We start from the raw sequence: 57,671 nt of genomic DNA on the forward strand, positions 1-57,671 counted from the left end.
GTGTCGCCGAGCCCCTCGATCTCACCGGTCGACACCAGGCCGACGGCGAGCAGGGAGACGAAGACGATGCCGACGACGGGGGTGCGGCGCTTGGCGAGGACGCGGCCCATGGCGCGCGGCAGGATGCGTTCGTTGGCCATGCCGTAGCAGAGGCGCGACGCCATCATGATGTTGATGAGGGCCGAGTTGGTGACCGCGAACAGGGCGATCAGGGCGAAGAGTTTGTGCGGGAAGTCGACGCCGCCGGCCTTCACGACTTCGAGCAGCGGGCCGCTCGACCCTTCGAGGGTCTTGTAGTCGACGAGGAGGGACGAGACCAGCGCGACCAGGACGTAGATGGTGCCGGTCACCGCGACGCCGATGAAGATGGCGCGCGGGAAGGTGCGGACGGGGTCCTTCGTCTCCTCGGCCATGTTCACCGAGTCCTCGAAGCCGACGAAGGCGAAGAAGCCGAGCGCGGTCGCTCCCAGCACGCCTGTCATGAGGGCGTACGCGGTGCCGCCCCCCGCCTCGAACTCGGTGAGGCGCGAGGGCTCGCCGTCCCCGGTCAGTACGGCGTACACGCCGATGGCGAGGATGATCGCGAGGCCGGTCAGCTCGACGAGGGTGAGCACGACGTTCGTCTTGACCGACTCCGAGACGCCCCGCATGTTGAGCGCGGCGAGCAGCACGATGAAGGTGATGGCGATCAGGGTGGGCGGCAGTGCGTTGTCCGTGAGCTCGCCCAGATAGTCGCCGCTGAAGGCGCGGGCCGCGGCGCTCGCGGACGACAGCCCCGAGCACATCACCATGAAGGCGATGATGAAGGTGAGGAACGGGGTCTTGAACGCCTTCTGCGTGTAGAGCGCGGCACCGGCCGCCTTCGGGTACTTGCCGACCAGTTCGACGTACGACGCCGCCGTCAGGATCGCCACGACGAACCCGATCGCGAACGGCAGCCACAGCGCGCCGCCGACCTTCCCGGCGACCTTGCCTGTGGTGGCGTAGATGCCGGTGCCGAGGATGTCGCCGATCACGAAGAGGATCAGCAGCTTGGGGCCGATGGCACGGTGCAGCGCCGGCTCTTCGGCGGGTGGTGGTGCGGCGGCGGACGTGTCCGATGTCGTCACAGGAGCCTCCCCCGGGGTTCGGGACTGGATCGGGACTGAGGGTCTGCCCGTGATCCAGATCACTATGCCCAACTTGAGCAACCTCAGAGAGTTCCCCCTCCGGGCGAGGGAAAGGGGCGCGTTGCCGCAGGCGTCCTCAGGGGCGCGGGGAACTGCGCGGCCAGCCACGACGAGCCCGCACAGGCCAACGGCCCAAGCCCCGCAGACGCGTCTGCCCTCGACGGCACCTCTCGCGGGTGCGGCCCGCCGTGGGTTGCTCGCGCAGTTCCCCGCGCCCCTAAGGGCGCGGGCACCGGGCGACGGGGGCGCTGCCGAAGGTGCCGTCAGGGGCGCGGGGAACTGCGCGGCCAGCCACAGCGAGCCCGCAGCGGCGAACGGTTCAAGCCCCGCAGGTGTGCGCTAGAGCCTAGAGCTGGCGCAATGCGTCGCGCTCCGCGCCTCCCCCCGCCTCCGCCACAATCTCCTCCAGCGTCTGCGCCTCCCGTACGACCGCGAAGCGAACTTCGTCGGCGCGCGACGGATGCGCGGAGAAACCCCAAACGGCGGGCCGCACAAGGCTGTTGTACGAATAGTGCTGCGCGAAGTAATACGCACCGGTGTCCAGCGCCGCCACATGATCCCCCGCTTCGAGCAACGGCAACGGCCGGTTCTCCGCGAGCAGATCCCCCGCGAAGCAGGCCGGCCCCGCGACGTCCTGCCCCACGGCGGGCCCGCCCTTGGGCCGCCCCTTCGCGTCGTACGCCGCGATCCGCAGCGGCCACGACGCGGGCGCGTACACGGTCCGGGTCGCCACCTGCACGCCCGCGTGCGTCACGGCGATGGGCCGCCCACCCGCCCGCTTCGCGTACTCGACGCGGGCGAGCACCGTCCCGTGCTTGGCGAGCAGCGAGCGGCCGAACTCGGTGACGATGCCGTACCGCCCGTCGAGCAGCCCTGGCACCCGCGCCTTGAGGCGGCGCGCGTACTGCGCGTGGGTCGGCGTCTCGTCGTCGGAGCCGAAGTTGACGGGCAGCCCGCCGCCGATGTCGATCGTGTCGATCTGCCGCCGCCCGGCGCGTTCGTTGATCTCCTCGGCCAGTTCGTACGTCGCCGCGACGCCCCGCACCATCATCTCCAGAGGCATGCCCTGCGACCCGGAGTGCGCGTGCAGCCGGGTCAGCCACGGCCGGTCGAGGCAGGCCCGGACGACCCACTCCCTGGCACCCTCGTCGCGCAGGGGCACCCCGAACTTGGAGGTGGGCGTCGCCGTCGAAAGGGCGCCGATCGCGCCACCGCCGATCTGCGGGTTCACACGGATGCCGACGGGCGAGCCGGTCACGGCCGACTGCATCAGGGCGTCGACGCGGGCCAGCTCCTGCGGGTTGTCCGCGTTCACGGCGATGCCGAGCGCCAGCGCCTCGCGCAGTTCGGCGGGGGTCTTGGCGGGCGAGTCGAGGACGGTGTCGGCGGGCGGTATCCCGGCGGCCCGGGCGAGGGCCAGCTCGCCGGGGGACGCCACCTCGGCGCCGATCCCCGCCGAGCGCAGCAGCCGAAGGACCGGCACAAGCGGGGTCGCCTTCACCGCGAAGGCGTGCAGGACGGGGGTGCCGGGCGGGGTGACGGCGTCGAAGGCGGCGCGCAGGGCGGCGGCGCTCGCGCGGATGCCGGCGACGTCGAGCAGGCCCACGACGGGGGCGCCGGGGCCGACGACGCCCCGCTCGACGGCGGCGAGGACGGCCTGGTCGCGGCGGGCAGCGACATCGGCGCCGACACCCGCACCCGCACCGCCACCCGCACCCGCACCGGCGCCCACACCCGCACCGGCACCGACACCCACACCAGCACCGGCGCCGGCGCCGGCAGCGGTGCGGAGCACCCGGGTCTCTTGTGTCTCGTCCGGCGGTGTCCGCGGTGCGTCGTCGTCCTCGTCGTGAGCCATGCGTTCCAGCCAATCACCCGGGCCCGGCCCCCGCTGGCGTACTCGCGCATTCGTTCGCTATTGACTAGCCCTATTCAGAACCCCAGGATGTGAATAACAAGGTCACAGCATCGAGGTCAGAGTCACGAGGAGGCATCGCCATGTCAGGACCCCGCCCCGTACGGGCACCGCGCGGTACGGAACTGAGCGCCCTGGGATGGCAGCAGGAAGCCGCCCTCCGCATGCTGCAGAACAACCTCGACCCCGAGGTCGCCGAGCACCCCGACAAGCTCGTCGTCTACGGCGGCACCGGCAAGGCGGCCCGCGACTGGCGCTCCTTCGACGCGATGGTGCGCACCCTCAAGACCTTGAAGCAGGACGAGACGATGCTCGTCCAGTCCGGCCGCCCCGTCGGCGTCATGCAGACCCACGAGTGGGCGCCGCGCGTCCTCATCGCCAACTCCAACCTCGTGGGCGACTGGGCGAACTGGGAGGAGTTCCGCCGCCTGGAGCAGCTCGGCCTCACCATGTACGGCCAGATGACCGCGGGCTCCTGGATCTACATCGGCACCCAGGGCATCCTCCAGGGCACCTACGAGACCTTCGCCGCCGTCGCCGCCAAGAAGTTCAACGGCACCCTCGCCGGGACCATCACCCTCACCGCGGGCCTCGGCGGCATGGGCGGCGCCCAGCCGCTCGCCGTCACCATGAACGACGGCGTCGCCATCTGTATCGACGTCGACCCGCGCGCCATCGAGCGCCGCATCGAGCACAAGTACCTGGACGTGAAGGCGGACTCGCTGGAGCACGCGCTCCAGCTGGCCGTCGAGGCGCGGGACGCCCGCCGCCCCCTCTCCATCGGCCTCCTCGGCAACGCCGCCGACCTGGTCCCGCGCATGCTCGCCGAGTCCGCCCCCATCGACATCGTGACGGACCAGACCTCCGCCCACGACCCCCTCTCGTACCTGCCGTCCGGCGTCGCCTTCGACGACATGCAGGCGTACGCCACGAAGGACCCGGCGGGCTTCACCACCCGCGCCCGTGAGTCCATGGCCAAGCACGTCGAGGCGATGGTCGGCTTCCTGGACGCGGGCGCCGAGGTCTTCGACTACGGCAACTCGATCCGCGGCGAGGCCCAACTCGCGGGCTACGACCGCGCGTTCGCCTTCCCCGGCTTCGTGCCCGCCTACATCCGCCCGCTCTTCTGCGAGGGCAAGGGCCCGTTCCGCTGGGCGGCGCTCTCCGGCGAGGCCTCCGACATCCACAAGACGGACAAGGCGATCCTCGACCTCTTCCCGGAGAACGAGTCGCTGCACCGCTGGATCAAGATGGCGGGGGAGCGCGTCCACTTCCAGGGCCTCCCGGCGCGCATCTGCTGGCTCGGTCAGGGCGAGCGCGACAAGGCCGGCGACATGTTCAACGACATGGTCGGCGACGGCACCCTCGCCGCGCCCCTCGCGATCGGCCGCGACCACCTCGACTGCGGCTCCGTCGCCTCCCCGTACCGCGAGACGGAGGCCATGCTCGACGGCTCCGACGCGATCGCCGACTGGCCCCTCCTGAACGCCATGGTGAACGTCGCGTCCGGCGCCTCCTGGGTCTCCCTCCACCACGGCGGCGGCGTCGGCATGGGCCGCTCCATCCACGCGGGCCAGGTCTCGGTCGCCGACGGCACGAAGCTCGCCGGCGAGAAGATCCGCCGGGTGCTCACCAACGACCCCGGGATGGGCGTCATCCGGCATGTCGACGCCGGGTACGACATCGCGGAGCGCGTGGCGGACGAGCGGGGCGTGCGGGTTCCCATGCGGGAGGGGGAGTGAGCAATTCAGCCCCTCCGGCGATCGAGGAGCGGGGTCCGGGGCGGAGCCCCGTGTCCTTCCAGGAAATGTGGCGGGACCTGAGCTCCATCGGCCGCGACGCCGGCTCGGGCGGCTACCGCCGCTACGCGTGGACGGGGGCCGACTCCGACTGCCGCGCCTGGTTCAAGGCGCAGGCGGACACCCGCGGCCTCACCTACGAACTGGACCGCAACGGCAACCAGTGGGCCTGGCTCGGCGACCCCGCGGCAGGAGACGCCGTCGTCACCGGCTCCCACCTGGACTCCGTCCCGGACGGCGGCGCCTTCGACGGCCCCCTCGGCGTCGTCTCCTCCTTCGCCGCCCTGGACGAACTGCGTGCCCGCGGAGCCGAGTTCACCAGGCCCCTCGCCATCGTCAACTTCGGCGACGAGGAAGGCGCCCGCTTCGGCCTGGCCTGCGTCGGATCGAGGCTCACCGCCGGACAGCTCACCGTCGAGGCGGCGCACAAGCTCCGGGACGGCGACGGCGTATCGCTGCCGCGGGCGATGGAGGCGGCCGGCTACGACCCGTACGCCATCGGCCCCGACCCCGAACGCCTCGCCCGCATCAGCGCGTTCGTGGAGCTGCACGTCGAGCAGGGCCGTTCCCTCGACCTGTCCGGCGACCCCGTCGGCATCGCGAGCGCCATCTGGCCGCACGGCCGCTGGCGCTTCGACTTCCGCGGCGAGGCCAACCACGCGGGCACCACCCGCCTCGTCGACCGCCGCGACCCGATGCTGTCGTACGCGGAGACGGTCCTCGCCGCCCGCCGCGAGGCCGAACTGGCGGGCGCGGTCGCCACCTTCGGCAAGATCTCCGTCGAGCCGAACGGCGTCAACGCCATCCCGTCCCTCGTCCGCGGCTGGCTCGACTCCCGCGCCGCCGACCAGGCCACCCTCGACACCGTCGTCACGGGCATCGAGAAGGCGGCCCGCGAGTACGCGGACCGGCACGGCATCGACCTCGACATCGTCCGGGAGTCCTTCACACCGGTCATCGAGTTCGAGGACGCGCTCCGCGACGAGCTGGGCACGATCCTCGGCGCCCGCGCGGAGCGCCCGCTCCCCGTCCTCGGCACCGGCGCGGGACACGACGCGGGTATTTTGTCCGGCTCGATCCCCACCGCCATGCTGTTCGTAAGGAACCCCACGGGCGTCTCGCACTCCCCGGCGGAACACGCCGCCGAGGACGACTGCCTGGCCGGGGTGACCGCACTGGCCGACGTACTGGAAGGGCTGGCCTGCGCATGACGACGTACTGGCTGGAGCACGCCTGGCTCGGCACCCATGTCGAGCCGGGGGTCGCGGTCGACGTGGCGGGCGACCGGATCGAGGACGTCCGCAAGGGGGTCGCGGCGCCCCCGCCCGGCGCGACGGTGCTGCGCGGCCTGACGCTCCCCGGCCTGGCCAACGCCCACTCGCACGCCTTCCACCGCGCGCTGCGCGGCACGGTGCAGGTCGGCTCCGGCACGTTCTGGACGTGGCGTGAGGTCATGTACGGGGTGGCGGACCGGCTGACGCCGGAGACGTACCACGCACTGGCCCGCGCGGTCTACGCGGAGATGGCGCTCGCGGGCATCACGACCGTGGGAGAGTTCCACTACCTCCACCACGCACCCGGCGGCACCCCGTACGCGGACCCGAACGCGATGGGCGAGGCGCTGATCCAGGCCGCCGCCGACGCGGGCGTCCGCATCACGCTCCTCGACACGGCGTACGTGGCGTCAGGACTCCTCGACGCGGGGCGCGGCAAGCCCCCCAACCACCACCAGCTCCGCTTCTCCGACGGTACGACGGAGGCGTGGGCCGAGCGCGTCTCGTCCCTCAAGGACCGCCCGCACGCCCGGATCGGAGCGGCGATCCACTCCGTACGGGCGGTACCGGCACAGCAGCTGGGCACGGTGGCGGACTGGGCGGCGGCCCGGCAGGCACCGCTCCACGTCCACCTCTCCGAGCAGACGGCGGAGAACGACGCCTGCCAGGAGGTGCACGGCTGCACGCCCACGCAGCTCCTCGCCGACCACGGCGTCCTCGGCCGCCGCACCACGGGCGTCCACAACACGCACCTCACGGAGGAGGACATCGGGCTGCTCGGCGGCACGACGACGGGCACCTGCATGTGCCCGACGACGGAACGCGACCTGGCGGACGGCATCGGCCCCGCCCTCCACCTCCAGCGTGCGGGCAGCCCCCTCTCCCTTGGCAGCGACAGCCACGCCGTCATCGACCTCCTCGAAGAAGCCCGCGCCATGGAGCTGAACGAACGCCTCCGCTCGCATACGCGCGGCCACTGGACGGCGGCGGCACTGCTGCGCGCGGCGACGGCCGACGGGCACGCGGCGCTCGGCTGGCCGGACGCGGGCGTCATCGAGCGCGGCGCGCTCGCCGACCTCACGACGGTCGCCCTCGACTCGGTCCGCACGGCGGGCCCGGTCCCCCGTCTGGCCGCGGAGACGGCGGTGTTCGCGGCGACGGCGGCGGACGTCCGTCACACGGTCGCCGCGGGCCGTCACGTGGTCCGCGACGGCGCCCACACGGCGGTCCCCGACGTCCCTTCGGCCCTGACGGAGGCGATCGCGGCGCTGCGAGACTGACACGCTGCCCTGATCCCGCCAGTCTCAGCCCCCTCCCCCTCCCGGAGACCCTGATGCCCACCACCCTCATCACCGACATCGCCAGTCTCGTCACGAACGACCCCGCCCAGGGGGACGGCACCCCCCTAGGGCTCCTCACGGACGCGGCCGTCGTCCTGGACGGCGAGACCATCGCCTGGGTGGGCCCGGCGGCGAAGGCCCCGGCGGCGGACGAGACCCACGACGCGAAGGGCCGCGCCGCGATCCCCGGCTTCGTCGACTCCCACTCCCACCTCGTCTTCGCGGGCGACCGCACCCAGGAGTTCAACGCCCGCATGTCGGGCCGCGCGTACTCGGCGGGCGGCATCCGCACGACGGTCGCCGCGACCCGGGCCGCGACGGACGCCGCACTCGAGGCGAACCTCACCCACTACCTCCGCGAGGCCCTCCGCCAGGGCACGACCACCTTCGAGACGAAGTCGGGCTACGGCCTGAACACGGAGGACGAGTCCCGCGCCCTGCGCATCGCGGCGAAGCACACCGAGGAGGTCACGTTCCTCGGCGCGCACATCGTCTCCCCGGACTACGCCGAGGACCCGGCGGCGTACGTGGACCTCGTGACCGGCGAGATGCTGGACGCCTGCGCGCCGCACGCCCGCTGGATCGACGTGTTCTGCGAGAAGGGCGCTTTCGACGGCGACCAGGCCCGCGCGATCCTCACGGCGGGCAAGGCGAAGGGCCTGCACCCCCGCATCCACGCGAACCAGCTCTCGTACGGCCCCGGCGTGCAGCTGGCCGTCGAGCTGGATGCGGCGAGCGCCGACCACTGCACGCACCTCACCGACGCCGACGTCGACGCCCTCGCGAACAGCGGCACGGTCGCCACGCTGCTGCCCGGCGCGGAGTTCTCCACCCGCGCCGAGTGGCCCGACGCCCGCCGCCTCCTGGACGCGGGCGCGACGGTCGCCCTCTCCACGGACTGCAACCCGGGCTCGTCCTTCACGTCCTCGGTCCCGTTCTGCATCGCCCTCGCCGTACGGGACATGGGCATGACCCCGGACGAGGCGATCTGGTCCGCCACGGCGGGCGGCGCGGCGGCCCTGCGCCGCACCGACATCGGCGTCGTCCGCGAGGGCGCCCGCGCGGACCTGGCCCTCCTCGACGCCCCGAGCCACGTCCACCTGGCGTACCGGCCGGGGGTGCCGCTGGTCGCCGAGGTGTGGCAGCGGGGCAGCCGAGTTACAGCGGATGGGTGATTCCCCGCTGACCGCCTCTCTCGTTGAGCGATCGCCGGAGCGTTCCGCTCCGGCACGCGAAGATGCGAGAAGACGCGAGAAGTGGAGAGATCTGTGCGTCGAATGAGCATGGCCATCGCCCTGGCCGTGGCCGCCGGCGGGCTCGGCCTGTCGGCGGCGACCGCCCAGGCCGCCCCCGCCGCCCCTGTCCAGGGCCCTCCTTTCCCCTACGCGGACTGCCTCAAGGCGACCGCCGACAAGGGGGAGAGCCCGGCGCAGGGCAAGTGGCACTGTGACCAGCTGGTCCGCAAGGGCTGGGTCAAGCCGCCGAACCGCTGAGCACCGCTGATCACTGTTGATCGCCTTGCTGGGGGCCGCCTTCGCGGGTGGCCTCCCAGAAGGCGAGGTTGTGTTCCCGGTAGTAGTCGACGGGTCCGATCCGGTGCGGTGCCAACGACTGCGTGTACGGCGTGTGCGGGGTGTAGGGGGGCCAGGCGGGCGGGCCGGCGGCACTCGGCGTGCCGGTGCGGGCGAACGCGGCCCAGTACCCGCTCATCGTGGCCGACAGGCGCCGCTGCGCCGGGGTGAACTGCGGCTCGGCCGTCTCGTCCTCGAACAGGTACGGGATGTCGCCCGCGTGGAAGGCGCCGAAGTCGAAGTCGCCGGGCAGCGGCAGGAACATCGGTGCGTCGCGGTCGGCGAACTCGTAGGCGTACACAGGGACATACCGGGCCAGCGCCTCGTGCTGGGCCCGCGTGCCGCGCGCCCACATGCGGTCGGTGATCACGGTGGCCCACGCCAGCGCGGGGGAGGGGAAAGCGGCCGTGGGGTACTCGGCCCGCACCCGCTTCGCGGTTTCCCCGCCGAACGCGGTGCGCAGCGCCCGCCCGTAGTCGGCCTCCGTGAACTTCCTGCCCACCGCGTCGTACAGCATCCCGACGAACGTCCGGTGCTCGTCGAGCGTCGCGCCCGACAGGACGGGCACGCGGTGGAAACGCCCGGCGCGCAGGGCCTTCGGGGGCAGTTCGGGCAGGGTGGCGTTGCCGTAGCCGAACGCCTGGAAGGCGTTCATGATGTGCGGCACCTTCAGGATCGTCTTCACGGGCAGGGCGCGCAGGCAGGCGAGCATGCGCTGCGGGCGGCGGTCCCGGCAGCCGAGGGTCGAGGTCATCTCGGTGGTGATGTCCTCCATCTCCCGGCCCGTCCGCCACACGTACCACGGATAGCCCGGCACGCCGGGGCCCATCGCACCGGCCGGCATGTCCATCACGGCCTCGCCGCTCGCCATGACGGCACGGTGGAACAGGCCCTTGGACGCGGGCGACGTCAGGTGCCCGGCCACGGCGGACGCGCCGAACGACACACCGGCCACGGTGACGTTGCCCGGGTCGCCGCCGAACGCCCGCGCGTTGTTCCGTACCCAGGTGAGGGCGGCACGCTGGTCCTGGAGGCCGAAGGTGCCGGACCCCGGGAGACCCGGCAGGGCGAGACCGCCGAAGACGCCGAGCCGGTAGTTGACGGTGACGACCACCAGGCCGCGCCCGGCCAGCCGGCGTCCGTCGAAGAAGCCGCCCCCGCCCACGGAGCCGTCTCCGTGGATCCAGACGAGGACGGGCGCGGCCCGCCGCGGGTGCCGTTCCGCGGCCGGTGGCGTCGTGACGTTCAGGACCAGGCAGTCCTCCTCGGTGCTGGAGATCTGCGCGTACGCCGAGGGCACCTGCGGGCACAGCGGTCCGGGCTTCGTGGCGTCCCTGACCCCCTTCCACGGCTGTACGGGGCGGGGCGGCGCCCAGCGGTGACGCCCCTTGGGGGCGCCCGCGTAGGGGATGCCCCGGAAGACACGGTGCGCGCCCGACCGGGCGCCGCGGACGAGCCCGGCGTCGGTGCGCACGGTGTCGCCGGTGAGCGGGGTCTCTTCGGCGCGCGACGTCGAACCGTGGCCGGGTTCCGCCGTGGAGGAGAGCGGGGCGGAGAGCAGCGCGGTGAACGTCAGGGCGGTGGCCGTCAGCGCGACGGCCGCCCGGCGGGGAGTTCTGCGATGGATCACGACGGAAGCCTTCCTCGTGGGTGCCCGTCCCGGCGCGCGGACGCACCGAAGACGACCTGAACGAGGCGCGGGCCCGTCCGACCGGGCTCGCGCCACTGCCACGGGGCAGGCGCGTGATCGCGTCTGGCGGCCGCGCGATCCCATCACGCGCTTTACGGGTACGACGATCCTCCGCACCGGGCGGGGGACCGAGACCCGAGGAGCCGGACATGGCACCCACCGCACCCGAATTCGGTCCTGACATCGACCCGTACGCGCCCTACGAACCGCAGCGCGACTGCGACCCCGAGGCCAAGCCCGGCCTGGTCGGCTTCCGTGACCTGGTGCTCGCCGCCTACCCCGGCACGACCAACATGGGGATCAGCAGGGCCTGCGGCAGCGGAGGCCAGAGCGAGCACAAGGAGGGCCGGGCCTGGGACTGGGGCGTGAACGTGCAGGGCCAGGAACATCTGGCCGACGACCTCATCAGCTGGCTGCACGCCACGGACCGGCACGGCAACCCGCACGCCCTCGCCCGCCGCTTCGGCATCATGTACATGATCTGGAACCGGCGCATCTGGATGGCCAACCGCCCGGACGCCGGCTGGCAGCCCTACCGGGGCGCCAACCCGCACACCAACCACATCCACTTCAGCTTCTCGTGGGCGGGCGCCCGCAAGGAGACGAGCTGGTGGAAGGGTCCCGTGGCACCGGACCGGCGGCAGCGGCTCGCGGTGGGGATGTCGGCGGACGGTCGTGTGGAGGTGTTCCATGCGGCGGTCGACCAGATCTACCACACGTATCAGCACGAGCCGGGTGGTGCGTGGTCGGGCTGGCGGGCGTTCGGCGGCCCGGCGTCGGCGGCCCTGGCACTGACGGCGTCACCGGACGGCAGGCTGGAGCTCTTCGCCATGAACGGTGACACGTTCATGCACCGCTACCAGGCGAAGGTGTCGGCGGAATGGGCCGACTGGTACGCGTTCGGCGGCGGCGGGGACCACCTGGCCGTCTCCAAGAACCACGACGGCCGCCTCGAGGTGTTCGCCTCCAACGCCGACGGCGTCCACCACCGTTGGCACAACACGCCGGGCGGTACGTGGCACGACTGGCGGCCGTTGGGGGGTCCGGCGGGTGCGCGTCTGGCGGCGGCTCCGGCGTCGGACGGCCGGATCGAGGTGTTCGCCATGAACGACGACATCTTCCGGCACACGTGTCAGACGGATCTGGCGGGGACGTGGCGGGAGTGGGTCGACTTCGGCCTGGGTGGCGAGCATCTGGCGGTGGCGAAGAACCGCGACGGGCGGTTGGAGGTCTTCGCGACCAACGATTCAGGGGTACACCACCGTTGGCAGAACGTCCCGGCCGGTGACTGGCACGACTGGCAGCCCTTGGGCGGTCCGGTGAGCGCCCGGCTTGCGGTGGTGGAGTCGCATGACGAGCGGATCGAGGTGTTCGCGATGAACGACGACGTCCTGCAGCACAACTACCAGGTCGACGCCTCGGGGGCGTGGCGAACCTGGCAGGACTTCGGCGGCGGGGGCTACTTCATCCGGGCGCTGCGCAATCGGGACGGGCGGCTGGAGATCTTCGCCAACAACCCCGGGGGCGTACATCACCGTTGGCAGCACCAGCCCGGCAGTACCTGGCTCGACTGGCAGCCGCTGTGACGCCCTCACCCCGGCCCCATCGGCCTCGCAGAGAGCCTCGCACAGAACCTCGCACAGACAGGAACACTCCCATGGCACCCTGCCGCGTACCCCCGGACCGAGACCTGGACGTCACGAAGACGGTGTACACCGTCGGCCGCGACCTCGGCGTCTCCGACAAAGTGATGCTGGCCGGCTTCGAAGCCGGCTGGGTCGAGTCCCACATGAACAACCTCGACTGCGGCGACCGCGACTCCCTGGGCGTCTTCCAGCAGCGCCCGAGCCAGGGCTGGGGCACACCGCAACAGATCATGCACGTGCCGTACGCCGCCGAGCAGTTCTTCACGCGGGCGATCCGCGTCGAGCAGCAGCACCCGAACCTGACGGCCGGGCAGACCGCCCAGAGAGTGCAGCGTTCCGCGTTCCCCGACCGGTACGACCAGGCCGAGGGCAAGGCCCGCGCGCTGCTCGAAGAGGCGGAGGAGGCGGTCGGTCCGGGAAAACCAGACCGGCGGCAGCGGCTGGCGGTGGGGATGTCTGCGGACGGTCGTGTGGAGGTGTTCCATGCGGCGGTCGACCAGATCTATCACACGTATCAGCATGAGCCGGGTGGTGCGTGGTCGGGCTGGCGGGCGTTCGGCGGCCCGGCGTCGGCGGCCCTGGCACTGACGGCGTCACCGGACGGCAGGCTGGAGCTGTTCGCCATGAACGGTGACACGTTCATGCACCGCTATCAGGCGAAGGTGTCGGCGGAATGGGCCGACTGGTACGCGTTCGGCGGGGGAGGGGACCACCTGGCGGTCGGGAGCAATCACGACGGCCGGTTGGAAGTCTTCGCCTCCAACTCCACGGGCGTGCATCACCGTTGGCACAACACGCCGGGCGGGACGTGGCACGACTGGCGGCCGTTGGGGGGTCCGGCGGGTGCGCGTCTCGCGGCGGCTCCGGCGTCGGACGGCCGGATCGAGGTGTTCGCCATGAATGACGACATCTTCCGTCACACGTGTCAGACGGATCTGGCGGGGACGTGGCGGGAGTGGGTCGACTTCGGTCTGGGCGGTGAGCACCTGGCGGTGGCGAAGAACCGCGATGGTCGGCTTGAGGTCTTCGCGACCAACTCGGCCGGGGTGCATCACCGTTGGCAGAACGTGCCAGCTGGTGACTGGCACGAGTGGCAGCCGCTGGGTGGTCCGGTGAGCGCACGCCTAGCAGTCGTGGAGTCGCATGACGAGCGGATCGAGGTGTTCGCGATGAACGACGACGTCCTGCAGCACAACTACCAGGTGGATGCGTCGGGGGCCTGGCGAACCTGGCAGGACTTCGGGGGCGGGGGTTACTTCATCCGGGCGCTGCGCAATCGGGACGGGCGGCTGGAGATCTTCGCCAACAACCCCGGCGGCGTACATCACCGTTGGCAGCACCAGCCCGGCAGCACCTGGATCGACTGGCAGCCGCTGTGATCCTGCCTTCGCACAGCAGGCCGTCGCGGACACCGGTGTGGTGTCCGCGACGGCCTGTCACAGCTTCCAGCGGAGGTCCCGGTCGGGGGTGTAGCGGCACATCGTCCCGGTGGAGAGGGTGCGGCGCAGGTGGGCCGCGAGGTCGGGGTGCCGCTGGTCCAGCTTGCGCAAGGTGTCACGGATGCGGCCGGTGACGTTCTTCCGGGCGCGTTCGCGCGTGTCGCCCAGGCGGCGGGGGCGGCCTCCGAGGCCCGCGTAGCGGCGGAGCTCCTCCAGGAGGTCGGCGCGCTCCTGGTCGTAGGCGGCCGCACGCTGCTCGTCCCCCTGCTCGACCGCCCGGTCGATCTCCTCGTCGAGCCGCTCCAGATGACGTCGGTAGCGGCTGCGGGCCTCGTCGTCGAGTACGTCGTCGGCTCCCATGCCGTGCACGGTGGCGACGGTGTCGTCGTCCGGGTTCAGCAGCCGGACCGCCGCGATGTCCTGGCCGGGCAGGCTGAGCAGGCAGTGCAGGTCGCGCAGGCCCTTCGCGTCGGGCATGTGCACGGTGCGGCCGTCGTACGTCAGCCGCCACACCTCGCCGTTGCGGCGGAACTCGTACGCGGCGGGCGTGTCGTCGTCTGGGTCGGGATGACCGGCGTCCGCGTGACCGGCATCCGTGTGAGGGGCATCCACACGCCCGACGCCCACACGCCCGGCGCCCGCGTGCCCGCCGCCCAAGTGCTCGACGCGGGCGAGCAGATGCGTCATGCCGAGCTCGCGCGCCTGCGACTCCGCCTCGCCGAGCAGGCGGGCCACGTATCGCTCGTCGTGGGCGCCCTGCGCCGCGATCGCGGCCGCCAGTTCGAGGCGGGACCGCAGCGACCAGGGCAGCGCGTGCAGGCGGTCGGCCGACCGGCATGCCTCGGTGAGATGGCGTACGGCCGAGTCCCAGCGCTGCCGCGCGGCGTCGAGCACGCCGAGCCAGAGCGTGGCCGGGCCGCTGATGTCCCATCCGAAGAGGGAGACCAGCCACTGGCCGGTGTACGGGACGAGCGCGGCGTGGGCGCTGTCGCACCACGCCGGGTCGCCCGACGCGGCGGCCGCCTGCGCCTGGTAGCGCAGCCACAGCGGTGTGACGCTGCGGTGGAGCACCGTGTCGCCGCCGGCGCCCGCGTCCGGGCGGGGGACGGGCGTGCCCCGGCCCTCGCCGGCCTCCAGGTCGGCGAGGGCCTCGACGAGGTCGACGTACGGATGCTGCTGGGCCCGCAGCGTGTCGAGCAGCCGCCGCGCCTCGCTGAACCTGCCGCGCAGGACGAGCAGGCTCCAGCGGTGGTGGGAGACGAAGTACTGGTAGTAGTTGGCGCTCGACGCGCTCATCGACTCCGAGGCTTCGAGGAGCTCGGTCGCCTCGGTGAACCTGCCGGTCAGGGCGTCGATGATGCTGTGGTCGATCACGGAGTGCAGCCGCAGACGGGCCGAGCCGTCGTCGGCGCCCAGGGCCACCATGGCGTGGAAGTCCTCCATGAAGCGCGGGTCGCCCGCCTCCAGTGCGGCGACCCAGCTCATGGACATCGCCACGTGCTCCGTCCACCGGTCGCCACGGCGCCGGGACACCGCGACGAGCTCCTCCGCCAGGGCCCGCCGCTCGCCCACCGTCCGCGGACCCCACTCCGACTGGAGTCGTGCCCAGAGCCCGATGTGCAACGTGTCGTCATCGCCCGCCGCGCGGGCCCCGGCGATCACACCGGCCGCCACGTGCCGGGCCAGGGAGCACTGCGACAGGGTCGGTTCGCCGTCGTCCCCCGCCGTCGCCGGTTCCCCGGAAGCGGCGCGTTGCTGTTCGTGGGCCCAGCGCAGGACGCGTGGCTTCAGCAGCGCGGTGTCGCCGCGCCCGTCGGAGCCGTACAGGGTCAGGGCGGTCCACCCCATCAGCAGTGGATCGTTCAGACCGCGCGCCAGGGTTGCGGCATCGGCGTACACCCGCCAGGAGCGCTCATGCTCACCGAGCATCTGGAGCGCCGTCCCGAAGTGGAGGATGAGCAGCACCCGGCGCGCGGGGGCCGCGTCGCCGAGGCGGTCGAGGGCGCGCTGATAGTGCCCGGCCGCTTCCTCGTGCGCCATGCGGTTCTCCGCGTGCCGTGCGGCGGACAGCAGCAGGTCCACGGCCTCGTCACGGTCCAGCTCCTCGAAGGCGAGGTGGGCGTGGCGGGCCAGCTCCACCGGGAGGGTCACGTCCTGTGCGTCCGTGGTGCTGCGCAGCGCGCGCACGGCGGCGGCGTGCAGTCGGCGTACGCGCCGGGTGTCCAGGCTGCCGTACAGGGTCTCGCGCACGAGATCATGCTCGAAGACCACTTCCCGGGAGACCACCTTCTGGGAGACCACTTCCCGGGAGAGCGAGTCCCGGGAGGAGGCCTCCCCGTCGGGCTCGTACGCCACGAGCCGCGCGCCCGCGGCCTGGTCCAGCCACCGGCGCACCTCTCCGGGCGGGGCGCCCATGACGCTCGCCAGGGTGTCGGCGCGGAACCGCCGCCCGAGGACGGACGCGGCCCCCAGACAGTCGGCGACGGCACCGTCCAGCAGGTGCAACCGCTGCCGGAGCGAGGCGTGCAGCCCCGGCGAAATCCCGCTCACCTCGTGACCGCCGGCCCACAGGCGCGCGGTCTCCTGTACGAAGAAGGGGTTGCCGCCCGTCCGGTGCAGCACGTCGGCGACGAGTTCGCCGTCCGGTGCGCTGCCCGCCGTACGGTGCATCAGTTCGGCGACGTCGTCGGCGCCGAGACCCGTGAGCGTGAGGGTCGTCGCCCGGGCCGTCAACGACCGGAGCCGGTCGCGCAGGGAGTGGTCGGGCCGCTCGACCTCGACGAGCCTGCACGTCGCCACGATCAACACCCGCTCCAGCGACACGTGCTGGGCCGCGAACTCCAGGAGGGCGACCGACGCCCGGTCGGCCCAGTGCACGTCTTCGAGGACCACCAGGACGGGCTGGTGCTGTGCCGCGGTGACCAGCATGGTCGTGACCGCGTCGAACAGCTCGAACCGCCCCGACTCCTCCGCCGCCCCGCCCCCGCCGTCCAGGAGCACCTGCCACACCACACCGGCGGCCTCCGACGCGGCCTCCCACGCCTCTGCCCGCAGGGACCTGCGCAGACCGCGTATGACCTGCGTCCAGGGCCAGTACCCCGGAGTGCCGTCGGCGCCCCAGCACGACCCGCGCAGCACGGCCATGCCCGCACGGCGCGCCTCGTGCACCGCACAACCGGTGAGAGCCGTCTTGCCGATCCCCGCCTCACCGGTGACCAACAGCAGCCCGCCACGCCCCTCGCGGGCCCGCTCCAACTCGTCCCGCACCGCCCGCAGAAACTCCCCCCGCCCGAGCAGCCCCTGCCCGCCCCCGCCCTCCCCCGACCCCACGACCGCCCCCGCCCACGCACGTCCCCATCCGGCGACAGCCGCTGTCTCACCGAAAAGCGTAGGGCGTGTTCGAAATCCGGATCAACTCGACCAAAGGGGTGAGCGACGAACGCGACCGACGGGGCACAGGGAAGCGCCCAGAATGGGCGGATGAGCGACCCGGTGAGCGAAGACGACCACGAGATCGAAGACCTGCAGAGGGAAGTGGCCGCTCTCCTGCTGAACTTCGTCCACGCGCCCCTGCTGGCGAACCAGCACGTACGGGGCGTCCTGCCGGCCCCCTCGGGCGCCCCGGCCGTACGAGTCGCCCTCGGCGACCGCAACGAATGCACGCCCTCCCGGCTGACGGCGTACGAGATCCCCCTCGGTACGGGCGACGAACTGCGCACCTCGCACGACATCGTCGCCCTGCTGCGCGCGGTGCACACCGGGACGCACATCTACCCCTCGGACAGGGTCACTTCCGTCATGGGCATGGTCCTGTACCTGGTCGACCCGGCACAGGAGAAGGGAGCCCCCTTCACCACGGACGACTGGGCGTCCACCCTCCTGCGGTGCCTCGCTCACCCGGCGGGGGAACGGCCGGGGACGGGCCTGCGCGGATTCCTGTTCACCGAAGGAGGCCTGCTGCGTCTCTACCTGGACAGCGACAGGGTCCCTGGCGTGATCGGCGCCGATGTACGCCCCGGCGGCGCGCTGACCGCTCTCCTGGCCGCACTGCCCGCCCTGCTCGACGAGGAATGGCGAACCTCGGCCCCGGCTGACGACCCGCACTGCCGCTGCCTGCTGGATCTCACCGACTATTGAGCCGTGCACGGGGGACCGGAACGGCAGTGGGGCCCGCCCCCGTTCAAGGGGCGGGCCCCACGGGGCCGTTCAAGAGAGACGCGGCGGCGGTCACTCCTCGACCGTCAGCCCCTTGCGGAGCTTGACGAGAGTTCGCGACAACAGGCGCGACACATGCATCTGCGAGATGCCGAGCTCCTCGCCGATCTCCGACTGCGTCATGTTGGCGACGAAGCGGAGGGAGAGGATCTTGCGGTCGCGCGGCGGCAGCTCGGCGATCAGCGGCTTCAGCGACTCGACGTACTCGATGCCTTCGAGACCGTGGTCCTCGTAGCCGATGCGGTCCGCGAGGGCGCCTTCGGAGTCGTCCTCCTCGGGCTGCGCGTCCAGGGAGCTCGCGGTGTAGGCGTTCGAGGCGGCCATTCCCTCGACGACCTCGTCGTTCGAGATGCCCAGGCGCTCGGCGAGCTCGCCCACCGTGGGTGCGCGATCAAACTGCTGGGCGAGTTCGTCGCCCGCCTTGGCGAGGTCCAGTCGGAGCTCCTGCAGGCGGCGCGGGACTCGCACCGACCAGCTGGTGTCACGGAAGAAGCGCTTGATCTCGCCGACGATCGTCGGCATGGCGAAGGTGGGGAACTCGACGCCGCGGCTGAGCTCGAAGCGGTCGATGGCCTTGATGAGGCCGATCGTGCCGACCTGGATGATGTCCTCCATGGGCTCGCTGCGGGAGCGGAACCGGGAGGCGGCGAACTTCACCAGGGCGAGGTTCAGCTCGACCAGGGTGTTACGGACGTACGCGTATTCGTGCGTCCCTTCCTCGAGCGACTCGAGGCGCCCGAAGAGGGTCTTGGACAGGGCCCTGGCGTCCAGCGGCCCCACCTCGTCGTACGGCGGGATCTCGGGGAGGTCTTCGAGGCCTTCGAGTCCGTCCTGGGCAGGTATGGACCCGCGCTGGGCGGGTACGGACTCGGGAGCGGGGCTCGCGATCTCGTTGGCGGAGCGGTGCGGCGGGAGTGTCGACGTCGCCTGGTCAGTACGCGATTCGTCGAGCCGGGGTGACATGGTGTCCTCCATCGTTCTCGGCATATGGCTGCCGATGCCAATACGTGCACTGCGGTGTGCGGCGCCTCCAAAGCCGTCCGTGTCGATTGATGTCTCTTCTACCCCTACCCGCTTCCGCGTGCCGGTCGCAAGTGCGTTCTGAGGGTAAATGTCCGAATTCGGGGGGATGTTCGGGTACCCCGGACCGCCAGGAGGGCGTAATGTTCAGGGGCGTCATCAACAGCCACGACGGTCGGAAGAGAGTGACGATGGACCGCGGGACGGTCGGCAGCGCACACAGGGGCCGGCTTCTGGTCGAAGTCCGGAAGGTGGGCACGAGTGCCGTCGTGACCCCGGCGGGTGAGTTGGATCACCACACCGCCGACGTGTTGCGCGAGCCACTCGAGAGTTGCCTCACGGACGGCTATGCACGACTGGTCGTCGACTGCTCACGCCTTGAGTTCTGTGACTCCACGGGGCTCAACGTGCTGCTCGGTGCCCGGCTCAAGGCCGAGGCGGCGGGCGGCGGCGTACATCTGGCGGGGATGCTGCCGGTGGTCGCCAGGGTCTTCGAGATCACTGGGGCCGAGGCGGTCTTCACGCTTCACGAGACGCTCGAAGCGGCTCTGGACGAATGAGTTCCCATGAATCCGCGCTGGTCACACGCGACCGTTACGCGTCGGTTGCCTCTGCGTGATCATGGCGTTACCAGCGTCACACGGGACCGTGCCGAACAAGTGGGTGTTCTCACGGTTCGTCCGGGCAGGAGAGACCTGGATCCGCCGACGGCGGTCCGCAAAATCAACAGTCAGAACGGCAAGCAGCCGATGTCCCCTACTCGCCCAGAGTTCTCAACTTGTCCAGAGTTCAGAGCCCTCATTCCTCTTGTCGGTGAGGTGAAGCGCTGATGAGCACCACCCGGCCTTACTCGCCGGGCGACCGCGGCCCGGATTCCGAGGCCGCAGTCGCGGACGCTCCTGCGGACCGGATCTCCGGGACGCCCTCCCGGCAGGTCCGCAGGCTGAGCCTGAACGGGGCGAGCGGCATCGTCCCTCTCGCGCGTGATTACACGCGTGAGGCGCTCCACGCGTGGGGCTGGCTGCCCGCGGAGAGCGCCGACCGGCGCGCCGCCGCCGAGGATGTCCTCCTCGTCGTCTCCGAGCTGGTCACCAACGCCTGCCTGCACGCAGAGGGCCCCGACGAGCTCTGGCTCTCCAGCGACGGCAAAGTGCTGCGCATCGAGGTCTCCGACCGCGGCACGGGCCAGCCCGCCCCGCGCACCCCGCACCGAGCGGGGCGACCCGGCGGCCACGGAATGTTCATCGTCCAGCGGCTGTGCCTGGACTGGGGGGTCGTACGGAGCGCCGCGGGCACAGGCAAAACGGTCTGGGCAGAACTGGGCGCCCCCGCCTAGCGGCACCACGACCCCCTCGCCCTCTCGACCCCGCCCCCCGGCGCCGCCCACTCAGCGCGCGCCGCGGCCCACCCTGTCCAACCGCCAGCCATTTCCGCCCGCCCGGCGCCGCCCGCTCAGCGCGCGCCGCGGCCCGCTCTGTCCGACCGCCCAGCCGTTTCCCGCCACCCGGCGCCGCCCGAAGCGCGCGCCGCGGCCCGCCCTGTCCGGCCGCCAGTCGTTTCCGGCCGCCCGGCGCCGCCCGCCTGGCGTGCGCCGCGGCCCGCTCTGTCCGGCCGCCTAGTCGTTTCCCGCCACCCGGCGCTGCCGCCTAGCGTGCGCCGCGGCCCACCAGGTTCCCGCCGCCCGCGCCTGCGGCCTTGCTCGGTTTCCGCCTGCTGCCTGGGGCCTCGCTTGGCCTCCGCCCGGTGCTTGTCCTGCTGCTTGGTTGCCGGCCGGCACGGGGGACGCCGCTGAGTCCCCGTCCGGCGCTCGTGGTGCCGCTCGACTGCCGCCCGGTGTCTGTGGCGTCTGCGTGGTGCTTTGGGTGCCCGTTCGGCGCTTGTGGCGCCGCTTGGTTCGCACCCGGTGCTTGTGGCCTCGCTTGGTCCCGCCCCGTGTTTGTGGCGCTCACTCTGTTCCCGCCGGCGCTTGTGGCGCCGCCTGGTTGCCGTCCGGGCGCCTGCGGCGTCTGCCTGGCGCCCGGGGTGCCTGCTGCGGCTTAGGGTGCCGCTTGGTTGGGCCCGACACCTGTGGTCTCGCTTGGTTCGCGTCCGGGGCCCGCGGTCTCGCTTGGTCCCGCCCAGCGCCTGTGGCGCTCGCCTGGTTCCCGTCCGGGGCCTGTGGCGTCCGCCTGGCACCCAGGGTGCCCGGTTTGGTTCCCGTCCCGCGCCTATGGTGCTGCTCGGTCCCCGCCTGGCGTCTGTGGCGCCGATTGGTCTCCGCCTGGCGTTTGTGGCGCTTGCTCAGCTCGCTCCCGGCGCTTGTGGACGCCCGCTTCGTGCTCTTGGTGCCTGTGGCCTCGCCCGGTTCCCGGGCGGGGTCTGGGGCGCTCGCTCGGTTCCCGGCCGGTGCCTGGGGGACTCGCCTGGTTCCCGTCCGGTGCCCATGTGCCCGTCTGGCGCCCGTGCCGCTTGGCCGCCCGGCTGCCCGCCGGCTGTCCGGGTGCCCTACCCGCCCGGTTGGCCCGCCCCTCAGGGGGATGCTGCCTGCCTATGACCCAGCTTGGGCCACGGCTGTTACCCGCGGTTCGGGTGCGGGGCGGAGCGTCGCGGATCCGGCGCGTCCTTTGTCTTCCCTCGGCAAGGGCACGGGCGTACCTTGAGCGCCCAATCTGATGTGCCGTCAGTAACACGAGCAACTCCGCACCGCGGCACGCCACGACCGGCATGAGGGGACAAACGAGGTGTCGCACACGAAAAAATCGGCCGCGCTCGCGCTCGCCACCGTCCTGGCCGGCGGCTCAGCGGTGCTGCTGGCCGCCCCCGCCGCGCAGGCCACCGTCCAGGACGTCAACTACCAGTGCAAGACGCCCATCGGCAACAAGGGCGCCGTCTCGCCGATCGACATCAAGAGCGTCAAGAGCGGCAGCGGCTACAAGCTCACCATGTCCTTCCAGAAGGGCGTCTCCTCCAGCCCCGTGGAGCTCGGCAAGGGCGCGATGAAGCCGAGCGCCGTGATCAAGGTGGGCGGCGCCGACAGCGGCACCGTCCCCGTCTCCGGCGCCCCGAACTCCGAGGCGATCCCCGCCAACACCCCCATCAAGATCAGCGACCTCTCGGGCACGTACACGCCCAAGAAGAGCGGCAAGGTCACCTTCACGGCCGGCGTCCTCACGATCAAGGCGCTCGGTACGACCACGACGTGCACCCCGTCCAACAACCCCAAGCCCTCCCTGGAACTGGACGTCAAGGGATCGGGCGGCGGCTCCGACAGTGGGTCCGACAGCGGGTCCGACACCGGCAGCGCCTCGGGCGGCGCGTCCGACGCGACCGGCGGCTCCGACAGCGCCGCGTCCGGCGGCGCGGAACTCCCGCAGACCGGCCCGGCCGACTCCGCCGTCGCCCTCGGCACCCTCGGCGGCACCGTCCTGCTCGCGGGCGCGGCAGGCGCGCTCTGGCTGACCCGCAGGAACCAGGCCGCGCGCTCGCGGTAGCGCGCGGGGTCCCGGAAACCCCGGAGCCGGACCGCGCGTCACGCGCCACGCGCAAGAGGAACAGGCCAGAGGAACGGGCCAGAGGATCAGGAGCCGCCGATGCCGCCCAAGCCGCCGATGACGTCCTCCGGGCGGGTCGTGCTCTGCGCGACCGCCCTGGTCCTTGCGGCAGCGGCCACGGCCCCCGCGTACGCGGACGGCGGCGGCTCCGCGGACTGGTCCGTCGCGCCCTCCGCGGGGGCCGGTACCCGCCCCGCGAAGGACGGGCGCCCCTCCTTCTACGCGGAGGGCGCCCCCGGCACCGTGCTCCACGACACCCTGTCCGTCACCAACCCCGGCCCGAAGCCCCGCACGATCTCCCTGCGGGGCGCGGACGCCCGCAACACCGGCTCCGGCGCGTTCTCCGTCACCCCGGCCAAGGTCAGGCCGAAGCAGACCGGCGCGTGGATCACCTTCGCCAAGCGGCAGGTGAAGGTCCCGCCGCGCACCCGCGCCGAGGTGCCGTTCACGCTGACGGTGCCCGCGAGCGCGGTGCCCGGCGACCACCCGGGGGCGATCGTCGCGAGCGGCGGCGGCCGCACGGTGGGCGTGCGCGTGCACCTGCGCGTCGGCGGGCCCACCCTCTCCGCGCTCACCGTCGAACGCGTCAAGGTCGACGCCGACGCCGAGCGCATCACGTACGACCTGGTCAACCGCGGCAACACCGTGCTGACCCCGAAGCTGGCGGTGCACGCGGAGGGCGTCCGCGGCACCCTCGTCGACCGCCCCGCGCGCACGCTGCCGGTCGAGCTCCTGCCCGGCCGCCGGATCTCCCTGACCGAGCCGTGGCCGGACCCGCCGGCCCTCGACTCCGTCGACGTCGAGCTCACGGCCACGGCGGCGGGCGGCGCCCGCGACACGGCGACGACCACGGCCCGTTTCGTGCCATGGGGCGCGGTGGCGGGCGGCGGCGCCCTGCTGCTCGCCGTCGCGGCCGCGACGACATATCTCGTACGTATACGCATCCGCATACGCACACGGAGACGGCGTCACGAGGAGCCGCCCGGCCCGGCGGTCGAACAGGGGCAAGAAGCGCGGGAGTTGGCGCGGACGGGGACGGGAGACGAGCTGTGAACCGGAAGAAGAGTCCCGGCCCGGCCTCCGGGGCGGTACCCGCCGTACTCGCCGTACTGGCCCTCCTCACCCTCGTACTGCTCCCGCAGACCGGCGCAGCCGCCGCCACCACCGCCGCCGACAAACCCACCGTGAAGCTCTCCACCTCCGAGGCGGGCAAAGGCGGCTCGGTCACCGTCAAGGGAGAGGGCTGGCGGCCGGACGCCCTGCTGATGATGCTCGTCTGCGGCCAGTCCGCGCCCGGCAAGGGCGTCATCGGCGGCACCAACTCCTGCGCCAACTCCGAGGGCCGGGCCGTCACCACCGACAAGGACGGCGCCTTCGACAAGAGGCTCCCCGTGGCCGAGCCGCCCGAGCCCTGCCCCTGCGTCGTCCACGTCTCCACGGTGACCGGCGAGAAGCAGCAGGTCGACGCGGTACTGAAGGTCGCGGGCCACCCCGTGAAGCCGCTGCCCCGGCAAGCGGGCGGCGGCAAGCTGTCCGTCCTGACCGACACCCGTCTGGAGGGCTCCAGCGGGGTGCTGACCTGGTTCGGCGCCCCGGCGCAGCGGACCCTCGAATTCACCGTCGGCAACGTCGGCTCCGCGCCCGTCAAGGACCCGGTCTTCCAAGTCGGCACCTCCCACGGCGTGTTCGCCCCGGAGTGGGAGGAACAGCAGTGGCGCGGCACCATCGCACCCGGCAAGAAGGCGCAGATCAAGCTGCCGGTGGAGCTGGCGGCGGGGTCGCACGGCGACTACCTGGTCTCGCTGAAGTTCGGCGGGAAGGTGCTGGCCGAGCAGCCGTGGGGCGTGGGGCGCCCCTGGGGCGTCACCCTGTTCTGGATCCTGCTCGGCGTCGTGGTGCCCGCAGCCGTCTTCCGCATCGGCATGGCGATCGTCGACCGGCTCCGCCCGAACCGGCGCCGAGTCTCGCGCGGCGGCCGGCACCGGACCGGGCGCCGCATCGCCGAACTCGCCCGGCGCCTGCCGCAGTTGAGGCTGCCGCAAGGGGCGGTCGACGCGGACCGGAGGGGACGGGCGCCGGGTGGCCCGCGCCCGTCCCACGCGGCGCCCGCACCTCGTACGAAACCGACGGGGGGAGAGGGGACGGCTGGCGGGCCCGGCACACCTGGCCCCGGCGCCCCGCACGGCACCGGTGGGTCGCCGACCGCCTCCCTGCCCTGGTTCACCCCCGACACAGACCCCGGCGCACCCGCAGGCCGGCTCTCCGCACCGTCCGACGACAGTCCGACGAAGGGAACCACGTGATCACGCTACGACGGAGAGCGGGCGCGGCCTCGGTCGCGCTCCTGCTGGGCGGAGCGGGCATCCTGCTCGGCGCGGGCCCGGCGCAGGCCGCCGAAGTCGCCTACAAGACGGAGTGCGTCCCTCCGCCGATCTCCAACCTGCCACCCGTACAGGGCACGACCAAGGTGGAGATCACCGCGCCGGCCACGGCGAAGGTCGGCGACGAGGTCGAGATCGTGTGGAAGACGACGCAGGCCGCGTCCAGCAACCCGGACGTGCTGGACCTCGCCGAGAACACGGTCCAGCCGACCGGCACGGTGAAACTGGCCGGTGGCCAGAGCGGGGACCTCAAGGTGACGGGTGAGCGCAAGAACCCGCCCATCAAGAAGAACAGCCCAATGATCCTGTCCGACATGAAGGGCAAATTGAAGCTGACGGCGGCGGGGGAGGTGACGCTCACCCCGGACGCGTACAACATCAACGTCAACAAGCCGATCTCGACCGACACGAAGTGCACGCCGAAGGAGCAGGTGAAGGCGGGCGCGACGATCAAGGTGACGGAGGCGGGGGGCAGTTCGGGCGGCGGAACCTCTGGTGGTACCTCTAGTGGTGCTTCCGGTGGCGGGGGAGACGGGCAGACCGACTTCCCCGGCAAGGAAGTCCAGACGCCCTACAAGTGCAAGACGCCGATCGGCGACAAGGACGCCACCTCGCCCGTCCAGATCAACGCCAAGAAGGACGGCGGGAGTTACGGGCTCACCGTCGAGTTCAAGAAGTCGGTCATGGACAGTCCGGCCGACATCCCCGCGGATTCGGTGAAGCCGTCGATGGAGGTCACGCTGGGCGGCGCGGACAAGGGCACGGTGCATGTGGAGGGGCCCACCAACAAGGAGCCCATCAAGTCCGGCGACCCGATGACGATCCCCGACCTCACCGGCACGTACAAGCCGGGCGCGGACGGCAAGTCGACGCTGTCGCCGGGTGTCCTGACAGTCAAGGCCCTCGGCACGACGACGACCTGTACGCCGGTCAAGAGTGACGTCTCCCTGGAACTGGACACGGCGGCGCAGCCGGGCGGTGCGTCCGGTTCCGGCGGCGGTACGGCGGGGGGCTCCCCGGCCACGACAGGTGGCTCCCCGGCCACGGGGGGCGGTTCGTCGTCCTCGGGCGGCGGCCTTGCGGAGACGGGCGCGGAGGACGACGGAGCGCTGCGGGCGCTCGGCCTCGTCGCCGGCACAGTAATCCTCCTCGGCGGAGCAGTCTTCACCTTCCTCCCGAGGCACCGGCGCCTGCGCTAGCCCGAACGCGTCTGCCGGGCTCGCGCCTGTTCGCCGCTGCGGGTGGTATGTGGCTGGCCGCGCAGTTCCCCGCGCCCCTAGGTGGTCCGCGGCGGCGCCCCCGTAAGGGGCCCGGGGAAGCAACCCAGGACGCCCGCAGCCACCCACCCCTGAGCCGCCGAAGGCAGACGCGACGGCGGGCTTTTAGGGGCGCGGGGAACTGCGCGATCAGCCACAAACAAACCCGCAGCCGCCCACGTGCCGTCGCAGGCAGATGCGGCTGCGGGTTTTTAGGGGCGCGGGGAACTGCGCGCCCAGCCACAAACAAACCCGCAGCCGCACGCGTGCCGTCGCAGGCAGATGCGGCTGCGGGTTTTTAGGGGCGCGGGGAACTGCGCGATCAGCCACCGACAGGCCCGCAGCCGCCCGCGAGCCGTCGCTGGCAGACGCGGCTGCGCGCTCGCGCAGTCAGGCGTGGGTGCGGAGCCAGCGGAGGACCGAGCGGGACGTGGCCGGGGCGCGGAGGAGCGGGCCCCCGTGTGCGGGGCCTGACACCGTGCGGACCGTCACATCGGAAAGCCCCGCCCCTCGCTGCGCCTCCGCAAGGTCCGCGGAGTGCACCGGCGGGACGAAGTCACCCTCCGAGTGCACCAGCAGCAGCGGCGCGTCATCCGCGCCGGAGGCATGGGAGGCCACGTTCAGGTCGGCCCACCGGGCCGAGCACCCCCGCCCCGCCGCCCACGTCGGCACGCACCCCGCAAGCCGCTCCGCCGCCCTCCGCAGCGCCCGCCGCTCGGCGGACGCCCCCCGCTCCGCCCCGTCCCGCCACGCGCGGTACGGCGACGCCACGGGGGACAGCGCGACCACCCCGCGCACCCGCGCCCGCCCCGCCCCGTACGTCCCCGCCTGGAGGGCCAGGTGCCCGCCCGCGGAGGAGCCGAGGACGAGAGGCAGGGCCCCGCCGTGAAAGCCCTGCACCCAGCGCAGCGCCGCGTGCACGTCGTCGCGCTGCGCGGGCCAGACGGCATCGGACGTGAGCCGGTAGTCCGTGTCGTACACGGTGAAGCCGCGCGCCGCGAACCACCGTGCCCGGCTGCTCCAGTCGGTGTCCTTCGACCAGTAGCCGCCGTGCACGATCATCAGCGCGGGGCCCCGGTCGCCGTACACGGTGATGTTCTGGCGGGCGTGGCCGCCGTAATGGAAGAGCCGGCCCTGCCCAGGCGGCTCGGGGGCCGCCTGGGCGGCGGCACTGGACGAGAGCAACGCCCCGCACACGGTGAGGGTCAGCAACGTACGACGCATGGCCATGCCCCAGATGCTGCACCGCCCCGCGCCCCCGCATCCGGAGAAACGCCAAGGGCCGCCGCACCGGGTGGTGCGGCGGCCCTCAGTTCGAGCGAGTCAACCGTTGCCGTGTGTACGGGTCAGCGCACGTCGCCCATCAGCCCGCTGACCTTCTTGCGCGCCATGTAGACCGAGACGCCCGCGAGCACCGCGGCCGCGGCCTCCAGGGCGACCATGCCCCGGCCGTTGAGGTCGACCCCGGCGATGGCGAGCATGCCGGTCACGCTGTCGCCCGCGGTGACGGCGAGGAAGAAGACACCCATCATCTGGGAGGCGTACTTCGCCGGCGCCATCTTCGTGGTCAGCGACAGACCCACCGGGGACAGGCACAGCTCGGCGACCGTGTGCATCAGGAAGATCAGCACCAGCCACCACATGGTGACCTTCGTGTCGCCGGTGGCCATGCCCATCGGGACGAGGAACACGAAGAACGAGGCGCCGGCCATCACCAGGGCGAAGGAGAACTTCACGATGGTGCTGGGCTCGCGGTTGCTGCGGGCCATCTTGATCCACAGGGCGGCGAAGACCGGGGCGAGCAGCATGATGAAGCCCGGGTTCAGCGACTGGAACAGGGTGTTCGGCATCTCCCAGCCGAAGATGTCCCGGGAGGTGTGCGAGTCACCGAAGAGGGACAGCGTCGACGCGCCCTGGTCGAAGATCATCCAGAAGATCGCGGCGGCCACGAAGAACCAGATGAACGCCGTCATCTTGGTCTGCTCTTCGTTGTTGAGCTCCCTGTCGCGCTTGATCTTGACGAGGACCGCGACGGGTATCAGCAGACCGGCGACGGTGATCGGGAGCAGCGCCCAGTTCAGGGTCAGACGGTAGACGTCGGTGAAGGCCACGACGAGGTAGAACGCCGCGATGACGGCGACGGCACCCAGCGTCTTGACGATGACGCCGCGCTTCTCCTCGGCCGACAGCGGGTTCGGGACCAGGCTGCTCTCCGCGGAGAGGTGACGGGAACCGACCATGAACTGGATCGCGCCGAGCGCCATGCCGATCGCGGCCAGGCCGAAGCCCAGGTGCCAGTTGACCTTCTCGCCGAGGATGCCGATGGCGAAGGGCGCGGCGAAGGCACCGAGGTTGATGCCCATGTAGAAGATGGTGAAGCCGCCGTCGCGGCGGAGGTCCTTCGGGTCGCTGTAGAGCTGGCCGACCATCGTCGAGATGTTGGCCTTCAGCAGACCCGAGCCGACCGCGACCAGCGCCAGGCCGACGAAGAACATCGCCGAGCTCGGCAGCGCCAGGCACACGTGGCCGGCGACTATCACGCAGCTCGCGATGGCGACGGTCTTGCGGGCGCCCCAGATGCGGTCGCCGATCCAGCCGCCGGGCATGGCCATGAGATAGACCATGGCCACGTAGACGGAGTAGATGGCCGTGGCGGCCGCCGCGGTGTACGCAAGGCCGCCGCCCTGGCTGCCGGTCGCCGCGTCGGCGCCGCCGGAAACCAGGTAGAGCACGAGCAGGGCGCGCATGCCGTAGTAGGAGAACCGCTCCCACATTTCGGTCATGAACAGAGTGGCCAGTCCGCGGGGGTGGCCGAAGAAGGTCTTCTCGGAGCCAGGGGTACTGGCGGAGTCCTTCGTCAGGCTGGACGCCATGGGTCGATCCTCGTGGGTTCGGGACGCGCGCGGCAGGAGCGTGAGCGCGCCCGGTGGGGGGCGGTCGGCACCGTCGTCGTACCGCCCGACCCCACGCCCGGGGGAGGTTCTCACCCCCGTACGAGGAGGTGAGGAGCGGCGACTCCGGGATCCACACCCTGGGCGCATCCTCGCGCGCAGGGCCCGACCACAGGTCATTCCTTTCAAGGCCAGCAGAGCCGGCCCGCACATAAAAGAGACCTAAGGCGCGCACAGCGGGCCAAAGGTCCTTGAGTAGTGCATGAGGCGTTGGGTCACCATACGACACGGCAGGGATGCATATGGAAGGACTTGAGACATGGATCACAGGTTTCGCTGCAACCAACAGCGCACAATCAAAGGTGTTTCCTGGAATCGCTTCCCATAGCCGTAGGCGTACCGCTCCACTGTGCGATCACCTCCCGGGGCTTGTCCACAGCGGACTACCATCACCCCATGACCCGTGTACTGCTCGCCGAGGACGACGCGTCCATCTCGGAGCCGCTGGCCCGTGCCCTGCGCAGGGAGGGTTACGAGGTCGAAGTCCGCGAGGACGGCCCGGCCGCTCTCGACGCAGGTCTGCAGGGCGGTGTGGATCTTGTCGTACTCGACCTGGGGCTGCCCGGGATGGACGGGCTCGAGGTGGCCCGCCGGCTGCGGGCCGACGGGCTCACGGTGCCGATCCTCATCCTGACCGCGCGCGCCGACGAGGTGGACACCGTCGTCGGGCTCGACGCGGGCGCCGACGACTACGTGACCAAGCCCTTCCGGCTCGCCGAACTGCTCGCCCGGGTGCGGGCGCTGCTGCGGCGCGGGGCCACGGAGCCGAAGGAGGCGCCCGCCACGCACGGCGTGCGCATCGACGTCGAGTCGCACCGGGCGTGGATGGGCGAGGAGGAGCTCCAGCTCACCGCGAAGGAGTTCGACCTCCTCCGGGTCCTGGTGCGCGACGCGGGCCGGGTCGTCACCCGTGACCAGCTGATGCGCGAGGTCTGGGACACGACGTGGTGGTCCTCCACGAAGACCCTCGACATGCACATCTCCTGGCTGCGCAAGAAGCTCGGGGACGACGCGGCCAATCCTCGGTACATCGCGACGGTGCGGGGTGTAGGTTTCCGCTTCGAAAAAAGCTGACAGCCACCCCTCCGGGGGCGGCGCCCCGCTCTCCCCCCGGTCCCGGAAACCTGCGGCAGCGCCCCTCCAGGGGCGCGGGGAACTGCGCGAGCAACCAAAAACAAACCCGCACCCGCCGTTGAACCGCCGGTGGCAGACGCGGCTGCGGGTTGTTGTGGGCTGGCCGCGCAGTTCCCCGCGCCCCTGGAGGGAGCCTGCGGCAGCGCCCCGTTAGGGGCGCGGGGAACTGCGCGAGCGGCCAAAGGCAAAGCCGCACCCGCCGTTGAACCGCCGGTGGCAGACGCGTCTGCGGCTTGTTGTGGGCTGGCCGCGCAGTTCCCCGCGCCCCTGAGGGAGCCTGCGGTCGGCGCCCCGTTAGGGGCGCGGGGAACTGCGCGAGCGGCCAAAGGCGAGGCCGCACTCGCCGTCCGACCGCCGGAGGCAGACGCGGCTGCGGGTTGTTGGGGGCCGGGCGCGCAGTTCCCCGCGCCCCTGGGGGGGGGAGCCTGCGGCAGCGCCCCCGTCAGGGGCGGGCGCGATCCGCGAGACTGTGTGTATGCGCCGTCGCCTGATCAACAGCACTCTCGCCGTCGTCCTCGTAGTGATCGCGGTCTTCGGGGTGAGCCTCGTCATCGTAGAGACGAGGACCATCAGCAGCAGCGCCCAGGAACGCGTCGACTCCGAGGCCCTCCGCCTCGCCAGCATCGTCGACAGCCGGCTGATCAGCGAGGAGAAGATCACCGGCGCCATCCTGAGGGACCAGGTCGCCACCGACCGCTACGCCCGCATCGAGATCCCGGGCCGCAAGCCCATCGAGATCGGCACCCGCCCCACGGGCGACGTCATCAGCGCCACCCGCCCCGGCGAGCAGCGCGAGAAGGTCACCGTCCAGGAGCCGCGCGCGGCGGTCAACCGCGAGGTCGGCCGCACCCTGCTGATCATCGCCGCCGTGGCGCTCCTCGCCATCGTCGCCGCCGTACTCCTCGCCGTGCGCCAGGCCAACCGCCTCGCATCCCCCCTCACCGACCTCGCCGAGACCGCCGAGCGCCTCGGTTCGGGCGACCCCCGGCCGCGCCACAAGCGGTACGGGGTGCCCGAGCTGGACCGCGTCGCCGACGTCCTGGACTCCTCTGCCGAGCGCATCGGCCGCATGCTGACCGCCGAGCGGCGGCTCGCCGCCGACGCCTCGCACCAGCTGCGCACACCCCTGACCGCGCTCTCCATGCGCCTGGAGGAGATCACCGTCACCGACGAGCTGGACACGGTGAAGGAGGAGGCGACCATCGCGCTGGCCCAGGTCGAGCGGCTGACCGACGTCGTGGAGCGGCTGCTCACCAACTCCCGTGACCCGCGCACCGGTTCGGCCGTCGCCTTCGACCTGGACGAGGTCGTCAAGCAGCAACTGGAGGAGTGGCGCCCGGCCTACCGCAGCGCGGGCCGCGCCATCGTCAGCTCCGGCAAACGGCACCTGGAGGCGGTGGGCACGCCCGGCGCGGTCGCCCAGGTGCTCGCCGCGCTGATCGAGAACTCGCTCATGCACGGCGGCGGCACGGTCGCGCTCCGCACCCGCGTCACCGGCAACCAGGCGGTCATCGAGGTCACGGACGAAGGCCCGGGCGTCCCGGCCGACCTCGGCGCCCGCATCTTCGAGCGGACCATCAGCGGCCGCAACTCGACGGGAATCGGCCTCGCGGTGGCGCGGGATCTGGCCGAGGCGGACGGTGGCCGCCTCGAAATGCTGCAGACACAGCCGCCGGTCTTCGGGCTCTTCCTGTCCCGTACGCCGTCGTCGAAGGGCACGGACGGCGAGCCGGAGGACAAGGAGAAGGAGAAGGACAGGGACAAGACGGTTCGTTAGCGGGCCACGGGCTTTTCGTCCGTGGTCTCCGTCTTCTCCAGGAACGATTCGGCATGGGCGACGGGCGCGTGCACGGGCAGCGCCTTGAACACCCAGGTCCGGTACGACCAGAAGCGGAACAGCGTCGCGATGCCCATGCCCAGGAACTTGAAGAAGTTGGCCTGCAGCCTGCCGTCCCAGCCGAACCAGTACGTCGCGGCGTAGAGCACGCCGTTCTCGATCACCAGGCCGACCGCGCTGAACAGCAGGAACAGCGAGAGCTCCTTGGTGCGGCGGGTCTTGTCACGGTCCCTGTACGTGAAGTAGCGGAACCCCACGTAATTGAAGACGATGGCGACGATCGTGGCGACGACGCTCGCGCGCACCACATGGAGGTCGGTGACGTGCCGCACGAGGTTGAAGACGCCGAAGTTCACCAGCGTGCCGACCGCCCCCACGGCCCCGAACTTGGCGACCTCACGCCAGACCTGGTCCAGCCGCACGCGCAGTGCGCCCCGTTCCGTCATGGTGTCGCCCCAGCCCCCGTCGATTCCGTACCGGTCGTTCGTACCGGTCGTGTACGTGCCGACGGATTGGTGATTCGGTCGTGTCGACCCAGCCATGCTAACCAGCGGGCCACCCGGGCGCGCGCGGGCGCCCGGACACTGTGCCCGCGCTGTGACGACCGGCACCGCGAGGCGCCGGATCCGGCCGTTGCGGGGTGGCCGATACCGGCCGATACCCTGGGGGTGTGACGTTCCCGGTAGTCGGCATGGTCGGCGGCGGTCAGCTCGCCCGCATGACCCACGAGGCGGGTATCCCCCTCGGCCTGAAATTCAAGCTCCTCAGTGACACCCCGCAGGATTCCGCGGCGCAGGTCGTCGGCGAAGTCGTGATCGGCGACTATCGCGACCTCGACACGCTGCGTGACTTCGCGCGGGGCTGCGATGTGATCACCTTCGATCACGAACACGTACCCACCGAGCATCTCCGGGCCCTGGAGGCGGACGGCATTCCCGTGCGCCCGGGGCCCGACGCGTTGGTGCACGCCCAGGACAAGGGCGTGATGCGCGCGAAGCTCACGGAGATCGGCGTGCCGTGCCCGCGCCACCGGATCGTGAGGGACCCGGCCGACGTGGCCGCCTTCGCGGCCGAGGGCGACGGCTTCCCGGTCATCCTGAAGACGGTGCGGGGCGGCTATGACGGAAAGGGGGTGTGGTTCGTACGTTCCGTCGAGGACGCCGAAGACCCCTTCCGGGCCGGTGTCCCCGTGCTCGCGGAGGAGAAGGTCGACTTCGTGCGCGAACTGGCGGCGAACGTCGTCCGCTCGCCGCACGGCCAGGCCGTCGCCTACCCCGTCGTCGAGTCCCAGCAGGTCGACGGCGTCTGCGACACGGTCATCGCCCCGGCCCCCGGCCTGAGCGAGGCCCTGGCGGGCGAGGCCCAGGAGCTCGCGCTGCGTATCGCCAAGGAGCTCGGCGTCGTCGGCCACCTCGCGGTCGAGCTCTTCGAGACGCCCGACGGCCGCATCCTCGTCAACGAACTGGCGATGCGCCCGCACAACTCCGGCCACTGGACGCAGGACGGCGCGATCACCTCGCAGTTCGCCAACCACGTCCGCGCGGTCCTCGACCTGCCGCTCGGCGACCCGCGCCCGCGCGCCAAGTGGACCGTGATGGCCAACGTCCTCGGCGGGGACTTCCCCGACATGTACGCCGCGTACCTGCACTGCATGGCCCGCGACCCGCAGCTCAAGATCCACATGTACGGCAAGGACGTGAAGCCCGGCCGCAAGGTCGGTCACGTGAACACCTACGGCGACGATCTGGACGAGGTCCTCGACCGCGCCCGCCACGCAGCCGGCTACCTCAGAGGAACGATCACCGAATGACCGCACCTGTTGTAGGCATCGTCATGGGCTCGGACTCCGACTGGCCCGTCATGGAGGGCGCCGCCAAGGCCCTCGACGAGTTCGAGATCCCCTTCGAGGTCGACGTCGTCTCCGCGCACCGCATGCCGCACGAGATGATCGCGTACGGCGAGCAGGCCGCGGAGCGCGGTCTCAAGGCGGTCATCGCGGGCGCGGGCGGCGCCGCGCACCTGCCCGGCATGCTGGCCTCGGTGACCCCGCTGCCGGTCATCGGCGTCCCCGTCCCCCTGAAGTACCTGGACGGCATGGACAGCCTCCTGTCCATCGTGCAGATGCCCGCGGGCGTCCCCGTGGCGACGGTCTCGGTCGGCGGCGCGCGCAACGCGGGGCTGCTCGCGGCCCGCATCCTGGCGGCGCACGACCCCGAACTGCTCGCCCGGATGCGGGAGTTCCAGCAGGAGCTGAACGACCAGGCGACGGAGAAGGGCAAGCGGCTGCGCACCAAGGTCGAGGGAGCGGGTTCCGGATTCGGCTTCGGCCCGGGGAAGTGACCGGCACAGTGACGGGTATGACGCATCCGGAGAAGCTGGAAGAAGCACGGGCCCTGCTCGCCGAGTTCCCCGTCGCCGACGGTCACAACGACCTGCCGTGGGCGCTGCGCGAGAAGGCCGGTTACGACATCGGCCGTCTCGACATCGCCGCCGACCAGACGGGCAGGCTCCACACGGACATCGCCAGGCTGCGCGCGGGCGGCGTCGGCGCGCAGTTCTGGTCGGTCTACGTCCGTACGGACCTGGCGGGCGACGCCGCGGTCAGCGCCACGCTCGAACAGGTCGACTGCGTCGGCCAGTTGCTCACCCGCTACCCCTCGGACCTGGCCCGCGCCCTGACCGCCGCGGACATGGAGCGGGCCCGCGGCGAGGGCCGCATCGCCTCCCTGATGGGGGCCGAGGGCGGCCACTCCATCAACAACTCCCTGGCCACGCTGCGGGCGTTGCACACGCTCGGCGTCCGCTACATGACCCTCACGCACAACGACAACATCGCGTGGGCGGACTCGGCGACGGACGATCCCGGCGTCGGCGGCCTCTCGCCGTTCGGGCACGAGGTCGTGCGCGAGATGAACCGCATGGGCATGCTCGTGGACCTCTCGCACGTGGCGGCGACGACGATGCGGGCGGCCCTGGACACGTCGGTCGCGCCGGTCATCTTCTCCCACTCGTCCGCACGGGCGGTCTGCGACCACCCGCGCAACATCCCGGACGACGTCCTGGAGCGGCTGTCCGGCAACGGCGGCGTGGCGATGGCGACCTTCGTCCCGAAGTTCGTCCTCCAGGCGGCGGTCGACTGGACGGCGGCCGCCGACGAGAACATGCGCGCGCACGGCTTCCACCACCTGGACACGACACCGGAGGCCATGAAGGTCCATGCGGCCTTCGAGGAGCGCAATCCCCGTCCCGTCGCGACGGCCGCCACGGTCGCCGACCACCTCGACCACATGCGCGAGGTGGCGGGCATCGACCACATCGGCATCGGCGGCGACTACGACGGCACGGCGTTCACCCCGGCCGGCCTGGACGACGTGTCGGGCTACCCGAACCTGCTCGCGGAACTCCTCACCCGCGGCTGGTCAAGCCCCGACCTCGCGAAGCTGACGTGGCAGAACACGGTACGGGTGCTCGACGCCGCGGAATCCGTGGCCCGAGACGTGCAGTCCCGGCGCGGCCCGTCCATCGCCACACTGGAGCAACTCGACGGGTAGCTGTTTCCGCTGTGGGCAGGCGTTCCGCACGGCGGAACGGGTGGGCACAGCCCGAAGGCGCCGGGTGCTGGAAAGCAGGGTCCAGCCCCGGCGCCGGGGGAGCGTTACGGCAGGTTCCGCGCCATCACAATGCGCTGAACCTGATTCGTCCCCTCGTAGATCTGCGTGATCTTCGCATCACGCATCATGCGCTCGACGGGGTAGTCCCGGGTGTACCCGTACCCCCCAAGGAGCTGCACCGCATCCGTGGTGACCTCCATCGCCACGTCCGAGGCGAAGCACTTCGCGGCCGCGCCCTGGAAGGTGAGGTCGCTGTCGCCGCGCTCCGACTTGGCGGCCGCCGCGTACGTCAGCTGACGCGCGGCCTCCACCTTCATCGCCATGTCGGCGAGCATGAACTGGACGCCCTGGAAGTCGCCGATCGGCTTGCCGAACTGCTTGCGCTCCTTGACGTACCCCTTGGCGTAGTCGAGGGCGCCCTGCGCGATGCCGAGGGCCTGCGCCGCAATGGTGATGCGGGTGTGGTCCAGGGTCTTCATGGCGGTCGCGAAGCCCGTGCCCTCCTCGCCGATCATGCGGTCGGCGGGGATGCGGACGTTGTCGAGGTAGACCTCGCGGGTGGGGGAGCCCTTGATGCCGAGCTTCTTCTCCGGGGCGCCGAAGGAGACGCCCTCGTCGCCCTTCTCGACGACGAACGCGCTGATGCCCTTGGAGCGCTTCTCCGGGTCGGTGACGGCCATCACCGTGTAGTACTCGGAGACGCCGGCGTTGGTGATCCAGCGCTTGACGCCGTTGAGCACCCAGTAGTCGCCGTCGCGCACGGCCTTGGTCTTCATGCCGGCCGCGTCCGAACCGGCGTCCGGCTCGGAGAGGCAGTACGAGAACATGCCCTCGCCACCGGCGAGCGGCGACATGTACTTCTTCTTCAGCTGCTCGGAGCCGGAGAGGATGACGGGCAGCGAGCCGAGCTTGTTGACGGCCGGGATGAGGGAGGAGCTCGCGCAGACGCGCGCCACCTCCTCGATCACGATGACCGTCGCCAGCGCGTCGGCGCCCGCGCCGCCGTAGCTCTCCGGTACGTGGACCGCGTGCAGGTCGTTGGCGACGAGCGCGTCGTGGGCCTCCTGCGGGAAGCGGGCCTCCTCGTCCACCGCGGCGGCGAACGGGGCGATCTTCGCCTCGGCCAGCGAGCGGATCGCGTCCCGGAGCATGTCGTGCTCCTCGGACGGGCGGTACAGGTCGAAATCAGCCGATCCGGCCAAGGTCTCTCACGCTCCAAGGATGCTAATTACCGTTAAGTAACCCAAATTTTAGTGGCGTCCCCGGCGCGAGGGATACGTGAGCTTGGCGACAGCGGGAATCGTGCCCGGTGAGAGGGCGGGACACGCGCGAACTATGCTCGTCAGCGCACTGAAGCCGCAGACCCCTGGAGCAGCGCATGGCCCTCAAGATCACCGTGATCGGCACCGGCTATCTCGGCGCCACGCACGCCGCGGCCATGGCCGAGCTGGGCTATGAGGTGCTGGGGCTCGACGTCGTGCCCGAGAAGGTCGAGATGCTGCAGCGGGGCGAGGTCCCCATGTACGAGCCCGGCCTCGAAGAGCTCCTCCGCAAGCACGTCGCGGGCATCGAGGGCTCCAGCGGCCGGCTGCGCTTCACGATGGACCCGGCGGAGGCCGCGGACTTCGGTGACATCCACTTCATCTGCGTGAACACCCCGCAGAAGCACGGCGAGTACGCCTGCGACATGTCCTATGTGGACACCGCCTTCGAGTCGCTCGCCAAGCACCTCACCAGGGCGGCGCTCGTCGTCGGCAAGTCCACCGTCCCGGTCGGCAGCGCGGACCGGCTCGCGGCGCGCCTCGCGGAGCTGGCCCCGGCGGGCGACGAGGTCGAGCTGGCCTGGAACCCGGAGTTCCTGCGGGAGGGCTTCGCCGTGCAGGACACGCTGCACCCCGACCGGATCGTGGTCGGCGTGCGCAGCGAGCGCGCCGAGAAGCTGCTGCGCGAGGTGTACGCGACGCCGATCGCGGAGGGCTCGCCCTTCGTCGTCACGGACTTCCCGACGGCCGAGCTCGTGAAGACCTCGGCGAACTCCTTCCTCGCCACGAAGATCTCCTTCATCAACGCCATGGCCGAGGTGTGCGAGGCGGCGGGCGGCGACGTCGTGAAGCTGGCGGAGGCCCTCGGCCACGACGACCGGATCGGCAAGAAGTTCCTGCGGGCCGGGATCGGCTTCGGCGGCGGCTGTCTGCCGAAGGACATCCGGGCCTTCATGGCGCGCGCGGGCGAGCTCGGCGCCGACCAGGCCCTGACCTTCCTGCGCGAGATCGACTCCATCAACATGCGGCGGCGCGGCCAGATGGTCGAGATGGCGCGCGAGGCGCTGGGCGGCGGCTCCTTCCTCGGCAAGCGGGTCGCGGTCCTCGGCGCCACCTTCAAGCCTGACTCGGACGACGTGCGCGACTCCCCGGCCCTGAACGTGGCGGGACAGATCCACCTCCAGGGCGGCCAGGTCACCGTCTACGACCCCAAGGGCATGGTGAACGCCCGCAGGCTCTTCCCGACCCTCGGGTACGCGGACACGGCACTGGGCGCCGTCCGGGGCGCCGACGTCGTCCTGCACCTGACGGAGTGGCGCGAGTTCCGCGAGCTGGACCCGGCGGAGCTCGCCTCCGTGGCGACCGCCCCCATCGTCCTGGACGGCCGCAACGCGCTGGACCCCGTGGCGTGGCGCGCCGCAGGCTGGACGTACCGCGCGATGGGACGTCCCGCGGCGTAGGGGTGATGATGGGGTGAGTGGGCACTCGTCCAGTCCCGGTGCCGATGTGCACCCGGGGAAGCACGAGAGACACGAGGAGACGAGATGGACACGACGGAACCCATCGCCCGACTGCGCAACGTCGTCTTTGACTGCCCCGATCCCCGCGCCCTCGCCGAGTTCTACGCCGAGCTCATCGGCGGCACCATCGAGCAGGACGGCGACTGGGTCGACCTCGTGACGCCCGGTCGCGTCAAGGTGTCGTTCCAGAAGGTCGAGGACCTGCACCCGCCGGAGTGGCCGCGCGCCGACGTGAACGCGCAGCAGGTCCACCTGGACCTGGACGCGGGCCGCACCGTCGAGGAGCTCGACGCCGCCCAGGAGAGGGTGCTCGCGCTCGGCGCGCGCCCCCTCGACCTGGACGACGACGGCGGCAAGCGCGACTTCCGCGTCTACGCGGACCCGGTCGGCCACCCGTTCTGCCTCTGCAAGATCCCCTGACCCTCGTCCGGACCCTGGGCCGGCGGGTCAGCCGTCCAGGCTGTCCTTCGTCGCCGTCGACGCGGGCCTCCGCTGCCTGGCGGCCCGCGCCGTGAAGTCCGCGCCGCGCAGGGCGCGTTGCACGTTGCCCCAGGTGAGCAGTGCCAACTCGGTCTCGTCCCAGCCGCGTTCGATGAGCTCGGCGATCAGTCGCGGATAGCCCGAAGGGTCGGGGAGCCCTTGCGGGTGCGCCTCGTAGGTGTCGTATGTCCCGGAGATGCCGACGCACTCAGGCCCCGCGACCCGGCGTACGTGATCGAGGTGGTCCGCCACGTCCCGCACCGAGGGGCCGGTCCGCTCGGCGGTCAGCGGCACGAGGCACAGGCCCTTGGCGGCGCCCACCGCGGCCAGCATCTCGTCCGTGAGGTTGGCCGGGTGGTCGTTCAGGGCGCGGGCCCCCGAGCGCATGAAGACCACCGGGGCCTTCGAGACGGCGAGCACCCGCCGCGCCGTCACCTCGGCCGCGCCGGACAGGTCCGCGAGGACGCCGAGCCGGTTCATCTCCCGGACGACCTCCTCGCCGAACGGGGTGAGGCCGCCCGTGCCCGCCCACGCCGTGCCGGAGAGGGTCACCACGCTCAGGCCGAGGCTGTGCAGCATGCGCAGGGTGCCGAGGGAGTCGCCGAGCGCGGTGCCGCAGGCCGGGCCGATGAGGGTGGCGATGCGGCCGCAGTTGCGCGCGTCGGCGGCCTCCGAGGCGTTGTGGGCCATCCGCAGGGCCTCGGGGTGGGCGGCGACGACCTGCTTCACGAGGTCGATCTGGTCGAGCGTGGCGCCGATGGTGCGGTCCGCGCTGTCGGCGGCCTGCCCCTCGGGCACGTGCACGGACCAGAACTGCGCGCCGACGCGGCCCCCGCGCAGCCGCGGGACATCGCTCTCCAGGACGCTGTCGCCGGTCTCGAAGTCGTACCAGGCGAGCTGGCGCAGAGCCCAGGGCAGGCCGCTGTAGCCGTCGGCGACCGGATGCGCGGCGAGCAGCGCGCGGGCCCGCTCGGCCGGGTCGGTGGACCGGGCCGGCTCGGGCTCCTGCTGCGGTTCGGGGTCGGCACCGAGGCCGGGGTCGAGCACAGGGCCGGGCACAGCACCGGGCTCGGGATCGGGCGGGGCGAGGGGCGGGTCGAGCGCCCCCGCCTCGGCGGTGGTGTTCAGTTCCTCCTGCAGGTCTGCCATGGCGGGTGCTCCGGACGTCGGCGGGTGGCAGTTCGAATAAACCGTGGCACGGAGCGGCCACGGCTTCGCGGCGGACGGAGCGTTCGGAGTACCCGCCGGTCCCGGTTACCCGGAGACCGTGACCTTCTCGTCGTTGTTCAGCTGCTCGACGAGCTGCTTGACCTTGGCCTTGTCCCAGAGGACGTTGCCGCCCGCCATGCCGGCGATCGGGATGTTCATCGACTTGCCGTCGCCGCCGGTCACGCCCTTCATCGCCCAGAACATGGAGGCCACGTCGAACAGGCCCATGTCCTTGTCGACGATCAGGGTGTCCAGGCCCGCGCCCATCGTCGGGTAGAGCTTGAACGGGTTCATGACCGTGCCGGGCGTCGCGGCCTGGTTGGCGAGGGCCGCGAGGAACTTCTGCTGGTTCTTCGTGCGGTCCAGGTCGCTGCCGGGCAGCGCGTACCGCGTGCGGACGAAGGCGAGGGCCTGCTGGCCGTCGAGCGTCTGCTTGCCGGCCTCGAAGTCGGCGCCGGACTTCTTGTCCTTGAAGCCCTTGGGGATGTCCATCTCGACGCCGCCGACCGCGTCCACGATCTTGGCGAAGCCGCCGAAGCCGATCTCGGCGTAGTGGTCGATCCGCAGGCCGGTGTTGTATTCCACGGTCCGTACGAGGAGTTCGGGGCCGTCCTCCGCGTACGCGGCGTTAAGCTTCGTCTGGCGGCCCTGGTTCGGGTAGAGCTTGCCGGACTCGGCGCCCTTGAAGGAGGGGATCGTGACGTTCGAGTCGCGGGGCAGCGAGATCATCGTGTTCCCGCCGTCGTCCGCGACGTGCAGGATCATCATCGAGTCGGTGCGCTTGCCCTCGGCGGAGCCCGTGTGGAGCTCCTTCTTCTCCTCGTCGGACATGCCCTCGCGGCTGTCGGAGCCCACGATCAGGTAGTTCGTGCCCGCGCCGCCCTCGGGCCGCTCGATGACCTTGGAGAGGTCGACCTCGCGCTTCAGCTTGGAGTCGGCCCAGAAGTACGTGGCGACGGAGGTCACGACCAGCACGCTGACAAGCGTGATCGAGCCCCACTTGATGCGCTTGCGCCAGTTCGGCGCGGGGCGCGCGGCGCGCGGCGGGTGTCCGGTGCCACCGCCGCCCCCGCTGGGCTGGCCGTAGACCTGGCCGGTGTTGTAGCCGCTGTCGTACGCGTTGTCGGGGCCCTGGCCGTACGGGTCCCGGCGCGGGGTGCGCGGCTCGAAGACCTCGTCGCGGGCGTCGCCGTACGGCTGCCCGTCGCCGTACTGCCGGTCGCCGTACCCGTCGTCGTACGCGGGCTGCTGCGGCACCCCGCCGGGGGGTGGCCCGGCCGGACGGGAGGGCCGGCCGCGCTGGACGTGCCGCATCGCGCGGGCTCCCTCGGGCTGGGAGTTCCCGCTGCCGCGGCCGTATCCCCGGCCGCCACCCTGATCGTCAGGCCAATCGCTCATGTGGCCCAGTGTGCCGCGCGGGGGCCCGCGCCTTACAGGGCGGTCGGGAATTCGAGGCAGGGCTGTTGCAGAGCTGATGCAAAGCGACCGGGGAGAGGTCGGACATACGTCCGACATAGGGTGGAGGGCATGACAGACCAGGCTCCCCGTTCGGCAGCGTCCATTTCGGGGGAAAACGACCGGACCCCCGGGGCGATTCCGGGCAAGCCGACCTCGGCGTCCCGCACCACGCTCAGCCACATCATGACCCACAGCGACACCAACCTCCTCGGCACGGTGCACGGCGGCGTGATCATGAAGCTGGTGGACGACGCGGCGGGAGCCGTCGCCGGACGCCACTCGGGCGGGCCCGCTGTCACCGCCTCGATGGACGAGATGGTCTTCCTGGAGCCGGTCCGTGTGGGCGATCTGGTTCATGTGAAAGCCCAGGTCAACTGGACCGGACGCAGTTCCATGGAGGTCGGCGTCCGGGTCCTCGCCGAGCGCTGGAACGAGTCGACGCCCGCCCAGCAGGTCGGCTCGGCCTATCTGGTCTTCGCGGCGGTCGACGCGGACGGCAAGCCCCGCACGGTCCCGCCGGTCGTCCCCGAGACGGACCGCGACCGCCGCCGCTACCAGGAGGCCCAGATCCGCCGCACCCACCGCCTGGCCCGCCGCCGGGCGATCAAGGAGCTGCGGGAGGCACGGGCCGCCGAGGGCTTCGACGACTGAGGCGACCGGAGCGACTGAGCGACCGGGGCGCCGGACGGCCGTGCCGGGAGCGCCCGCCGGTCAGGGGCAGACCACCTGATCCCCGGTGACCGCCCCGAACTCGCCCTCGTGGACGTCCTCGGCCCGAACCGGCCGCACCGCCTTGAAGTCCTTGCCCGCGACCACCTTCAACGTCGCGCCCTGCCCGGGCACCTGCCGCATCTCGCACCCCGGCAGGGCCGTGGCCAGCGTCTTCGCCGACCGGTCCCACCGCGGGTCGAACGCGACGACGGTCCGCTCGACGGGCTTCGCCGGGGCGCCCGGCACGTTCCCCGGCACCCCCGTGGTCCGGAAGCCGGTCGCCCGCAGCCCCGCGTCGACCTGCTGCCCGAGCCCCGGCGCCCCGGTGCCGTTGTCCACCTGGACCCGGATCTGCTGCGGGGCGACATCGACCAGCGTGCCCTTGGCCCGGACCCGGTGGGGCGCGAGCGGCCGGTCCTCGCGCAGCGCCTGGAACAGCCGCGCGGACTTCTCCGGGTGCCACTTCAGCGTCGCGCCGATGCCCGGCACGACCTGCCCCTGGGCGGCCAGCGGCACGGTCGTGAACTCCGACGACGACGGCGAGAAGCCCCGCATCGCCCGCCCGAGGTCCAGCATCTCGTCCGTGCCGAAGCCGCCGTCCGCCCGCACCGAGCCGAGCAGCGTCCGCGTCACATCGCCGAACTTGACCGGGTTCAGCAGGACACCGCCGCTCGTCGCCTTCGCGATCAGCGCCGCGAGGAAACGCTGCTGGCGCTGCATGCGGCCCAGGTCGGACGCCCCGTCGACGTACCGAGAACGGACGTACTGGAGCGCCTCGCCGCCGTTCATGAGGTGGGTGCCCTCGCCCAGGCTGAGCCCGGTGTGCGAGTCCTTCAGCGGCCGCGTCGTGCAGATCTCCACGCCGCCGAGCACGTCCACGGTCTTCATGAAGCTGAGGAAGTCGACCTCCAGATAGTGGTCGATCTTGACCTTCGTCATGTGCTCGACGGTGCGCACCGTGAGGTTCGGGCCGCCCTCCGCGTAGGCCGCGTTGAGCTTGTTGGGGTGCGCGCGGTGGTTCTTGCGGGTGGTCAGGTCGGTGTGCGCGGGCAGGTCGGCGTAGCTGTCCCGGGGCAAGCTGACGACGCTGGCGCGGTTCCGGTCCTCCGAGATGTGCACGATCATGATCGTGTCCGTGCAGTGGCAGGGGGAGCCGCCGAGGCGGTACTTCTCCTTCTCCTCGGGCGTGATCTTGTCGCGGCCGTCGGTGCCGACGAGCAGCACGTTCATGCCGTTGCCCTGCGCGGGCCTGTTCTTCATGTCCCGGAAGGCGTCCACGCGCCGGATGCCCGTGTCGAGGCTCGTGACCACCGAGTGCCCGATACCGGCCGCGACAAGGACCGCCACGGACAGGCCCGTCACCACCCGCATCACCCAGCGCGGCCGCTTCCCCCGCCCCGCGCGCCTCTGGACGGGCCTTCTGGCCGGAGGGCTGGGGCGGCGCGGTCGGGGAGTGGGGGAGCGGGGCGGTGTGGGCACGTTGGGGAGCACCTCCGCGTGACGGGCCGTGGCGCGGGCGGGGACGAGCCGGTGACCCGAGAAACGTAAGCCCATACGAAATGCGGCCCGGGGTAGCGACCCGGACGGCGCGCACCCGTGTCCCCCATTCGCGGTAACGTGACGCGTGATGAACGCGAAGTCCGAGGCGCAGCCTCCAGCCGTATCCGTGATCATGCCGGTCCTCAACGAGGAGCGGCACCTGCGCGAGGCCGTGCACGCGATCCTGCAGCAGGAGTACGCGGGCGAGATGGAGGTCGTCGTCGCGCTCGGCCCCTCCACCGACCGCACGGACGAGATCGCCGCGGAGCTCGTCGCGGAGGATCCCCGGGTGCACACGGTCCCCAACCCCACGGGGCGCACGCCGGCGGCGCTCAACGCCGCGATCAAGGCCTCCCGCCACCCGATCGTGGTACGCGTCGACGGCCACGCCGCGCTCTCGCCGGGGTACATCACCACGGCCGTCCGCCTCCTCGCGGAGACCGGCGCGATGAACGTCGGCGGCATCATGCACGCCGAGGGGCAGAACGACTGGGAGCACGCGGTCGCCGCCGCCATGACGTCGAAGATCGGCGTGGGCAACGCCGCCTTCCACACCGGCGGCGAGGCCCAGCAGGCCGAGACCGTCTACCTCGGTGTCTTCCGGCGCGAGGCCCTGGAGCAGCAGGGCGGGTACAACGAAGAGTTCATCCGCGCCCAGGACTGGGAGCTGAACTTCCGTATCCGCGAGGCCGGCGGCCTGATCTGGTTCTCGCCCGAGCTGAAGGTCTCGTACCGCCCCCGCCCGAGCGTCAAGGCCCTCGCCAAGCAGTACAAGGACTACGGCCGCTGGCGCCACGTCGTCGCCCGCTACCACGAGGGCTCCATCAACCTCCGCTACCTCGCGCCGCCGACCGCGGTCTGCGCGATCGCGGCGGGCGTCGTCGTGGGCGCGGCCCTCACTCCGTGGGGCTTCGTCGTCCCCGGCGGCTACCTCGCGGCGATAGTCGCCGGCTCCGTCCCCGCGGGCAAGGGCCTGCCGCTGAAGGCGCGCCTGCGGATCCCGGTGGCGCTCGCGACCATGCACATGTCGTGGGGCTGGGGCTTCCTCACCAGCCCGCGCTCGCTGGCGAAGAAGGTCATCGCCTCCCGCCGCCCGGCCGTGCTCGGCGAGACCCAGCAGGCCTGAGACGCGTACACGTAAAGGAAGAGGGCCCCGGCATCGAGCCGGGGCCCTCTTCGCGTCCTTACGGCTGCTCGCGGGCGGCTACCAGGTGAAGGCCGGGTCCACCTTCATGCACGCCTTCTTGTCGGACCCGCTGAGCGCGTCCGCCGAGTCCGGCGTCGTGTCGTCCTTCTTCTTCGCCTTGGGCGGGGCGTCGCCCTCGCGCCAGTCGGCGCCGACGACCAGCGTCACCCCGGAGACGTCCGTCGACTTCTTCGCCGCGCTCAGTGGCAGACCGAGCGACTTGGCGACCCGCTGGGCATCGCCCTCCAGCTCCTTGCTGGGGTAGCGGACGACCGTCTTCTCCTCGGCGAGCGCCGTCGCGGAGTCCGGTGTCGCCTTCGTGAAGCCCTTGCCGACGAGGAGCTGCGCCACGGTGTTCGCCCGGCCGCTGACCGGCGGCTCGACGTCGCTGCGCGTGCCGTTCTGGACCTGCACCGCGATCTCGTCGTCCGCGGCCGCCGGGTCGTCCGACGCCTTCTCCTTGGCCGGCTTCTTCTTGCCCTTGCCGTCCAGCGGGATGTCGTCGCGTACGAGACGGAACAGCTGCTCGGCGTCGCCGGGCTTGGGGATGACGCGTGCCCCGACGTACTCGAACGGCATGGTCGTCATCGTCGTGCGCGACGGCGGGACCTTCTTGAGCTCGTTGCCGAGGTCGTACAGCTTCTTGATGGTGCCGAGGCCGTCGTCGACCTTCAGCGCCCTCGTCGCCTTGTCGGCGAGCTTGCGCAGCTGGTTCGGGCTGGTCAGGCCGGTGTTCTCGCGGAGCTTGCGGACCAGCGCGTTCATGTACATGTGCTGGGCCTTGGCGCGGCTGATGTCGGTGCCGCCCTCGAAGCCGTAGCGGGTGCGCAGCCACTGCAGGGCCTGCTCGCCCTGGATCTCCGTGGTGCCCTTCTTCAGCTTCAGGCCCGAGCCCTTGCCCCCGCTGGTGCGCGAGTGGATGTTCTTGTCCACGCAGACCGGCACGCCGCCGATGGCGTCCGCCATGGAGACCACACCCGCGAAGTCGACCATCATGAAGTGGTTGATGTGGATGTTGGTGAGCTTCTCCCAGGTGGCGACCGTGCAGCCGGGGCCGCCGCGGCCCAGGGACTCGTTCGTCATGAACCGCGGCCCGGTCTCGGGATAGACCTTGCCGTCGGGGTCCGTGCACTTGGGGATCTGGAGCAGGGTGTCGCGCGGCATGCTGACCACGGACATGTTGCTGCGGTCGGCCGAGAGGTGGAGCAGCATCTGCACGTCCGCGAGCGGCGGCGAGCCGAAGGTGTCCTTGGCGCCGCCGAGCTTCTGGTTCGCCTTGGAGTCCCGTGCGTCCGACCCGATGAGCAGGATGTTCAGGGGCGTCTGCCCGGCGGCGTTGGGCGTGGGCTCGGGCGCCCGGTGCTCGCCGAGGTTCAGGTCGTCCGTCTCGATGTTGCCGTTCAGGTACTGGTAGTAGAGGTATCCGGCGCCGGCCGTGCCGAGTATCAGCACGGACAGGACCGTCGCCGACCAGCGCAGTATGCCGCGCTTGCGGCGCGGCGGCCGCTCGGCGACGCTCGTGCCGCGCCGGTGCCTGCCGTTGCCCTCCGGCGGGTCGCCGCCCTCCGCGGGCTTCCCGGAGCCCGCCGCGCCGTCGCGCGCACGGCCGCTCCGACCGCGATCACTCGCGCGCGGGGCACGCCGTCGCGCCCCCTCCTTACGCACGCTGTCCTGCCTCATCCCCAGCCCCTCCCCGCCCCGTTCCTGAACTGCGGCCGTTCCACGGCGCCTTGGCGCATTGTTAGACGTAGAACAACCGCTTCAGGTCACTCGGCACACACAGTCTTGTCCGCTTCGACCTTCTTCAGGTCCTTCGGCGCCTTCGTCGGTGCATCAATGGGCACCCCCGCGCCCTTGAAGTCGCCACCGAGTGTCAGCTTCATGGTCGGGAGACCCTGTGCGTTCTTCTCGCTCTTGCCCGGCTTCAGGGCGCCGCCCGAAAGACCCATGATGTCGGCGAGCCGACGGGCCTGGTCGGCCTGGTCCGGCGCGTACTCGAGCGTCGTCTTCTTGATGACCGAGGGCGCGTTCCCCAGCTGGCTGGACTTGAGCACGCCCTCAGTGTTCTGCAGCCACGTGAGAGTTGTCTGAGCGGCGCCGGTCTTGCCGCTGCCGTTGTAGATGTCGACCCGCACGTCGGCGGCGTCGGCCTTGGGGCCCTTGAGACGGGCGGCCACCGCGGCCTTCTCCTTCTTCTGCTTCTTCTTCACCGCGGTCAGCGACTCGTCGGCGCGCATCATCGCGAAGAGCTGCTCGGCTTTGCCCGGGGCGGGCACGACCGTGGTGTGCACCTTCTCCGCGGGGTTGTCGATGACCGGCACCGTGGTGAAACTCAGGTTCTTCATGTCGAGCTTGCCGAGCTCCATGCCGAGATTCTTGAGCTTCATGATGTCGGCGATCTTGGAGTCGACGGTGAGGGCCTCGGTGCCCGCCTCCGCGAGGCTGAACATCTTCTTCGGGTTGGAGAGGGTGTCGCTCGACTTGAGCTTGCGCATCAGCGAGCTGAGGAACTGCTGCTGCAGCTCGATGCGGCTCAAGTCGCCGCCGTTGCCCACGGAGTGGCGCGTGCGGACGAACGCGAGCGCGTCCTCGCCCTCGATCGTGTGCTTGCCCTTGGCCAGCTTCAGATGCGACTTGGGGTCGTCGATGTCCTTGGCCAGACAGACCTCGACGCCGCCGACGGCGCTGGAGAGCGTCTTCACCGCGTTGAAGTCGGCCACCATGAAGTGGTCGGGCGTGATGCCGGTGATCGCCTTGACGGTACGCATGGTGCAGCTGGGCGTGCGGTCGTTCTGGCCGAGGCTTTCGTTGAAGCGGGCGTTCGGCGTGCCGGCGATGTTCTTCGTGCTGCCGTCCTCCTGCCGCGTCGGGCAGTCCGGGATGTCGACGATCATGTCGCGCGGGATGCTCAGCGCGGTCGCGTTCGTCCGGTCCTTGGAGACGTGCAGCAGGATCGTCGTGTCGGCGTGCCCGGCACTGCCCTCGTCGCCGTACCCCTTGTTGCCGCTGCCGCTGCGTTTGTCGGTGCCCATCACCAGGATGTTGATGGCCCGGTCCTTGCTGAAGCCGCCGGTGCCCGCGCCGTCATCGTCTATCGACGTGATGTTGTCGTTGAGGTGCTGGTAGTAGAGGTAGCCGCCGGTGCAGCCCGCGACGAGCAGGAAGGCCAGCGTGCCGCCCGTCCAGACCAGCACCTTCTTGCCCTTGGTGGTCTTCTTGCCCTTGGACTTGCGCGGATTCTGCTTGCGCCGGCCGCCGCTCCCCGGCTCCGGCTCCTTGACGCGCCGTCTGCGCTGCCCCGGCACCTCCCGGCGCTCGTCGCGCTCACCCTGACGGGGGCGCTCACGCCCCGGCGCCGAGCGGCCGCGGCCGCCCTCGCGGGGTGACGAAGCACGGGGTTTCGGGACCGCCGACTGCCCTGCGGAAGGGCTCAGTCGCAGTTCGTAATCGCCGGTGTCCGGGTTGAGCACCCACTGGTCTGCGGGGTCGATGTTCTCTGCCCGCCCACGGCCTTGCGCGTCCACGGTTTTCTGCGTCCTCCGTCGGGGCCACGCGGCGCCTTTCCCCCCTCAAGAAGGCGCTCGGTCAGTCGTTCCAGCGATGCGCGGCCGAGAGGGCCCGGCGCACCGGATCGCTCACACTATCCGCCCAGTTCAGCGCCGAGCGACGCCGGTGACAAATTCCACTCCCCTACAACTGGGCAATCCGCCCTATTTCTTAGTGGCGCGCCGTCTTCCCTTGGGGATCGTTTTACTCACAGGTGGCGCGTGCGGCCGTGTTGCCCCGGAATGTCGGCGCGGGGGACGGCGTATGCGAGGGGTCGTCCGGCTTCTCGTCGCTCCACGACTCACCGGAGTCGCCATACTCATCCTCGTACCCCTCTTCTCCAGAGGGCTCCTCCCCGGCAGGCTCCTCCTGCGCCTGCCCGACGGGCTGGTGGGGGGTCACCTCCACCGGGGTGTCGGTGCGCAGCCGCGTGAAGAGCTGTTCCGCGGCGGGCTCGACGAGCTCGTCACGGTTGGCGTCGTACGTGTACGACTGCCGGGGGACGGTGAGGAACTGCACCCGTTCTGTGGGGATATTGCGCATCCCGCGCACCAGTTCGTACAAACCCCGCAGACTCGCCAGCGCGGGGTCGGTCGTCAGCGAAGAAGTCGCCGCGTCGAGAACGGGATAGAGCTTCGTCGGATTCAGCAGGACGTCATTGCTCTGCACCTTGTTGACGAGCGCGGCGAGGAACTCCTGCTGGCGGTCCATCCGCTCGGTGTCGCTGCCATTGCCGAGACTCTTGCGGGCGCGTACGTAACCCAGTGCCTGTTCGCCGTTGAGTGTCCGCAGCCCCGGGGCGAGCTTCACGTGTGCGTCGCTGTCGTCGATCGGCGCCCGCAGGCAGACCTGTACGCCGTCGACCGCGTCGACCATGTCCTTGAACCCGGCGAAGTCCACGACCATGTGGTGGTCGACGCGGACCTTGGTGAGCTTCTCGACGGTACGGATGGTGCAGGCCGTCCCGCCGAGCTGGAACGCCCAGTTGAACTGGGCGAAGCGGGGTTCGGCCCGGGAGCCGTCCGTTCCCCGGCAGCCGGGGATCTCCACCATCAGGTCGCGCGGGATGGACACGGCGGTCGCGCTCCGCCGGTCGGCCGCCAGGTGCAGCAGGATCGTGGTGTCCGAGCGCTGGGTGCCGGGGTCCCTGCCGTACTTGCTGTTGTCCGGTCCCGCGCGGGTGTCGGAGCCGAGGAGCAGGATGTTCTGGGCGCCCCGCACCAGGGCGGTCGGGCGCTCCTTCTCGAAGCGGGCCAGCTCGGCGGCCGCGTCCGTGTCCTTGGTGATGTTGCCGTTCAGCTTCTCGTACGCCACCCAGCCCACGCCGCCCGCACCGAGCACGACGACGGCGGCGCCGAGCGCGGTGTAGCGCAGCCAACGATGCCGGCGCCGAGCAACCCCCACCCCACTCGCACTGGCCCCCACCCCCGGCCCGTACGCCGCCGTCTCCCCGCCCCCTCCAGAAGGCTCCCCGGCATTCTCGGTCACGTGAGCGTCCACCCCTCATGGCTGCGTCGGTGCATGGCCCGTACCGACGACCATGCCCCCCCAACCGACACCGGGCCTCCGGACCCGGGCCACCCGTGCGCCGAACGGGGGATTTATCGGGGGCGGAGGGGGCGGGGCTGGTGACACGTGCGGCTCCGCCGCGTGGACGCGACCGGCCTGCGGGGGACGACGAACGGGGGGGACCATTCAGGGGCGCGGGGAACTGCGCGACCAGCCACGACGAGCCCGCACCCGAAAGAGGGGCCCTACGGCAGGTGGTGTGCCGGGCGCGCCGGTCCGGGGGCGGCGCGGACCTGTGGCATGTGCGGCTGCGCCGCGTGGGCGCGACTGCCCGGCGGACCGGCCCGCAGGGGACGACGAACGGGGGAACGATCTCAGGGGCGCGGGGAACTGCGCGACCAGCCACCACGCCCCCGCACCCGAAACAACCCCCCAAGGCCCCCGGCCAGTCACCGCAAGGTGACAGTCACCCGCTCATCCGCCACCCTCTTCCGCACCCCTTCCTCCGAAGCGTCAAAGTGCCGGCACAGCACCACAGACCCACCCACAGCCAACGCCCCGTACAGCCCCGCGACCAGCCCCTCCCACGAGTCGTACGGCAGCCCCGAAAGAACACGCGCCCCGGGCCCCACCCCGAGGGCCCCCGCCTCGGCGCGCGCCCGCTCCACCAGTTCCGCCCCCGTCAGCTCGACCCCGCCCACCGCGAGGGCGACCTCGTCCGGGTCGACCGGCGCGTACGGAGCGAATTGGTCCCCCTGCCCCGGTACCTCGACCGCGTAATCGGCGAACCCGGCCGGCGCCTGCGGAAAGCGCCCGCCGAGCGGCCGCAGCGCGAGCGCCACCCGCTCCCCGGAGCAGGCACGCGCGGCGTCGAGCGAGTCGGGCCCGCTGACGACGACATCGGCCGACGCCGGATCACCGCCCACGTCCGCGACCACGCCCACCGACGAACAGGCGAGCAGCCACACGGCCGTCTGCCAGTGCGCGGGCAGCAGCAGGACGACCCGGTCGCCGGGCTCGGCGGAGAGGTCGCCCTGGAGCAGATTGGCGGTCTTGGCCACCCAATTGGCGAAGGTGGCCACGGACAATTCCACGCGTTCACCGGTGGCGTCGTCGTAGAAGGTGACTAGGGGGCGGCCCGGGTCCGAGGCGAGCGCGGATCGCAGCAGGTCGGCAGGGGTGCGGTCGTTGGCGTTCACGGGCGCAAGCGTACGCGGGCGTCCGCGCGCCCCCCCGGCGTGGCGGGGGAGCACGAGCGCCGGATCACCCGCTCCGGGCCGACGGCCCGTCAGTTTCCCAATGGACAGATATGTGCCGTTATGTCAACGATCAGCTGTATGCGTGGACTTCTAGCTTCCTCGATCGGCGTCACGTGCGCGGCCGCCCTCACCCTGCCCCTGACCCTGCCGGCGTCCGGCGCCAGAGCCGCGACGTCGCCCGGCGTACCGTCGGCCGCCGGGCCCGCCGCGGAGGCGATCCCCGGCAGCACCCAGTCCCTCCCCCTCGCCCCGCTCGCCTCCGACCGCTCCCTCGGCCCGACCGAGGCGCACGAGCAGGGCCTTGCCCGGCGCGACGTCCGCCCCTTCTCCCTGGTGGGCGTCGTCTGGAACGACCCCGACGTGGACCTGGACGGCACCGTGCAGGTCCGTACCCGCGCGGTCGGCACCACCACCTGGTCCGGCTGGCAGAGCGTCGAGACACACAACCACGAACACGCCGCCGACCCCGGCACCCCCGAACGCGGCTCCGGCGCGGTCCGCGGCTCGACCGCGCCCCTGTGGGTCGGCGCCTCGGACGGCGTCGAGATCCGCGTACGGGCGGAACGCCACTCACCCGCGGACCGCGCCGCAACAGTCCCCTCCGAAAACGGCCTGCTCCCCGAAGGGCTGCGCCTCGAACTCGTCGACCCGGGCGACGAGCCCCCGACGCAGGGCGCCACCCAGATCCTCGACGCGCCGCGGACCGGCGCGCTGTCCGCCGAGAGCGCCGCGGCCGCCGCCGTGAACGCGGACCTCGCACCCCTCGACGCCACCGCCATCCCCGAACTGACGAAGCGGCAGACAGAGGAGGACCTGATCGCCTCCCGCGGCGGCCCCGAGGCCGCCGGCAAGGCACGCCCGTACGTCGGCCCGCGCCCGCGCATCATCACGCGCAAGGGCTGGGGCGCCAACGAGAAACTCCGCGAGAAGAACTTCGCGTACACGAAGACCGTGAAGGTCGCCTTCGTGCACCACAGCGCCTCCGGCAACCACTACCGCTGCTCACAGGCCGGATCCGTGCTGCGGAGCATCTACCGCTACCACGTCAAGAGCGGCGGCTGGCGTGACCTCGGCTACAACTTCGCGGTCGACAAGTGCGGAAACATCTACGAAGGACGTGCCGGAGGTGTGGCCAAGCCGGTCCTCGGGGCCCACACTCTCGGATTCAACAGCAACAGCACGGGCATCGCCGTCATCGGTTCGTACAGCACCGTCAACCCGCCGAAGGCGGCCGTGAAAGCCGTCGGCCGGCTGACCGCGTGGAAGCTCGGCCTGTACGGCGCCAATCCGCGCGGCACCACATACCTGAAGTCGGGCGGGGGCAATCTTTACAAGAAAGGCAGGAAAGTCCGGCTCCGTGTGATCTCCGGGCATCGGGACGGGTTCCGCACCGAGTGCCCCGGTAAGCGGCTTTACCAGAAGCTCGGCACGACCCGCACCACCTCGGCCCGACTCCAGGGCCGCTGAGCTCCGAGGCACCGCGCGAACTGCACGATCTGCACATCCGTCTGCATACACTGGCCGGCCGAAACTCAAGTTCGGCCGGCCCCAGCAGGAAGCAGAGACGACAGGTGACAGAAGCGATCCTCCTGGTCGGCGGCAAGGGAACCCGGCTGCGGCCCCTCACGGTGCACACGCCCAAGCCGATGGTCCCGGCGGCGGGCGTCCCGTTCCTCACCCACCAGCTGGCACGCGCCCGCGCGGCGGGCGTGGAGCACATCGTCCTCGCCACCTCCTACCTCGCCGAGGTCTTCGAGCCGTACTTCGGGGACGGCTCGGCGCTCGGCCTCCACATCGAGTACGTCACGGAGACTGAGCCCCTCGGCACCGGCGGCGCCATCCGCAACGTGGCCGCGCGCCTGCACTCGGGCCCCGACGACCCGGTCCTCATCTTCAACGGCGACATCCTCACGGGCCTGGACATCCGCGCCCTCGTCGCCACGCACGAGAGCTCGGGCGCCGACGTCTCCCTGCACCTCACGAAGGTCGACGACCCGCGCGCCTACGGCCTGGTCCCGACCGACCCGTCCGGCAGGGTCACCGCCTTCCTGGAGAAGCCGCAGACCCCCGAGGAGATCGTCACCGACCAGATCAACGCGGGCGCGTACGTCTTCCGGCGCTCGGTCATCGACACGATCCCCGCCGGACGCCCCGTCTCCGTCGAACGCGAGACCTTCCCCGGCCTCCTCGCCTCCGGCGCCCATCTCCAGGGCATGGTCGACTCGACGTACTGGCTGGACCTGGGGACGCCCCAGGCGTTCGTACGCGGCTCCGCGGACCTGGTCCTCGGCCGCGCGCCCTCCCCGGCGGTCCCCGGCCGCTGCGGCGACCGCCTGGTCCTGCCCACCGCGACCGTCGCCCCCGACGCGAAGCTCACCGGCGGCACGGTGGTCGGCGAGAACGCGCGCGTCGGCGAGGGCGCCCGGATCTCCGGCAGCACGATCCTCGCCGGCGCCGTCGTCGAACCCGGCGCGGTCGTCACGGACTCCCTGATCGGCGCGGGCGCGCGGATCGGCGCCCGCTCGGTGCTCTCGGGAACGGTGATCGGCGACGGAGCGACGGTCGGCGCCGACAACGAACTGCGTGCGGGCGTACGCGTCTGGTGCGAGGCCACACTTCCGGCGGGCGCGGTCCGCTTCTCCTCGGACCAGTAGGACGACTCCGGGGCGGCTGCTGCCCGCCGTCCCCTACCCTCGTACAGATGTCATCCCGTTTCGCCCCGCGCCCCACCCGCACCACCGTGCGCGGCGGCGAAACGGCGATCTCCGCGGGCGTCCCGCGCCCTTCGACGGCCACGCACACCCGCACCTGGCGGCCGCCCTACCCCCTGGACCTGGGCCTCACCCTCGGCCCCCTGCGCCGCGGCCCGGCGGACCCCACCTTCCGTACGACCCCCGACGGCTCGGTCTGGCGCGCCAGCCGCACCCCGGAGGGCGCCGGCACCCTCCGGGTCGCCCTGCGCGCAGGCTCCGTGGAGGCGGAGGCGTGGGGGCCGGGCGCGGCCTGGCTCCTCGACCGACTGCCCGCGATGCTGGGCGCGTCGGACGACCCCGGCCTGTTCGTCCCGCGCCACCGTCTGATCGCCGCGACGGTCCACCGGCGGCCCGGCCTCCGGCTGATCCGTACAGGGCTGGTCCTGGAGTCCCTGATCCCGTCGATCCTGGAACAGAAGATCACGACGGACGAGGCCTACCGCGCCTGGCGGCTCCTGGTCCGCAAGTACGGTGAGCCTGCGCCGGGTCCCACCCCAGTGCAGGCCCGCATGCACGTGATGCCGGAGCCGCGCACCTGGGCCCTGATCCCCTCCTGGGAGTGGCACGCGGCGGGCGTGGACAACAAGCGGGCCTCCACGATTCTGCGCGCGGTGTCCCGCGCGGCCCGGCTGGAAGAGGCGTCGTCCATGGAGCCGCCCCAGGCCCAGGCCCGCCTGGAACTGATCCCGGGCATCGGCCCCTGGACCTCGGCGGAAACGGTCCAGCGCAGCCACGGTGCCGCCGACGCGGTGACGGTCGGCGACGTCCACCTGCCGGGCATCGTCGGCCACGCCCTGGCGAACAACCGCGACGCGACCGACCCCGAGATGCTCGAGCTCCTCACCCCCTACGCAGGCCAACGCCACCGAGCCACCCGCCTCCTCTGCCTCAGCGGCCACACCCCACCCCGCAGAGCCCCCCGAATGCGCAAAACAAACATCGCCACGTGGTAACCCCCTCCGCCGAAGGGACCACTTCAGGCTCGGGGCCTCAGGCCGGCGGCTCAGAGCCGAGGGCTCAGGGGGGCTCAGCGCCGGGGATCAGGACGGGAGGCCGAGGGCCAGGGGTTCAGGGGCGCGGGGAACTGCGCAAAAAACCCACGGTCCGCACCCGAAATCGCACCGCGGGGGAAACGACTTCAGGGGCGCGGGGAACTGCGCAAACAACCCACGACCCGCACCGGCAATCGTGCCGGAGGAACGGATCCCAGGGGCGCGGGGAACTGCGCAAAAAGACCCCCGCCCCGGGCTGGGCGCTACCGGACGACGACGAAGTCGTCCACCTCGCGCCGCCCCCGAGCCCCCGGCTCCCCAGCAGGCCGCCCCACAGCCACCGCCCCCATCGGATCCCAGGACTCCGGCAGCCCCAGAACCTCCCGTACGACATCCCGGCAGAACATCGTCGACGAAACCCACGCCGACCCGAGCCGCTCCCCGGCCAGCGCGACCAGGAAGTTCTGCACCCCTGCCCCCGCCGCGACCACGAACATCTCGCGCTCGGCGGCATCCCGCCGAGCGTCCCCGTACGTATGGGAGCCGTCCATCACCAGGCACGGCACCACCAGATAGGGCGCCCTGCGCAGCACATCCCCGCGCCGGACCCGCTTCGCGATGGACTCCTCCGACTTGCCGTCCCGCCGCAGATCCGCGATCCACGCGTCCCGCATCGCGTCGAGCAACTCGACGCGCGACGCGGCGGACTCCAGGAGGACGAACCGCCAGGGCGTCGTGTGGTGCGGCGCCGGCGCGGTGACCGCCGCGGCGACGGCCCGCCGCACGGCACCGGGGTCGACCTCCTCGTCCGTGAACTCCCGGACGGTCCGCCGCTGCGTCACCGCCTCCCGCACCGCCTCGGACGTCCCGAGCCGGAACATGTCGTCCCGCGCGGCCCGCACCAGCGCCCGCGCCCCGTCGTCCGCGGAGCCCTCCGCGGAACCTTCCACCGAGCCGCCCACCACGTGGGGCAGCCCACGCACCACGGCGACAGGCAGCCCGGCCGCCTTGCCCTTGACGAGGTCTCCCGCGGCGGCGAGCTCATCGGCCGTGGCGACGACGGTCGCGCTCAGCGGATTGCCGTACGCGTCCTCACCGCCCCGCAGGTCGTCGAGGACCCGCACTCCCGCGGCCCCGATGGCGACGTCGGTGAGCCCGGCCCGCCAGGGCCGCCCGAAGGTGTCGGTGACGATGACGCCGACGTCCACACCCAGCGCGCCCCGCAGCCCTTCCCGTACGGCACGGGCCGAGGCGTCGGGGTCGGTCGGCAGCAGCAGCACGGTCCCGGCCGGGGTGTTCGACGCGTCGACACCGGCCGCGGCCATCACGAGCCCCTGCCGGTTCTCGACGATGCGCAGGGGTCCGCGCCGCGCCACGACCCGCACGGTCTCCTCGTCGATGGCCGCCTCACGATCGGCCGCCTCGACGAGCCGCCCCTCCGCCTTGCTGACGATCTTCGAGGTGACCAGGACGACGTCCCCGTCGGCGAGCGCCGGCTCGGCGGCCGCGATGAGCTTGGCGAGGTCGTCGCCCTCCCGCACCTCGGGCAGTCCGGGGACGGCCCAGACCCTGTACGACGGTGAGGTCACGCGCGTACCTCCGAAGCGAGGGCGAGGGCCTCGCGGGCCATCTGCGCGGCGGCGTCGATGTCGCTCATCATCAGCGGGACGGCCCGGCACCGGATGCCGGCGCTCTCCACCCGGTCCACCACTCCCGCGTCGACGGTGTCGACGAGCCATCCGTCGAGCAGTCCGCTGCCGTAGTGCTCGGCGACGGCGGCGGCGCTGGTCTCCACGCCGACGGCGGCCAGCACCTTGTCGGCCATGCCCCGCACGGGGGAGTCGCCGACGATGGGGGAGAGGCCGACGACCGGCACGCCCGCGTCGGCGATGGCCTCGCGGATCCCCGGCACGGCGAGGATGGTCCCGACGCTGACGACGGGGTTGGACGGCGGGAAGAGCACGACGTCGGCCTCGGCGATGGCCGCGAGGACGCCGGGCGCGGGCTTGGCCTGCTCGGCGCCGACGGGCACCACGGCGTGCGCGTCCACGGAGGCGCGCAGCCGGACCCAGTACTCCTGGAAGTGCACGGCCTTCTGCTCGCCGTCGATCGTGACGGCGACGTGCGTCTCGATGCGGTCGTCCGACATGGGGATGAGCCGCACGCCGGGCTGCCACCGCTCGCACAGCGCCTCGGTGACGGCGCTGAGCGGATATCCCGCGCCCAGCATCTGCGTCCGCACGATGTGCGTGGCGAAGTCCCGGTCGCCGAGGCCGAACCACTCGGGTCCGACCCCGTACGCCGCGAGCTCTTCCTTGACCTTGAACGTCTCGTCCGTACGCCCCCAGCCCTGCTCTTCGTTGATGCCGCCGCCGAGCGTGTACATCACGGTGTCGAGGTCGGGGCAGACCTTCAGCCCGAACAGGTGAATGTCGTCACCGGTGTTGCCGATGACCGTGATGTCCGCGT

At 71.6% G+C, this 57,671-nt stretch carries 44 protein-coding genes (2 of these 44 running past the window's edge); 26 read left to right on the top strand and 18 right to left on the bottom strand.

Features of this window, described 5'->3' with window-relative positions; all coding sequences use genetic code 11:
* Positions 1-1,109, bottom strand: partial view of an APC family permease gene (locus ACZ56E_RS36825; protein ID WP_471221154.1) — the 5' portion only. Its footprint begins 259 nt before the window's first position; the window shows 1,109 of its 1,368 coding nt (coding positions 1-1,109); it begins with the start codon at positions 1,107-1,109; the stop codon falls past the left edge of the window.
* Between the two features lie 406 nt (positions 1,110-1,515).
* Positions 1,516-3,027, bottom strand: coding sequence for a type III PLP-dependent enzyme domain-containing protein (locus tag ACZ56E_RS36830; protein WP_471221156.1), 1,512 nt, complete (start codon positions 3,025-3,027; stop codon positions 1,516-1,518).
* A gap of 140 nt (positions 3,028-3,167) precedes the next feature.
* Here ACZ56E_RS36830 and hutU point away from each other — a divergent pair, with 140 nt between their 5' ends.
* From hutU to ACZ56E_RS36855, 5 genes are all read left to right on the top strand, one after another.
* A complete protein-coding gene (gene hutU / locus ACZ56E_RS36835; RefSeq protein WP_471221158.1) occupies positions 3,168-4,826 on the top strand; it encodes a urocanate hydratase in 1,659 nt (552 codons plus the stop codon).
* Positions 4,827-4,891: 65 nt separating this feature from the next.
* A complete protein-coding gene (locus tag ACZ56E_RS36840; protein ID WP_471221244.1) occupies positions 4,892-6,094 on the top strand; it encodes an allantoate amidohydrolase in 1,203 nt (400 codons plus the stop codon).
* The gene (locus ACZ56E_RS36845; RefSeq protein ID WP_471221160.1) at positions 6,091-7,437 is read left to right on the top strand and encodes a formimidoylglutamate deiminase; all 1,347 of its coding nucleotides are present in this window, start codon (positions 6,091-6,093) and stop codon (positions 7,435-7,437) included. Before ACZ56E_RS36840 ends, ACZ56E_RS36845 begins: the two co-directional genes overlap by 4 nt.
* Before the next feature lie 53 nt (positions 7,438-7,490).
* Positions 7,491-8,672, top strand: a complete 1,182-nt coding sequence (gene hutI / locus ACZ56E_RS36850) for an imidazolonepropionase (RefSeq protein ID WP_471221162.1) — start codon at positions 7,491-7,493, stop codon at positions 8,670-8,672.
* A 102-nt stretch (positions 8,673-8,774) separates the two neighbouring features.
* The gene (locus tag ACZ56E_RS36855) at positions 8,775-8,990 is read left to right on the top strand and encodes a hypothetical protein (protein ID WP_398303775.1); all 216 of its coding nucleotides are present in this window, start codon (positions 8,775-8,777) and stop codon (positions 8,988-8,990) included.
* A 10-nt stretch (positions 8,991-9,000) separates the two neighbouring features.
* On the opposite strand, the gene ACZ56E_RS36860 is transcribed toward ACZ56E_RS36855, so the two are convergent.
* Positions 9,001-10,698, bottom strand: coding sequence for a carboxylesterase/lipase family protein (locus ACZ56E_RS36860; protein WP_471221164.1), 1,698 nt, complete (start codon positions 10,696-10,698; stop codon positions 9,001-9,003).
* 209 nt (positions 10,699-10,907) lie between these two features.
* Between ACZ56E_RS36860 and ACZ56E_RS36865 the strand changes: the two genes are divergently transcribed.
* Positions 10,908-12,344 carry a PLL family lectin gene (locus ACZ56E_RS36865; RefSeq protein WP_468613230.1) on the top strand — a complete coding sequence of 479 codons (1,437 nt, stop codon included), beginning with the start codon at positions 10,908-10,910 and terminating at the stop codon, positions 12,342-12,344.
* 71 nt (positions 12,345-12,415) lie between these two features.
* On the top strand, positions 12,416-13,783 hold the full coding sequence (locus ACZ56E_RS36870) for a PLL family lectin (RefSeq protein ID WP_471221166.1): 1,368 nt from the start codon (positions 12,416-12,418) through the stop codon (positions 13,781-13,783).
* A gap of 57 nt (positions 13,784-13,840) precedes the next feature.
* Here ACZ56E_RS36870 and ACZ56E_RS36875 read toward each other — a convergent pair whose 3' ends face one another.
* Positions 13,841-17,173: an AAA family ATPase gene (locus ACZ56E_RS36875; protein ID WP_471221168.1), complete on the bottom strand. Its 3,333-nt coding sequence runs from the start codon at positions 17,171-17,173 to the stop codon at positions 13,841-13,843.
* Positions 17,174-17,323: 150 nt separating this feature from the next.
* Between ACZ56E_RS36875 and ACZ56E_RS36880 the strand changes: the two genes are divergently transcribed.
* Positions 17,324-17,980: a hypothetical protein gene (locus tag ACZ56E_RS36880; protein WP_471221170.1), complete on the top strand. Its 657-nt coding sequence runs from the start codon at positions 17,324-17,326 to the stop codon at positions 17,978-17,980.
* A 90-nt stretch (positions 17,981-18,070) separates the two neighbouring features.
* Here the strand turns inward: ACZ56E_RS36880 and ACZ56E_RS36885 are convergent, their stop codons facing one another.
* Positions 18,071-19,033, bottom strand: a complete 963-nt coding sequence (locus ACZ56E_RS36885; protein ID WP_471221172.1) for an RNA polymerase sigma factor SigF — start codon at positions 19,031-19,033, stop codon at positions 18,071-18,073.
* 236 nt (positions 19,034-19,269) lie between these two features.
* Between ACZ56E_RS36885 and ACZ56E_RS36890 the strand changes: the two genes are divergently transcribed.
* The 6 genes from ACZ56E_RS36890 to ACZ56E_RS36915 all read left to right on the top strand — a co-directional run bounded on the left by ACZ56E_RS36890 (position 19,270) and on the right by ACZ56E_RS36915 (position 26,188).
* Positions 19,270-19,638, top strand: coding sequence for an STAS domain-containing protein (locus tag ACZ56E_RS36890; protein WP_468613296.1), 369 nt, complete (start codon positions 19,270-19,272; stop codon positions 19,636-19,638).
* A gap of 269 nt (positions 19,639-19,907) precedes the next feature.
* Positions 19,908-20,414 carry an ATP-binding protein gene (locus ACZ56E_RS36895; protein ID WP_471221174.1) on the top strand — a complete coding sequence of 169 codons (507 nt, stop codon included), beginning with the start codon at positions 19,908-19,910 and terminating at the stop codon, positions 20,412-20,414.
* 1,384 nt (positions 20,415-21,798) lie between these two features.
* Positions 21,799-22,548 (top strand): LPXTG cell wall anchor domain-containing protein, encoded by a 750-nt coding sequence (locus ACZ56E_RS36900; protein ID WP_471221176.1) that lies wholly within the window; start codon positions 21,799-21,801, stop codon positions 22,546-22,548.
* A 99-nt stretch (positions 22,549-22,647) separates the two neighbouring features.
* The gene (locus ACZ56E_RS36905; protein ID WP_471221177.1) at positions 22,648-23,661 is read left to right on the top strand and encodes a hypothetical protein; all 1,014 of its coding nucleotides are present in this window, start codon (positions 22,648-22,650) and stop codon (positions 23,659-23,661) included.
* Positions 23,658-24,911: a hypothetical protein gene (locus ACZ56E_RS36910; RefSeq protein ID WP_471221179.1), complete on the top strand. Its 1,254-nt coding sequence runs from the start codon at positions 23,658-23,660 to the stop codon at positions 24,909-24,911. The genes ACZ56E_RS36905 and ACZ56E_RS36910 overlap by 4 nt, the downstream gene beginning before the upstream one ends.
* Positions 24,908-26,188 carry a hypothetical protein gene (locus ACZ56E_RS36915; protein ID WP_471221181.1) on the top strand — a complete coding sequence of 427 codons (1,281 nt, stop codon included), beginning with the start codon at positions 24,908-24,910 and terminating at the stop codon, positions 26,186-26,188. Before ACZ56E_RS36910 ends, ACZ56E_RS36915 begins: the two co-directional genes overlap by 4 nt.
* A 447-nt stretch (positions 26,189-26,635) precedes the next feature.
* Here the strand turns inward: ACZ56E_RS36915 and ACZ56E_RS36920 are convergent, their stop codons facing one another.
* Together ACZ56E_RS36920 and ACZ56E_RS36925 are read right to left on the bottom strand one after the other, a co-directional pair.
* A complete protein-coding gene (locus ACZ56E_RS36920; RefSeq protein ID WP_471221183.1) occupies positions 26,636-27,475 on the bottom strand; it encodes an alpha/beta hydrolase in 840 nt (279 codons plus the stop codon).
* 116 nt (positions 27,476-27,591) lie between these two features.
* Entirely contained in the window at positions 27,592-29,118 is a 1,527-nt protein-coding gene (locus tag ACZ56E_RS36925; protein WP_471221184.1) for a peptide MFS transporter, read from the bottom strand.
* 474 nt (positions 29,119-29,592) lie between these two features.
* Here ACZ56E_RS36925 and ACZ56E_RS36930 point away from each other — a divergent pair, with 474 nt between their 5' ends.
* Positions 29,593-30,270, top strand: coding sequence for a response regulator transcription factor (locus ACZ56E_RS36930; protein WP_468613244.1), 678 nt, complete (start codon positions 29,593-29,595; stop codon positions 30,268-30,270).
* 535 nt (positions 30,271-30,805) lie between these two features.
* Entirely contained in the window at positions 30,806-32,107 is a 1,302-nt protein-coding gene (locus tag ACZ56E_RS36935) for an ATP-binding protein (RefSeq protein WP_468613245.1), read from the top strand.
* On the opposite strand, the gene ACZ56E_RS36940 is transcribed toward ACZ56E_RS36935, so the two are convergent.
* Positions 32,104-32,613 carry a GtrA family protein gene (locus ACZ56E_RS36940; RefSeq protein WP_471221247.1) on the bottom strand — a complete coding sequence of 170 codons (510 nt, stop codon included), beginning with the start codon at positions 32,611-32,613 and terminating at the stop codon, positions 32,104-32,106. The genes ACZ56E_RS36935 and ACZ56E_RS36940 overlap by 4 nt on opposite strands.
* A gap of 245 nt (positions 32,614-32,858) precedes the next feature.
* Between ACZ56E_RS36940 and ACZ56E_RS36945 the strand changes: the two genes are divergently transcribed.
* The 3 genes from ACZ56E_RS36945 to ACZ56E_RS36955 are packed head-to-tail and all read left to right on the top strand — an operon-like array spanning position 32,859 to position 35,718.
* Positions 32,859-33,977: a 5-(carboxyamino)imidazole ribonucleotide synthase gene (locus tag ACZ56E_RS36945; RefSeq protein WP_468613302.1), complete on the top strand. Its 1,119-nt coding sequence runs from the start codon at positions 32,859-32,861 to the stop codon at positions 33,975-33,977.
* Complete coding sequence (purE, locus tag ACZ56E_RS36950) at positions 33,974-34,507, top strand: 5-(carboxyamino)imidazole ribonucleotide mutase (RefSeq protein ID WP_471221187.1); 534 nt, start codon at positions 33,974-33,976, stop codon at positions 34,505-34,507. Before ACZ56E_RS36945 ends, purE begins: the two co-directional genes overlap by 4 nt.
* Before the next feature lie 17 nt (positions 34,508-34,524).
* Entirely contained in the window at positions 34,525-35,718 is a 1,194-nt protein-coding gene (locus ACZ56E_RS36955) for a dipeptidase (protein WP_471221189.1), read from the top strand.
* Positions 35,719-35,822: 104 nt separating this feature from the next.
* Here the strand turns inward: ACZ56E_RS36955 and ACZ56E_RS36960 are convergent, their stop codons facing one another.
* Entirely contained in the window at positions 35,823-36,980 is a 1,158-nt protein-coding gene (locus ACZ56E_RS36960; protein WP_468613250.1) for an acyl-CoA dehydrogenase, read from the bottom strand.
* Positions 36,981-37,156: 176 nt separating this feature from the next.
* On the opposite strand from ACZ56E_RS36960, the gene ACZ56E_RS36965 reads away from it, so the two are divergent.
* Both ACZ56E_RS36965 and ACZ56E_RS36970 read left to right on the top strand, forming a co-directional pair.
* Positions 37,157-38,500 (top strand): UDP-glucose dehydrogenase family protein, encoded by a 1,344-nt coding sequence (locus ACZ56E_RS36965; protein WP_471221191.1) that lies wholly within the window; start codon positions 37,157-37,159, stop codon positions 38,498-38,500.
* Positions 38,501-38,584: 84 nt separating this feature from the next.
* The gene (locus tag ACZ56E_RS36970; protein ID WP_398303665.1) at positions 38,585-38,980 is read left to right on the top strand and encodes a VOC family protein; all 396 of its coding nucleotides are present in this window, start codon (positions 38,585-38,587) and stop codon (positions 38,978-38,980) included.
* Positions 38,981-39,007: 27 nt separating this feature from the next.
* Here the strand turns inward: ACZ56E_RS36970 and ACZ56E_RS36975 are convergent, their stop codons facing one another.
* Together ACZ56E_RS36975 and ACZ56E_RS36980 are read right to left on the bottom strand one after the other, a co-directional pair.
* Positions 39,008-40,189 carry a dipeptidase gene (locus ACZ56E_RS36975; RefSeq protein ID WP_471221193.1) on the bottom strand — a complete coding sequence of 394 codons (1,182 nt, stop codon included), beginning with the start codon at positions 40,187-40,189 and terminating at the stop codon, positions 39,008-39,010.
* Positions 40,190-40,294: 105 nt separating this feature from the next.
* The gene (locus tag ACZ56E_RS36980; protein WP_471221195.1) at positions 40,295-41,647 is read right to left on the bottom strand and encodes an LCP family protein; all 1,353 of its coding nucleotides are present in this window, start codon (positions 41,645-41,647) and stop codon (positions 40,295-40,297) included.
* A 129-nt stretch (positions 41,648-41,776) separates the two neighbouring features.
* On the opposite strand from ACZ56E_RS36980, the gene ACZ56E_RS36985 reads away from it, so the two are divergent.
* A complete protein-coding gene (locus ACZ56E_RS36985) occupies positions 41,777-42,358 on the top strand; it encodes an acyl-CoA thioesterase (protein WP_468613256.1) in 582 nt (193 codons plus the stop codon).
* 60 nt (positions 42,359-42,418) lie between these two features.
* Here ACZ56E_RS36985 and ACZ56E_RS36990 read toward each other — a convergent pair whose 3' ends face one another.
* On the bottom strand, positions 42,419-43,897 hold the full coding sequence (locus ACZ56E_RS36990) for an LCP family protein (RefSeq protein ID WP_471221197.1): 1,479 nt from the start codon (positions 43,895-43,897) through the stop codon (positions 42,419-42,421).
* Between the two features lie 148 nt (positions 43,898-44,045).
* On the opposite strand from ACZ56E_RS36990, the gene ACZ56E_RS36995 reads away from it, so the two are divergent.
* Positions 44,046-45,083, top strand: coding sequence for a glycosyltransferase family 2 protein (locus ACZ56E_RS36995; RefSeq protein ID WP_468326806.1), 1,038 nt, complete (start codon positions 44,046-44,048; stop codon positions 45,081-45,083).
* A gap of 78 nt (positions 45,084-45,161) precedes the next feature.
* Here ACZ56E_RS36995 and ACZ56E_RS37000 read toward each other — a convergent pair whose 3' ends face one another.
* From ACZ56E_RS37000 to ACZ56E_RS37015, 4 genes are all read right to left on the bottom strand, one after another.
* Positions 45,162-46,823 (bottom strand): LCP family protein, encoded by a 1,662-nt coding sequence (locus tag ACZ56E_RS37000; protein ID WP_471221200.1) that lies wholly within the window; start codon positions 46,821-46,823, stop codon positions 45,162-45,164.
* Between the two features lie 86 nt (positions 46,824-46,909).
* Entirely contained in the window at positions 46,910-48,667 is a 1,758-nt protein-coding gene (locus tag ACZ56E_RS37005) for an LCP family protein (RefSeq protein WP_471221202.1), read from the bottom strand.
* Positions 48,668-48,893: 226 nt separating this feature from the next.
* The gene (locus tag ACZ56E_RS37010) at positions 48,894-50,177 is read right to left on the bottom strand and encodes an LCP family protein (protein ID WP_471221203.1); all 1,284 of its coding nucleotides are present in this window, start codon (positions 50,175-50,177) and stop codon (positions 48,894-48,896) included.
* A 470-nt stretch (positions 50,178-50,647) separates the two neighbouring features.
* Positions 50,648-51,397: a TIGR03089 family protein gene (locus ACZ56E_RS37015; protein ID WP_471221205.1), complete on the bottom strand. Its 750-nt coding sequence runs from the start codon at positions 51,395-51,397 to the stop codon at positions 50,648-50,650.
* Between the two features lie 138 nt (positions 51,398-51,535).
* On the opposite strand from ACZ56E_RS37015, the gene ACZ56E_RS37020 reads away from it, so the two are divergent.
* The 3 genes from ACZ56E_RS37020 (at position 51,536) to ACZ56E_RS37030 (ending at position 55,163) form a co-directional block, all read left to right on the top strand.
* Positions 51,536-52,924 (top strand): peptidoglycan recognition protein family protein, encoded by a 1,389-nt coding sequence (locus ACZ56E_RS37020; RefSeq protein WP_471221206.1) that lies wholly within the window; start codon positions 51,536-51,538, stop codon positions 52,922-52,924.
* A 104-nt stretch (positions 52,925-53,028) separates the two neighbouring features.
* Positions 53,029-54,111 carry a mannose-1-phosphate guanylyltransferase gene (gene manB / locus ACZ56E_RS37025; RefSeq protein WP_468613266.1) on the top strand — a complete coding sequence of 361 codons (1,083 nt, stop codon included), beginning with the start codon at positions 53,029-53,031 and terminating at the stop codon, positions 54,109-54,111.
* Between the two features lie 47 nt (positions 54,112-54,158).
* Positions 54,159-55,163 (top strand): DNA-3-methyladenine glycosylase family protein, encoded by a 1,005-nt coding sequence (locus ACZ56E_RS37030; RefSeq protein WP_471221209.1) that lies wholly within the window; start codon positions 54,159-54,161, stop codon positions 55,161-55,163.
* A 302-nt stretch (positions 55,164-55,465) separates the two neighbouring features.
* On the opposite strand, the gene ACZ56E_RS37035 is transcribed toward ACZ56E_RS37030, so the two are convergent.
* Positions 55,466-56,791, bottom strand: a complete 1,326-nt coding sequence (locus ACZ56E_RS37035; protein ID WP_471221211.1) for a coenzyme F420-0:L-glutamate ligase — start codon at positions 56,789-56,791, stop codon at positions 55,466-55,468.
* Positions 56,788-57,671: the 3' portion of a 2-phospho-L-lactate transferase gene (gene cofD / locus ACZ56E_RS37040; protein ID WP_471221213.1), read on the bottom strand. 73 nt of this gene lie beyond the right edge of the window; the window shows 884 of its 957 coding nt (coding positions 74-957); its start codon lies off the right edge, out of view; its stop codon occupies positions 56,788-56,790. The genes ACZ56E_RS37035 and cofD overlap by 4 nt, the downstream gene beginning before the upstream one ends.

The organism is Streptomyces sp. NPDC039480 (genome assembly GCF_055597165.1).

Excerpts from the sequence above, each read along its gene's own strand:
- ACZ56E_RS36940 (WP_471221247.1), bottom strand. The coding sequence starts at position 32,613 with ATGACGGAACGGGGCGCACTGCGCGTGCGGCTGGACCAGGTCTGGCGT.
- ACZ56E_RS36995 (WP_468326806.1), top strand. The coding sequence starts at position 44,046 with ATGAACGCGAAGTCCGAGGCGCAGCCTCCAGCCGTATCCGTGATCATG.
- ACZ56E_RS36865 (WP_468613230.1), top strand. The coding sequence starts at position 10,908 with ATGGCACCCACCGCACCCGAATTCGGTCCTGACATCGACCCGTACGCG.
- ACZ56E_RS36855 (WP_398303775.1), top strand. The coding sequence starts at position 8,775 with ATGAGCATGGCCATCGCCCTGGCCGTGGCCGCCGGCGGGCTCGGCCTG.
- ACZ56E_RS36830 (WP_471221156.1), bottom strand. The coding sequence starts at position 3,027 with ATGGCTCACGACGAGGACGACGACGCACCGCGGACACCGCCGGACGAG.
- ACZ56E_RS36890 (WP_468613296.1), top strand. The coding sequence starts at position 19,270 with ATGGACCGCGGGACGGTCGGCAGCGCACACAGGGGCCGGCTTCTGGTC.
- hutU (WP_471221158.1), top strand. The coding sequence starts at position 3,168 with ATGTCAGGACCCCGCCCCGTACGGGCACCGCGCGGTACGGAACTGAGC.
- ACZ56E_RS36935 (WP_468613245.1), top strand. The coding sequence starts at position 30,806 with ATGCGCCGTCGCCTGATCAACAGCACTCTCGCCGTCGTCCTCGTAGTG.
- ACZ56E_RS36905 (WP_471221177.1), top strand. The coding sequence starts at position 22,648 with ATGCCGCCCAAGCCGCCGATGACGTCCTCCGGGCGGGTCGTGCTCTGC.
- hutI (WP_471221162.1), top strand. The coding sequence starts at position 7,491 with ATGCCCACCACCCTCATCACCGACATCGCCAGTCTCGTCACGAACGAC.
- ACZ56E_RS36955 (WP_471221189.1), top strand. The coding sequence starts at position 34,525 with ATGACGCATCCGGAGAAGCTGGAAGAAGCACGGGCCCTGCTCGCCGAG.
- ACZ56E_RS37020 (WP_471221206.1), top strand. The coding sequence starts at position 51,536 with ATGCGTGGACTTCTAGCTTCCTCGATCGGCGTCACGTGCGCGGCCGCC.
- ACZ56E_RS36985 (WP_468613256.1), top strand. The coding sequence starts at position 41,777 with ATGACAGACCAGGCTCCCCGTTCGGCAGCGTCCATTTCGGGGGAAAAC.
- ACZ56E_RS36870 (WP_471221166.1), top strand. The coding sequence starts at position 12,416 with ATGGCACCCTGCCGCGTACCCCCGGACCGAGACCTGGACGTCACGAAG.
- ACZ56E_RS36945 (WP_468613302.1), top strand. The coding sequence starts at position 32,859 with ATGGTCGGCGGCGGTCAGCTCGCCCGCATGACCCACGAGGCGGGTATC.
- ACZ56E_RS36925 (WP_471221184.1), bottom strand. The coding sequence starts at position 29,118 with ATGGCGTCCAGCCTGACGAAGGACTCCGCCAGTACCCCTGGCTCCGAG.
- ACZ56E_RS36920 (WP_471221183.1), bottom strand. The coding sequence starts at position 27,475 with ATGGCCATGCGTCGTACGTTGCTGACCCTCACCGTGTGCGGGGCGTTG.
- purE (WP_471221187.1), top strand. The coding sequence starts at position 33,974 with ATGACCGCACCTGTTGTAGGCATCGTCATGGGCTCGGACTCCGACTGG.
- ACZ56E_RS36845 (WP_471221160.1), top strand. The coding sequence starts at position 6,091 with ATGACGACGTACTGGCTGGAGCACGCCTGGCTCGGCACCCATGTCGAG.
- ACZ56E_RS36965 (WP_471221191.1), top strand. The coding sequence starts at position 37,157 with ATGGCCCTCAAGATCACCGTGATCGGCACCGGCTATCTCGGCGCCACG.
- ACZ56E_RS36975 (WP_471221193.1), bottom strand. The coding sequence starts at position 40,189 with ATGGCAGACCTGCAGGAGGAACTGAACACCACCGCCGAGGCGGGGGCG.
- ACZ56E_RS36980 (WP_471221195.1), bottom strand. The coding sequence starts at position 41,647 with ATGAGCGATTGGCCTGACGATCAGGGTGGCGGCCGGGGATACGGCCGC.
- ACZ56E_RS36930 (WP_468613244.1), top strand. The coding sequence starts at position 29,593 with ATGACCCGTGTACTGCTCGCCGAGGACGACGCGTCCATCTCGGAGCCG.
- ACZ56E_RS36840 (WP_471221244.1), top strand. The coding sequence starts at position 4,892 with ATGTGGCGGGACCTGAGCTCCATCGGCCGCGACGCCGGCTCGGGCGGC.
- ACZ56E_RS36970 (WP_398303665.1), top strand. The coding sequence starts at position 38,585 with ATGGACACGACGGAACCCATCGCCCGACTGCGCAACGTCGTCTTTGAC.
- ACZ56E_RS36895 (WP_471221174.1), top strand. The coding sequence starts at position 19,908 with ATGAGCACCACCCGGCCTTACTCGCCGGGCGACCGCGGCCCGGATTCC.
- ACZ56E_RS37000 (WP_471221200.1), bottom strand. The coding sequence starts at position 46,823 with ATGAGGCAGGACAGCGTGCGTAAGGAGGGGGCGCGACGGCGTGCCCCG.
- ACZ56E_RS36885 (WP_471221172.1), bottom strand. The coding sequence starts at position 19,033 with ATGGAGGACACCATGTCACCCCGGCTCGACGAATCGCGTACTGACCAG.
- ACZ56E_RS37030 (WP_471221209.1), top strand. The coding sequence starts at position 54,159 with ATGTCATCCCGTTTCGCCCCGCGCCCCACCCGCACCACCGTGCGCGGC.
- ACZ56E_RS36880 (WP_471221170.1), top strand. The coding sequence starts at position 17,324 with ATGAGCGACCCGGTGAGCGAAGACGACCACGAGATCGAAGACCTGCAG.